This is a genomic window from Defluviimonas aquaemixtae, assembly GCF_900302475.1.
Lineage (GTDB): Bacteria > Pseudomonadota > Alphaproteobacteria > Rhodobacterales > Rhodobacteraceae > Albidovulum > Albidovulum aquaemixtae.
Genome location: NZ_OMOQ01000001.1, coordinates 1,441,165 through 1,495,724, shown reverse-complemented (window position 1 = coordinate 1,495,724; position 54,560 = coordinate 1,441,165). Strand labels below are relative to the sequence as shown.

At 62.4% G+C, this 54,560-nt stretch carries 58 protein-coding genes and 1 tRNA gene (2 of these 59 only partly in view); 40 read left to right on the top strand and 19 right to left on the bottom strand.

The window, feature by feature from the left end; translation table 11 throughout:
• From DEA8626_RS21030 to lpxB, 7 genes are all read left to right on the top strand, one after another.
• Window positions 1–93 carry the 3' portion of a hypothetical protein gene (locus tag DEA8626_RS21030; RefSeq protein WP_181366380.1) on the top strand. It extends 72 nt beyond the left edge of the window, so only the last 93 of its 165 coding nucleotides appear in the window; the start codon falls outside the window, past its left edge; it ends in the stop codon at window positions 91–93.
• Between the two features lie 135 nt (window positions 94–228).
• A complete protein-coding gene (bamA, locus tag DEA8626_RS07390; protein ID WP_108852363.1) occupies window positions 229–2,556 on the top strand; it encodes an outer membrane protein assembly factor BamA in 2,328 nt (775 codons plus the stop codon).
• Complete coding sequence (locus DEA8626_RS07385) at window positions 2,556–3,182, top strand: OmpH/Skp family outer membrane protein (RefSeq protein ID WP_108852362.1); 627 nt, start codon at window positions 2,556–2,558, stop codon at window positions 3,180–3,182. Before bamA ends, DEA8626_RS07385 begins: the two co-directional genes overlap by 1 nt.
• A 73-nt stretch (window positions 3,183–3,255) precedes the next feature.
• Complete coding sequence (gene fabZ, locus DEA8626_RS07380; RefSeq protein ID WP_108852361.1) at window positions 3,256–3,714, top strand: 3-hydroxyacyl-ACP dehydratase FabZ; 459 nt, start codon at window positions 3,256–3,258, stop codon at window positions 3,712–3,714.
• Between the two features lie 2 nt (window positions 3,715–3,716).
• Entirely contained in the window at window positions 3,717–4,511 is a 795-nt protein-coding gene (gene lpxA, locus DEA8626_RS07375; protein ID WP_108852360.1) for an acyl-ACP--UDP-N-acetylglucosamine O-acyltransferase, read from the top strand.
• Window positions 4,508–5,329, top strand: a complete 822-nt coding sequence (locus DEA8626_RS07370; protein WP_108852359.1) for an LpxI family protein — start codon at window positions 4,508–4,510, stop codon at window positions 5,327–5,329. The genes lpxA and DEA8626_RS07370 overlap by 4 nt, the downstream gene beginning before the upstream one ends.
• Window positions 5,326–6,477 (top strand): lipid-A-disaccharide synthase, encoded by a 1,152-nt coding sequence (lpxB, locus tag DEA8626_RS07365; protein ID WP_108852358.1) that lies wholly within the window; start codon window positions 5,326–5,328, stop codon window positions 6,475–6,477. Before DEA8626_RS07370 ends, lpxB begins: the two co-directional genes overlap by 4 nt.
• Window positions 6,478–6,495: 18 nt before the next feature.
• Here the strand turns inward: lpxB and DEA8626_RS07360 are convergent, their stop codons facing one another.
• Entirely contained in the window at window positions 6,496–7,023 is a 528-nt protein-coding gene (locus DEA8626_RS07360) for a peptide-methionine (R)-S-oxide reductase (protein WP_108852357.1), read from the bottom strand.
• A 152-nt stretch (window positions 7,024–7,175) separates the two neighbouring features.
• Window positions 7,176–8,327 carry a tRNA 2-thiouridine(34) synthase MnmA gene (gene mnmA, locus DEA8626_RS07355; RefSeq protein WP_108852356.1) on the bottom strand — a complete coding sequence of 384 codons (1,152 nt, stop codon included), beginning with the start codon at window positions 8,325–8,327 and terminating at the stop codon, window positions 7,176–7,178.
• 126 nt (window positions 8,328–8,453) lie between these two features.
• On the opposite strand from mnmA, the gene sciP reads away from it, so the two are divergent.
• The 5 genes from sciP to DEA8626_RS21580 all read left to right on the top strand — a co-directional run bounded on the left by sciP (window position 8,454) and on the right by DEA8626_RS21580 (window position 14,180).
• Window positions 8,454–8,732, top strand: a complete 279-nt coding sequence (gene sciP / locus DEA8626_RS07350; protein ID WP_108852355.1) for a CtrA inhibitor SciP — start codon at window positions 8,454–8,456, stop codon at window positions 8,730–8,732.
• A gap of 94 nt (window positions 8,733–8,826) precedes the next feature.
• Entirely contained in the window at window positions 8,827–9,540 is a 714-nt protein-coding gene (ctrA, locus tag DEA8626_RS07345; RefSeq protein WP_108852354.1) for a response regulator transcription factor CtrA, read from the top strand.
• 138 nt (window positions 9,541–9,678) lie between these two features.
• A complete protein-coding gene (gene ligA, locus DEA8626_RS07340; protein ID WP_108852353.1) occupies window positions 9,679–11,847 on the top strand; it encodes an NAD-dependent DNA ligase LigA in 2,169 nt (722 codons plus the stop codon).
• Window positions 11,844–13,931: an ATP-dependent DNA helicase RecG gene (recG, locus tag DEA8626_RS07335; protein WP_108852352.1), complete on the top strand. Its 2,088-nt coding sequence runs from the start codon at window positions 11,844–11,846 to the stop codon at window positions 13,929–13,931. Before ligA ends, recG begins: the two co-directional genes overlap by 4 nt.
• A gap of 126 nt (window positions 13,932–14,057) precedes the next feature.
• A complete protein-coding gene (locus tag DEA8626_RS21580; RefSeq protein ID WP_281261488.1) occupies window positions 14,058–14,180 on the top strand; it encodes a hypothetical protein in 123 nt (40 codons plus the stop codon).
• Between the two features lie 154 nt (window positions 14,181–14,334).
• Here the strand turns inward: DEA8626_RS21580 and DEA8626_RS07330 are convergent, their stop codons facing one another.
• Together DEA8626_RS07330 and DEA8626_RS07325 are read right to left on the bottom strand one after the other, a co-directional pair.
• Window positions 14,335–14,679: a hypothetical protein gene (locus tag DEA8626_RS07330; RefSeq protein WP_108852351.1), complete on the bottom strand. Its 345-nt coding sequence runs from the start codon at window positions 14,677–14,679 to the stop codon at window positions 14,335–14,337.
• A 124-nt stretch (window positions 14,680–14,803) separates the two neighbouring features.
• Window positions 14,804–15,247 (bottom strand): iron-sulfur cluster assembly scaffold protein, encoded by a 444-nt coding sequence (locus DEA8626_RS07325; protein ID WP_108852350.1) that lies wholly within the window; start codon window positions 15,245–15,247, stop codon window positions 14,804–14,806.
• A 64-nt stretch (window positions 15,248–15,311) separates the two neighbouring features.
• Between DEA8626_RS07325 and hisI the strand changes: the two genes are divergently transcribed.
• A complete protein-coding gene (gene hisI, locus DEA8626_RS07320) occupies window positions 15,312–15,671 on the top strand; it encodes a phosphoribosyl-AMP cyclohydrolase (RefSeq protein WP_108852349.1) in 360 nt (119 codons plus the stop codon).
• A 4-nt stretch (window positions 15,672–15,675) separates the two neighbouring features.
• Here hisI and gluQRS read toward each other — a convergent pair whose 3' ends face one another.
• The 5 genes from gluQRS to gyrA all read right to left on the bottom strand — a co-directional run bounded on the left by gluQRS (window position 15,676) and on the right by gyrA (window position 22,062).
• Window positions 15,676–16,578 carry a tRNA glutamyl-Q(34) synthetase GluQRS gene (gene gluQRS / locus DEA8626_RS07315; RefSeq protein WP_108852348.1) on the bottom strand — a complete coding sequence of 301 codons (903 nt, stop codon included), beginning with the start codon at window positions 16,576–16,578 and terminating at the stop codon, window positions 15,676–15,678.
• Between the two features lies 1 nt (window position 16,579).
• Window positions 16,580–17,938 carry a methylenetetrahydrofolate--tRNA-(uracil(54)-C(5))-methyltransferase (FADH(2)-oxidizing) TrmFO gene (gene trmFO / locus DEA8626_RS07310; protein ID WP_108852347.1) on the bottom strand — a complete coding sequence of 453 codons (1,359 nt, stop codon included), beginning with the start codon at window positions 17,936–17,938 and terminating at the stop codon, window positions 16,580–16,582.
• 60 nt (window positions 17,939–17,998) lie between these two features.
• Entirely contained in the window at window positions 17,999–18,193 is a 195-nt protein-coding gene (locus tag DEA8626_RS07305) for a hypothetical protein (RefSeq protein WP_108852346.1), read from the bottom strand.
• 183 nt (window positions 18,194–18,376) lie between these two features.
• The gene (locus tag DEA8626_RS07300) at window positions 18,377–18,961 is read right to left on the bottom strand and encodes a hypothetical protein (RefSeq protein ID WP_108852345.1); all 585 of its coding nucleotides are present in this window, start codon (window positions 18,959–18,961) and stop codon (window positions 18,377–18,379) included.
• Window positions 18,962–19,341: 380 nt separating this feature from the next.
• Window positions 19,342–22,062 carry a DNA gyrase subunit A gene (gene gyrA, locus DEA8626_RS07295; protein WP_181366379.1) on the bottom strand — a complete coding sequence of 907 codons (2,721 nt, stop codon included), beginning with the start codon at window positions 22,060–22,062 and terminating at the stop codon, window positions 19,342–19,344.
• 199 nt (window positions 22,063–22,261) lie between these two features.
• On the opposite strand from gyrA, the gene DEA8626_RS07290 reads away from it, so the two are divergent.
• From DEA8626_RS07290 to DEA8626_RS07285, 3 genes are all read left to right on the top strand, one after another.
• A complete protein-coding gene (locus tag DEA8626_RS07290) occupies window positions 22,262–22,543 on the top strand; it encodes an usg protein (RefSeq protein ID WP_108852343.1) in 282 nt (93 codons plus the stop codon).
• 370 nt (window positions 22,544–22,913) lie between these two features.
• Window positions 22,914–23,042: a hypothetical protein gene (locus tag DEA8626_RS21575; RefSeq protein ID WP_281261487.1), complete on the top strand. Its 129-nt coding sequence runs from the start codon at window positions 22,914–22,916 to the stop codon at window positions 23,040–23,042.
• Window positions 23,043–23,095: 53 nt separating this feature from the next.
• Window positions 23,096–23,521: an OsmC family protein gene (locus DEA8626_RS07285; RefSeq protein ID WP_108852342.1), complete on the top strand. Its 426-nt coding sequence runs from the start codon at window positions 23,096–23,098 to the stop codon at window positions 23,519–23,521.
• Window positions 23,522–23,542: 21 nt separating this feature from the next.
• On the opposite strand, the gene DEA8626_RS07280 is transcribed toward DEA8626_RS07285, so the two are convergent.
• The 3 genes from DEA8626_RS07280 to DEA8626_RS07270 form a co-directional block, all read right to left on the bottom strand.
• On the bottom strand, window positions 23,543–24,757 hold the full coding sequence (locus DEA8626_RS07280) for an RICIN domain-containing protein (RefSeq protein WP_146188845.1): 1,215 nt from the start codon (window positions 24,755–24,757) through the stop codon (window positions 23,543–23,545).
• A 306-nt stretch (window positions 24,758–25,063) separates the two neighbouring features.
• Complete coding sequence (typA, locus tag DEA8626_RS07275; RefSeq protein WP_108852340.1) at window positions 25,064–26,881, bottom strand: translational GTPase TypA; 1,818 nt, start codon at window positions 26,879–26,881, stop codon at window positions 25,064–25,066.
• Window positions 26,882–26,949: 68 nt separating this feature from the next.
• The gene (locus DEA8626_RS07270; RefSeq protein WP_281261486.1) at window positions 26,950–27,288 is read right to left on the bottom strand and encodes a DMT family transporter; all 339 of its coding nucleotides are present in this window, start codon (window positions 27,286–27,288) and stop codon (window positions 26,950–26,952) included.
• 145 nt (window positions 27,289–27,433) lie between these two features.
• Between DEA8626_RS07270 and DEA8626_RS07265 the strand changes: the two genes are divergently transcribed.
• Window positions 27,434–28,420, top strand: coding sequence for a serine hydrolase domain-containing protein (locus DEA8626_RS07265; RefSeq protein WP_108852339.1), 987 nt, complete (start codon window positions 27,434–27,436; stop codon window positions 28,418–28,420).
• 168 nt (window positions 28,421–28,588) lie between these two features.
• On the opposite strand, the gene DEA8626_RS07260 is transcribed toward DEA8626_RS07265, so the two are convergent.
• Window positions 28,589–29,797, bottom strand: coding sequence for an NADP-dependent isocitrate dehydrogenase (locus DEA8626_RS07260; RefSeq protein WP_108852338.1), 1,209 nt, complete (start codon window positions 29,795–29,797; stop codon window positions 28,589–28,591).
• Between the two features lie 129 nt (window positions 29,798–29,926).
• On the opposite strand from DEA8626_RS07260, the gene DEA8626_RS07255 reads away from it, so the two are divergent.
• The gene (locus DEA8626_RS07255; protein ID WP_108852337.1) at window positions 29,927–30,613 is read left to right on the top strand and encodes a hypothetical protein; all 687 of its coding nucleotides are present in this window, start codon (window positions 29,927–29,929) and stop codon (window positions 30,611–30,613) included.
• Between the two features lie 26 nt (window positions 30,614–30,639).
• Here the strand turns inward: DEA8626_RS07255 and DEA8626_RS07250 are convergent, their stop codons facing one another.
• Both DEA8626_RS07250 and DEA8626_RS07245 read right to left on the bottom strand, forming a co-directional pair.
• Entirely contained in the window at window positions 30,640–30,879 is a 240-nt protein-coding gene (locus DEA8626_RS07250) for a hypothetical protein (protein WP_108852336.1), read from the bottom strand.
• Window positions 30,880–30,883: 4 nt separating this feature from the next.
• Window positions 30,884–31,543 (bottom strand): alpha/beta hydrolase, encoded by a 660-nt coding sequence (locus DEA8626_RS07245; RefSeq protein ID WP_108852335.1) that lies wholly within the window; start codon window positions 31,541–31,543, stop codon window positions 30,884–30,886.
• Between the two features lie 177 nt (window positions 31,544–31,720).
• On the opposite strand from DEA8626_RS07245, the gene iscR reads away from it, so the two are divergent.
• The 13 genes from iscR to DEA8626_RS07180 all read left to right on the top strand — a co-directional run bounded on the left by iscR (window position 31,721) and on the right by DEA8626_RS07180 (window position 42,078).
• Window positions 31,721–32,188 carry a Fe-S cluster assembly transcriptional regulator IscR gene (iscR, locus tag DEA8626_RS07240; protein WP_108852334.1) on the top strand — a complete coding sequence of 156 codons (468 nt, stop codon included), beginning with the start codon at window positions 31,721–31,723 and terminating at the stop codon, window positions 32,186–32,188.
• A gap of 111 nt (window positions 32,189–32,299) precedes the next feature.
• A complete protein-coding gene (locus DEA8626_RS07235; RefSeq protein WP_108852333.1) occupies window positions 32,300–33,370 on the top strand; it encodes a cysteine desulfurase family protein in 1,071 nt (356 codons plus the stop codon).
• 41 nt (window positions 33,371–33,411) lie between these two features.
• Window positions 33,412–34,947 carry a Fe-S cluster assembly protein SufB gene (gene sufB / locus DEA8626_RS07230; RefSeq protein ID WP_108853359.1) on the top strand — a complete coding sequence of 512 codons (1,536 nt, stop codon included), beginning with the start codon at window positions 33,412–33,414 and terminating at the stop codon, window positions 34,945–34,947.
• On the top strand, window positions 34,947–35,267 hold the full coding sequence (locus tag DEA8626_RS07225) for a hypothetical protein (protein WP_108852332.1): 321 nt from the start codon (window positions 34,947–34,949) through the stop codon (window positions 35,265–35,267). Before sufB ends, DEA8626_RS07225 begins: the two co-directional genes overlap by 1 nt.
• Window positions 35,268–35,278: 11 nt before the next feature.
• A complete protein-coding gene (locus DEA8626_RS07220) occupies window positions 35,279–35,587 on the top strand; it encodes a heavy metal-binding domain-containing protein (protein WP_108852331.1) in 309 nt (102 codons plus the stop codon).
• Between the two features lie 162 nt (window positions 35,588–35,749).
• Window positions 35,750–36,277, top strand: a complete 528-nt coding sequence (locus DEA8626_RS07215) for a hypothetical protein (RefSeq protein WP_108852330.1) — start codon at window positions 35,750–35,752, stop codon at window positions 36,275–36,277.
• Window positions 36,278–36,352: 75 nt separating this feature from the next.
• Window positions 36,353–37,108, top strand: coding sequence for a Fe-S cluster assembly ATPase SufC (sufC, locus tag DEA8626_RS07210; protein WP_108852329.1), 756 nt, complete (start codon window positions 36,353–36,355; stop codon window positions 37,106–37,108).
• Window positions 37,108–38,412 (top strand): SufB/SufD family protein, encoded by a 1,305-nt coding sequence (locus DEA8626_RS07205; protein WP_108852328.1) that lies wholly within the window; start codon window positions 37,108–37,110, stop codon window positions 38,410–38,412. The genes sufC and DEA8626_RS07205 overlap by 1 nt, the downstream gene beginning before the upstream one ends.
• Window positions 38,412–38,909 carry a YIP1 family protein gene (locus tag DEA8626_RS07200; protein WP_108852327.1) on the top strand — a complete coding sequence of 166 codons (498 nt, stop codon included), beginning with the start codon at window positions 38,412–38,414 and terminating at the stop codon, window positions 38,907–38,909. Before DEA8626_RS07205 ends, DEA8626_RS07200 begins: the two co-directional genes overlap by 1 nt.
• Entirely contained in the window at window positions 38,906–39,505 is a 600-nt protein-coding gene (locus tag DEA8626_RS07195; RefSeq protein ID WP_181366378.1) for a YIP1 family protein, read from the top strand. The genes DEA8626_RS07200 and DEA8626_RS07195 overlap by 4 nt, the downstream gene beginning before the upstream one ends.
• Window position 39,506: 1 nt before the next feature.
• Window positions 39,507–40,727 (top strand): cysteine desulfurase, encoded by a 1,221-nt coding sequence (locus DEA8626_RS07190; protein ID WP_108852325.1) that lies wholly within the window; start codon window positions 39,507–39,509, stop codon window positions 40,725–40,727.
• Window positions 40,728–40,790: 63 nt separating this feature from the next.
• Window positions 40,791–40,867: transfer RNA gene (locus DEA8626_RS07185), tRNA-Arg, on the top strand.
• A gap of 104 nt (window positions 40,868–40,971) precedes the next feature.
• Entirely contained in the window at window positions 40,972–42,078 is a 1,107-nt protein-coding gene (locus tag DEA8626_RS07180; protein ID WP_108852324.1) for a tyrosine-type recombinase/integrase, read from the top strand.
• A 9-nt stretch (window positions 42,079–42,087) separates the two neighbouring features.
• Here DEA8626_RS07180 and DEA8626_RS07175 read toward each other — a convergent pair whose 3' ends face one another.
• Together DEA8626_RS07175 and DEA8626_RS07165 are read right to left on the bottom strand one after the other, a co-directional pair.
• Complete coding sequence (locus tag DEA8626_RS07175) at window positions 42,088–43,632, bottom strand: HEAT repeat domain-containing protein (protein ID WP_108852323.1); 1,545 nt, start codon at window positions 43,630–43,632, stop codon at window positions 42,088–42,090.
• Between the two features lie 408 nt (window positions 43,633–44,040).
• On the bottom strand, window positions 44,041–44,229 hold the full coding sequence (locus DEA8626_RS07165; RefSeq protein WP_108852321.1) for a hypothetical protein: 189 nt from the start codon (window positions 44,227–44,229) through the stop codon (window positions 44,041–44,043).
• 303 nt (window positions 44,230–44,532) lie between these two features.
• On the opposite strand from DEA8626_RS07165, the gene DEA8626_RS07160 reads away from it, so the two are divergent.
• The 8 genes from DEA8626_RS07160 (at window position 44,533) to DEA8626_RS07125 (ending at window position 52,269) form a co-directional block, all read left to right on the top strand.
• Window positions 44,533–44,811, top strand: a complete 279-nt coding sequence (locus DEA8626_RS07160; RefSeq protein WP_108852320.1) for a hypothetical protein — start codon at window positions 44,533–44,535, stop codon at window positions 44,809–44,811.
• Window positions 44,812–44,864: 53 nt separating this feature from the next.
• Window positions 44,865–45,104 (top strand): hypothetical protein, encoded by a 240-nt coding sequence (locus DEA8626_RS07155; RefSeq protein WP_219929170.1) that lies wholly within the window; start codon window positions 44,865–44,867, stop codon window positions 45,102–45,104.
• 62 nt (window positions 45,105–45,166) lie between these two features.
• Window positions 45,167–46,375, top strand: a complete 1,209-nt coding sequence (locus DEA8626_RS07150; protein ID WP_108852319.1) for a tyrosine-type recombinase/integrase — start codon at window positions 45,167–45,169, stop codon at window positions 46,373–46,375.
• Window positions 46,376–46,806: 431 nt separating this feature from the next.
• Complete coding sequence (locus tag DEA8626_RS07145; RefSeq protein ID WP_108852318.1) at window positions 46,807–47,682, top strand: DNA-methyltransferase; 876 nt, start codon at window positions 46,807–46,809, stop codon at window positions 47,680–47,682.
• Window positions 47,679–48,140: a BglII/BstYI family type II restriction endonuclease gene (locus DEA8626_RS07140; RefSeq protein ID WP_108852317.1), complete on the top strand. Its 462-nt coding sequence runs from the start codon at window positions 47,679–47,681 to the stop codon at window positions 48,138–48,140. The genes DEA8626_RS07145 and DEA8626_RS07140 overlap by 4 nt, the downstream gene beginning before the upstream one ends.
• Window positions 48,141–48,180: 40 nt before the next feature.
• The gene (locus DEA8626_RS07135; RefSeq protein ID WP_108852316.1) at window positions 48,181–49,563 is read left to right on the top strand and encodes a hypothetical protein; all 1,383 of its coding nucleotides are present in this window, start codon (window positions 48,181–48,183) and stop codon (window positions 49,561–49,563) included.
• Window positions 49,556–51,448 (top strand): SNF2-related protein, encoded by a 1,893-nt coding sequence (locus tag DEA8626_RS07130; protein ID WP_108852315.1) that lies wholly within the window; start codon window positions 49,556–49,558, stop codon window positions 51,446–51,448. Before DEA8626_RS07135 ends, DEA8626_RS07130 begins: the two co-directional genes overlap by 8 nt.
• Window positions 51,448–52,269 carry a protein NO VEIN domain-containing protein gene (locus DEA8626_RS07125; RefSeq protein WP_108852314.1) on the top strand — a complete coding sequence of 274 codons (822 nt, stop codon included), beginning with the start codon at window positions 51,448–51,450 and terminating at the stop codon, window positions 52,267–52,269. The genes DEA8626_RS07130 and DEA8626_RS07125 overlap by 1 nt, the downstream gene beginning before the upstream one ends.
• Here the strand turns inward: DEA8626_RS07125 and DEA8626_RS07120 are convergent.
• A complete protein-coding gene (locus DEA8626_RS07120; protein WP_146188844.1) occupies window positions 52,256–53,053 on the bottom strand; it encodes a hypothetical protein in 798 nt (265 codons plus the stop codon). The genes DEA8626_RS07125 and DEA8626_RS07120 overlap by 14 nt on opposite strands.
• 152 nt (window positions 53,054–53,205) lie before the next feature.
• On the opposite strand from DEA8626_RS07120, the gene DEA8626_RS07115 reads away from it, so the two are divergent.
• Entirely contained in the window at window positions 53,206–54,195 is a 990-nt protein-coding gene (locus DEA8626_RS07115; RefSeq protein ID WP_306418095.1) for an ArdC family protein, read from the top strand.
• 14 nt (window positions 54,196–54,209) lie between these two features.
• On the opposite strand, the gene DEA8626_RS07110 is transcribed toward DEA8626_RS07115, so the two are convergent.
• Window positions 54,210–54,560: the 3' end of a hypothetical protein gene (locus tag DEA8626_RS07110; protein WP_108852311.1), read on the bottom strand. It continues 399 nt past the right edge of the window; 351 of the gene's 750 nt are visible here — the last part of the coding sequence; the start codon falls outside the window, past its right edge — the gene reads right to left on this strand; it ends in the stop codon at window positions 54,210–54,212.

Below are 54,560 nucleotides of genomic sequence, written 5' to 3'. Positions count from 1 at the left end.
CCGCTGGCTATCGTGGTCGGCCTGGCCGGCGGCGCCATGATCGGGTCGGAACTGGCCCGGTTCCAGGCACCTGCGAGCCAAGGCATCCACTGACCGTTTGGGCCTATCCTCCTGTCGCCCAGAGCTCCGGCGCGGCCTCCTTGGGGCCGCGTCGCGCCTTTTGACAAGCCCCCCCTTTCCCGGTAGTCAATTTCGCAGGACAGTGACAAGAATTTCAGGGGGCGGATCATGTTGGCTGGCGGGCAAGGAACAGGTGCGCTCGGACAGGATTTCCATAGATTTGCGAAAGTAACGGTTTTCCTTTTGGTTGCAGCGCTTTGCGGCCTTTTCTTTACCCAGGCGCGGGCGCAGAACTACAGCTTCTCCAATGTCGTTGTCGAAGGCAACGACCGGATCGAACCTGCAACGATCGTGAAATTCGCCGGAATCGCCCGCGGCGAGGCGATCACCGAGGCCGGACTGAACGATGCCGTGCAGCGGATTGTCGCCTCCGGCCTCTTCGCCTCGGTCGACGTCGTGCCCTCGGGCAACACGCTCATCATCCGCGTCGTCGAGAATCCGACGATCAACGTCATCAGCTTCGAGGGCAACCGTCGGCTCAAGGACGAAGACCTCTCCACCGTCATCCAGTCGCAGTCGCGCCGCGTCTATTCGCCCGCGCAAGCCGAGGCCGACGCCGCAGCGATCACGCAAGCCTATGTCGATGCTGGCCGGCTCGCCGCGCGGGTCGAGCCGCGCATCATCGAGCGCGACGGCAACCGCGTCGATCTCGTCTTCGAAATTCGTGAGGGCCGCGTGACCGAGGTTGAGCGGCTGAGCTTCACCGGCAACCGCTCGTTCTCCGACCGCCGGCTCAGGCAGGTGCTGGAGACCAAGCAGGCGGGCTTCCTGCGCCAGATCATCCAGCGCGACACGTTCATCGCCGACCGGATCGAGTTCGACAAGCAACTCCTGACCGATTTCTATCGCTCGCGCGGGTTTATCGATTTCCAGGTCCTATCGGTTTCGCGCGAGTTCTCGCGCGAACGCGACGCCTTCTTCCTGACCTTCGCCGTGCGCGAAGGGCTCAGCTACAAGTTCGGCAACGTCACCGCCGTCAGCGAATACGAAGGCGTCGACGCGACCGAGTACCGGAACGTCATCCGCATTCGGCCGGGGGCGACCTATTCGCCGCTCGCCATCGACACGACGATTGCGCGGATGGAGAATGTCGCGCTGAGGCAGGGGGTCGACTTCATGAATGTCGTGCCCCGCATCACTCGCAACGAACGCAACCAGACGCTCGACATCGTCTTCGCGCTCACCAAGGGCCCGCGCGTCTTTGTCGAGCGGATCGACATTGAGGGCAATGCCACGACGCTCGACCGTGTGATCCGGCGCCAGTTTCGCACCGTCGAGGGCGATCCCTTCAACCCGCGTGAAATTCGTCAGGCTGCCGAACGGATCCGCGCGCTCGACTTTTTCTCGACCGCGGATGTCCAGGCGCGCCAGGGGACGGCGCCGGACCAGGTCATCGTCGACGTGAATGTCGAAGAACAGCCGACCGGCTCGCTGACTTTCGGCGCGAGCTATTCGGTCTCGAGCGGAGTGGGCTTCAATATCGGCCTCAGCGAATCCAACTTCCTCGGCCGCGGCCAGTTCGTGAGCGTCAACCTCTCGGCTGGGACGGACAACCAGAACAGCTCGATCACCTTCATCGAACCCGCCTTCCTCGACCGTGATCTGCGGTTCCGTCTGACGGCCTATTACAATACGACTGACAACGACAATGCGTTCTACTCGACGCGCCGCATCGGCTTCTCGCCCTCGATCGACTTCCCGCTCAGCGAATTCGGTCGCCTCGAACTGCGCTATAAGATCGCGCAGGACGAGCTTTTCAGGGTGAGTGCCAGTTCCTCGGCACTGCTGCAGGCAGAAGCGATGCGCGGCGCGGAGGTCTCGAGCGCGATCGGCTACACCTATTCCTACGACACGCGCATCGGCGGGCTCGACCCCAACAGCGCGTTCCTCTTTAACTTCGGTCAGGATTTCGCCGGGCTCGGCGGCGATATCGAGACCGTCACGACAACAGCGCTCGCTCGGTATCAGACCCGCGCGTTCCGCGAGGAGCTGACGCTGAGGGCCGAGATCGAGGGCGGCGCGGTCTTCGCGCGAAGCGGCGATACGCGGCTACTGGATCGCTTCACCGGCAATGGCAAGATCCGCGGCTTTGAGCCGAACGGGCTTGGCCCGCGCGACCTGACCGTGCCCAACCAGGATGCAGTCGGCGGCAACTTCTTCGCGGTCGCCCGGCTCGAGGCCGAGTTCCCACTGGGACTGCCCGAGGAATACGGGATCACGGGCGGCCTGTTCGCGGATGTCGGGTCGGTTTGGGGGCTCGACAATACGCTCGGCGGCACGATTGATGACGATTTGCACCTGCGCTCTGTCGTCGGCGTCTCGATCTTCTGGGACACCGCGCTCGGGCCGTTGCGTTTCAATTTCTCTAAGGCGCTCGAAAAGCAAAGCTACGACAAAGAGCAAAGCTTCGACTTTACCGTCTCCACCCGGTTCTGATGGCCGAAAGGTGCGCCAGGGTCTGGATCGGCGCGGGGTTCTTGGCACTTGGCCTTGCTTGCGCGCCGATCACGCTTGCCGCGCAGGAGGCTGTCGCGCCGCCGCAGAGCCCGATCCTGACGTTGGACCAGGAGAGGCTCTTTACCGAGACGCTCTGGGGCAAACGCGCCGCCGAGCGGATCGAGGCCGCCTCGGCCGAGCTTGCCGCCGAGAACCGGCAGATCGAAGCCGAGCTTATCGCCGAGGAGCGGGCGCTGACCAAACAGCGCGCCGATCTGCCGGTTGACGAGTTTCGCGCTGCGGCAGAGGCCTTCGACGCCCGCGTGACGGAAATTCGCCAGACCCAGGACACCAAGGCCAGAGAGATCGGCCGGCTGCGCGACGCCGAGCGCCAGCGCTTCTTCACCGAGGCGCTGCCTGTGATGAGCGAGGTTCTGCGCGATCGTGGCGCCGTCGTCGTTCTCGACAACCGCGCGATCTTCCTCGCCGCCGACGTGATCGACGTCACCGATGAGATGATCGCGCGCATTGACGTCGAAATCGGCGCTGGAAATGACGCACCGGTGACGCCCGAAACCCCTGAGAATACTGAACTGCCCCAGCCAGAGCCGGTCCCCGAGAACTGACCGGCGTTCTTGCCAGCCTTGAGCCGAGTTGCTAGCAAGGCGCGAGGGAGTGGCGAGGGCAAAAGGAGAGCGCATGACCGTCGAAGCACCGACCGAGGCAGACATTCACCTCATTCAGCGCATCATCCCCCATCGCTACCCATTCCTGCTGATCGACAAGGTGCGCGACATCGTGCCCCACAAGGGCTGTGTCGGCGTCAAGAACGTCACCTTCAACGAGCCGCATTTCCAGGGGCATTTCCCGGCCAAGCCGATTATGCCCGGCGTCACAATCGTCGAGGCGATGGCCCAGTCGGCGGCGGTTCTGGTCGGGATATCGATGGACGTGGTCGGGCGCGAACTTCTCACTTATTTCATGTCGATCGAAAACTGCAAGTTCCGCCGCATGGTGGTGCCCGGCGACGTTCTGGAGTTGCACATGACCGTCAAGCGCGGCGGCGGCAAGATCTGGAAGTTTGATGGCCGGGCCACGGTCGGCGACGCGCTCGCCTGCGAGGCCGAGGTCACCGCGATGATGGATCTCAGGGACTGAGCATGACCATCGCGCCAAGCGCAGACATCCACCCCTCGGCCATCGTCGAGCCGGGCGCCACGATCGGCGCGGATTGCAGCATCGGCCCGTTCTGCCTGATCGGGCCCGATGTGGCGCTCGCCCCCCGCGTCGAAGTCAAGAGCCATGCCGTCATCACCGGCCGGACCGAGATCGGCGAGGACACAGTCGTCTTTCCATTCGCGACGCTGGGCGAGGTTCCGCAGGATCTGAAGTTCAAGGGCGAAGAGACGCGCCTCGTTCTGGGCGCGCGCAATCGCATCCGCGAACACGTAACGATGAACACCGGCACCGATGGCGGAGGCGGGATCACCCTGGTGGGCGACGATTGCCTGTTCATGGCCGGCTGCCATGTCGCGCACGACTGTCAGATCGGCGACCGCGTGATCCTCGTGAACAATGCCGCCCTCGCCGGGCATTGCGTGCTCGAGGACGAGGTGATCGTGGGCGGCCTGTCCGGCGTCCACCAATTCGTCCGCATCGGGCGCGGCGCGATGATCGGCGCGGTCACGATGGTCACGGCGGACGTGATCCCGCACGGGCTCGTCCAGGGCCCGCGTGGCACGCTCGACGGGCTGAACCTCGTCGGGCTAAAGCGGCGCGGGGCGGGGCGGGCGGACATCGCAGCGCTCCGCGACCTCGTCGCGGCGCTCGGGCAGGGCACATTCCGCGACACGGCCCGCGCGCGCGCCGAGAACGGCGCCGACAGCACGCTCGTGCGCGAGGTTCTCGACTTCATCCTCGGCCCTTCCGACCGGTCGTTCCTGGCACCCCGATGACCGTCACCGCCATCATTGCGGGGCAGGGGGCGCTTCCGCCGTACCTCGCCGCCGCGCTGCAAGCGCAAGGAATGCCGTATGTCACGGCCGAGCTCGACGGCTTCGCCGCCGATCTGCCCGGAGAATCCCCGATCCGCTTCCGGCTAGAGCGACTCGCCCCCTTCCTCGACCAGCTCGCCGATCAGGGCGTGTCGCGCGTCGTCTTCGGCGGCGCGATCCGCCGCCCGCGGCTCGAGCCCGAACTCATCGATCCGCGCACGGCGACGCTTCTGCCGCGACTAATGACCGGCATGGCCGGAGGCGACGACGCGGCCTTGCGCGCCGTCATCTCGATCTTCGAGGAGTGGTCGTTCCAGGTGATCGGCGCCGATGCGGTCGCCCCCGAGCTCGTGCCCGGGCCCGGCGTGCTCGCGGGCGATCCGTCCGAAGCCGACCGCCGCGACGCCGCGCGCGCGGCCGAGATCGTCGCGGGCCTCGGCACGTTCGACATCGGGCAAGGCGCGGTCGTGGCGCAGGGACTTTGCCTTGCGGTCGAGACGCTTCCGGGCACCGACGCGATGCTCGACTTCGTCGCCCGGCACGGCGATCTCCGCCCCGACACGAAGGGCGCAAAGGGCGTGCTCTACAAGGCTCCGAAGCCCGGCCAGGACCGGCGCATCGACCTGCCGATGCTCGGCCCCGCGACGCTCGAGGCAGTGTCGGCGGCAGGCCTCGCCGGGATTGCGTGGGAGGCTGGCGGCGCGCTCCTACTCGACCGCGCCGCGATGATCGAGGCGGCTGGTCGGGCGGGTATCTTCCTCTGGGCGCGGGAACCGTGAAACTCTTCCTCATTGCGGGCGAGGCATCGGGCGACGCTCTTGGCGCGGCACTCATGGCGGGCCTGAAGACGCTCAGCCCGGATGTGGAATTCCACGGCGTCGGCGGACCGCTGATGGAGGCCGAGGGGCTGACGAGCCTCTTTCCGATGGAAGAGCTGTCCGTCATGGGCATCATGGAAGTGCTGCCGAAATACCGCCACCTCAAGCGCCGCATCCGTGAAACCGCCGCCGAGGCGGTGCGGCTCGATCCGGCCGCGCTCATCACCGTCGACAGCCCCGATTTCACGCTGCGCGTCGCGCGTGCCACCCGGGCCGAGGCGCCCGAATTGCGCACGATCCACTATGTCGCGCCCACCGTCTGGGCCTGGCGCCCGGGTCGCGCGGCAAAGATGGCCGAGGTCATCGACCACGTGCTCGCTCTCTTCCCGTTCGAGCCGCCCTATATGGAAGCCAAAGGCATGACCTGCGATTTCGTCGGCCATCCGGCCGCGACCGAGCCGCGGGCTAACGCCGACGCGGCGGCGGCGTTCCGCGAGGCGCAGATGATCGCGCCCGATCAGCCATTCCTGCTTTGCCTGCCCGGATCGCGGCGTGGTGAGGTCATGCGGCTCGCGCCCCGGTTCGAGGAGGCGATCGCCCGGCTCAGGGACCGCGAACCGGGTCTCCGGGTCGCAATTCCGACTGTCAGGGGTGTCGCACCCCTCGTCCGCGACCTCGCCAGCCGCTGGAAGGTTGCGCCGCTCGTCCTGGAGGATGCTGCAGAGAAACGCTCCGCCTTCGCCGCCGCGGACCTCGCGTTCGCGGCCTCGGGCACGGTCAGCCTCGATCTGGCCGCGAACCGCGTGCCGATGGTGATCGCGCATGACTTCAACCGGATCACCTGGTGGATGATGAAGCGCGCGGCCCTCATCGACACGGTGACGCTCGTCAACATCGTGACCGACACGCGGACCGTGCCTGAATTTCTCGGCCCGGCCTGTCGGCCCGGTCCGATCGCGCAGGCGCTCGCCCAGCTCATGAACGACGACGACGCGCGCGCCGCGCAATTGGACGCAATGGACCGGACGATGGAGCTTCTGGGCCGGGGCGGCGAGGCGCCGGGTCTCAGGGCCGCGCGGTCGGTCCTCGCCCGGCTGACGAGTGGCTGACGCCTCACCCTTGCCGCGTCAGGTCGTTTCCGCGGTGAAGACGAGGCTCGCGCCGTTGATGCAATGCAGGCACTCGTTCTCGACGATCAGGATGTGACCCATATGGCTGCCGCAGCGGCGGCAATGGGCTTCGATCGTCGTGAACCGGGCAAAGATCGGGTCCTCCCCGCTGTCGGCCGGCCAGTCGATGTTCATCAGAAGCGAATTCGGCGCCGACTGCCGAAAGAAGGCCCAGCCCTTGTCGACCTCGACCTTCCAATGTGAGCTATAGACCGGCAGGTTGCACCCTTTACAGGCGTAAGTGCCCGCGCGCGTCTCGTTCCAGAGCGGGCTCGATTTCGGTTCTTCGGTTCCACCCATGCGCAGGATCTCGAACTCGTTCTCGTCGAGCTCAGCGCGCCAGTCCGCTTCGCTCCGCGTCACCTCGTAGTCAAAATCATCCTGCCCGGGAACGACCGCAGCCCCGGCCGCGCCCGCAAAGGGCGTCGCGGCAAGCGTCAACGCGGAACCTTTCAGAAGCGTGCGGCGATTGATGTGGCGTGTCATATTGTCCTCCTTGGCAGATGGGGCGAGCCTAAGGAAAAGCGCGATCACATGGACCGCACGAAGCCGTGGTTCTCGGAATTGTGTGTATGCGTGAGCGTGGCGGTCTCAAGCCGCGCGCCGGATAGCGAAGGCGGACTTGACCCCGCCTTCGCTTAGCTCCGCGCGGCGCCGCGCCAGATCCAGCCGCCGCCAAGGATGCGGCTGCCCCCCGGTGCATAGAGAACGCAGGCCTGACCGGGACTCACGCCCTCTTCGGGGTCGAGAAGCTCAACCTCCGCCTCGGTCGCCGAAAGCGGCCGTACGACTGCGGGCTTGGGCGGCCGCGTGGAGCGGATGCGGACATTCACGTGCCACTCGTCGCGGGCGTCGAAGTGGGCATCGCCCAGCCAGTTGATCTCGCGCACCGGAACCAAACGTGTCGCCAGCTCTTCCTTCGGACCGACGATCACACGCCGCGTCTCGGGGTCGAGCTTCACGACATAAAGCGGGTCGTCCAGCCCGCCGATGCCGAGCCCCCGGCGCTGTCCGATCGTGTAGTGGATCACGCCCCGATGCGTGCCGAGCACGTTGCCCTCCAGATCCACAATCTCGCCCGGATCGGCGGCGCCGGGGCGCAGCTTCTCGATTACCGCGGCATAGTCGCCGTTAGGTACGAAGCAGATGTCCTGGCTGTCTGGCTTGTCGGCCACGCTTAGCCCGTATTTGGCGGCCAGCGCCCGCGTCTCGGCCTTCGACGCGAGATGCCCGAGCGGAAATCGCAAGAAGTCGAGCTGTTCCGGTGTCGTCGAAAAGAGGAAATAGGACTGGTCGCGGTTTGCATCCGCCGCGCAATGCAACTCAGGCCCTTGCGCGCCCATCTTGCGCTGGATGTAATGCCCCGTCGCCATGCAATCGGCATCGAGGTCTCTTGCGGTCCCCAGAAGATCCTTGAACTTCACCCGTTCGTTGCAGCGGATGCACGGCACCGGGGTCGCGCCCGCCAGGTAGGCGTCGGCGAACTCGTCGATAACCGCCTCGCGGAACATGTTCTCGTAGTCGAGCACGTAGTGCGGAAAGCCCATCGCTTCGGCAACCCGGCGGGCGTCGTGGATGTCCTGTCCGGCGCAGCAGGCGCCCTTTTTGGCGAGCGCCGCACCGTGGTCGTAAAGCTGCAACGTTACGCCCACGACATCATAGCCTTCCTCGGCCAGCATCGCGGCCACGACCGAACTGTCGACGCCACCTGACATGGCGACGACGACCCGCGTGTCGCGGGGCGGCTTGGCGAAGCCGAGCGAATTCGGCGATGTGCGGTCGAGCGCCATGATCCTCTCCGGTGGGCTGGTGGTGAGGAATATAGGAAAATCGTAACTACTCACAACCCGGTGTTTCATCGCTCCTTAAGGCTGCTTCGCCACGTTTTTCGGCGGGAGAAGACAAAGGGGTGAACCATGTTTCTGAAGAAGATCGACGGCCCCAGGGCCGTCACGATGCCCGATGGCACCATCATGACACGCGCCGACCTGCCGCCGGTCGGCACACGCCGCTGGGTCGCGAGCCGCAAGGTCAAGGTCGTGAAGGCGGTGGCATTCGGGCTGCTGCCTTTGAAAGAGGCCCTCGAACGCTACGACCTGTCAGAGGAGGAATTCGACCTTTGGCGCGCGGCGGTGGAACGGCACGGCGAAAAGGGCTTGAAAGTCACCGCGATCCAGAAATACCGTCAACCATAGGTAGAAGTCTCGGATGTCCTTGCCACGGTAACTTGCGGTTAACCATTGTGGGCCACTGTCGGGGTAATCGAGGGATGAAAGTGGAGTACGCCTGATGAGAATCCTGTTGGTGGAGGACGATCCGACCACATCGCGCAGCATCGAGCTGATGCTGACCCACGCCAATCTCAACGTCTATTGTACAGATCTGGGCGAGGAGGGGGTCGATCTCGCCAAACTCTACGACTACGACCTGATCCTTCTCGATCTCAACCTGCCCGACATGAACGGGCACGAGGTGCTGCGCCAGTTGCGGCTCGCCAAGATCGACACGCCGATCCTGATCCTGTCGGGCGCCGACGACACGGAAAACAAGATCCGCGGCTTCGGATTCGGGGCGGACGACTACATGACGAAACCTTTCCACCGGGAAGAACTGGTGGCCCGCATCCACGCCATTATCCGGCGCTCAAAGGGTCACGCCCAGTCGATCATCCGGACCGGCAAGGTCAGCGTGAATCTCGACGCAAAGACAGTCGAATCCGATGGTCAGACCGTGCATCTGACCGGCAAGGAATACCAGATGCTCGAGCTTCTCTCGCTTCGCAAGGGCACGACACTGACGAAGGAGATGTTCCTCAATCATCTCTATGGTGGCATGGACGAGCCGGAGCTCAAGATCATCGACGTCTTCATCTGCAAGCTCAGGAAGAAACTAGCGGAGGCGACGGGCGGCGAGAACTATATCGAGACGGTCTGGGGGCGCGGCTATGTCCTGCGCGAGCCCGCACCTGCGACGGCGGACCAGAAGCTCGCCATCGGCGCCTGAAGGTTCCGCTCCGGTCCGGGGGCGGCCGGGGCGGAACCGGGCTGTGCGGCGACGTCGCGGCCCGTCACGCAGGCGAGGACTGGACCTCGGCGGGCCGGCACCCTAACACTTTCGGGGACGGTTCGCGGAGGTCCTTCCATGTCGCCCGGCTCCCCATCCTCCAATTCCGATCCCGCGCGTCCAGACATCGGCAAGACCCCGGTGGCCAAACTTGACCGCGGCACCGCGGCGGCGGAATGGGCGCGGCTCGCCGAGGCAGTCGCCCGCGCCAACCGGGCCTATCACACCGAGGACGCGCCCGAGATTTCCGATGCCGACTATGACGCTTTGAAGCGCCGGCTCGTCGCCATCGAGGCGCGGTTTCCCGCGCTCGCCGAAGCCGGCAGCCCTACGAAAGAGGTTGGCGCCGCGCCGTCCGAGACCTTTGCCAAGGTTCGCCACGCGGTCCGAATGCTGAGCCTCGAGAATGCTTTCGGCGAGAACGAGATCGCCGATTTCGACGACCGCATACGCCGCTATCTCAACCTCTCCGGGGACGCGCCGCTCACCTACACGGCCGAACCCAAGATCGACGGCCTGTCGCTCTCCTTGCGCTACGAGGACGGACGGCTCGTCCAGGCCGCGACGCGAGGCGACGGTGAGACGGGTGAGAACGTGACCGCGAACGCCCGCACGATCGGCGACATTCCAAAGACGCTCGACCTTGCGCCGAAGGTGCTTGAGGTCAGGGGCGAGGTCTATATGAGCCACGCCGACTTTGCTGCGCTAAATGAGCGCCAGGCGGCGGTCGGGGCCAAGACCTTCGCCAACCCGCGCAACGCCGCCGCCGGCTCGCTCCGCCAGCTCGACGCGGAGATCACCGCTTCCCGGCCCTTGAGGTTCTTTGCCTATGCCTGGGGCGAGACCTCCGAACCGCCTGCAGAAACGCAGTTCGATGCCATCGCCCGGCTCGCCACGCTCGGCTTCGCAACGAACCCTCTCACCTGGCGCTGCGACGGTCCGGACGCGCTTCTCGCCGCCTATCGCGAGATCGAGGAAAAGCGCGCGACGCTTGGCTACGACATCGACGGCGTGGTCTACAAGGTCGACGATCTGAGCCTTCAGCGCCGCCTCGGCTTCCGCTCGACGACGCCCCGCTGGGCAATCGCGCACAAGTTCGCGGCCGAGCTCGCCTGGACCCGGCTTGAGGCGATCGACATTCAGGTCGGCCGCACCGGCGCGCTCTCGCCCGTGGCCCGCCTGACCCCTGTCACGGTCGGCGGCGTGGTCGTCTCGAACGCGACCTTGCACAACGAAGATTACATCGCCGGCCGCGACGCAAAGGGCAATCCGATCCGCGACGGCAAGGACATCCGCATCGGCGACTGGGTGCAGGTCTATCGCGCCGGCGACGTTATCCCGAAAGTCGCCGATGTCGACCTCGCCAAGCGGCCGGTTGGCACTGAACCGTACAAGTTCCCCACGGTCTGCCCGGAATGCGGCTCGGACGCGGTGCGCGAGCCCGGCGACGCGGTCCGCCGCTGCACCGGCGGGCTCATCTGCCCGGCCCAGGCGGTCGAGAAGCTGAAGCACTTTGTTTCGCGCGGGGCCTTCGACATCGAGGGGCTCGGCGCGAAGCAGGTGGAGATGTTCCACGGCGACGACGCGTTGCCGGTGCGCGAGCCGGCGGATATCTTCACACTCGCGGCGCGCGACGCGGACAATCCCACGAAGCTGAAGAGCCGCGACGGGTTCGGCGAGAAATCGGCCGCCAATCTCTTCCAGGCCATCGAGGAGAAGCGGAAGATCCCGCTTAACCGCCTTATCTTCGCGCTTGGCATCCGCCATGTCGGCGAAAGTGCTGCCAACCTGCTCGCGCGACATTACGGAAGCTGGGCTGCGTTCGAAGCCGCGATGACCGCGGCGACGGTCGGCGAGGGCGCGGAATGGGGCGAGCTGACGGATATCGACGGCGTCGGCGACGTGCTCGCGGCCTCGGTCGTCAACAGCTTCCACCAAGAGGCGGAGCGCGCCTCGATCGACCGGCTGGTGGCCGAGCTCGATGTGCAGGACGGCGCGCGCGCGCCAACCGAGGGCAGCCCCGTCGCCGGCAAGACGCTCGTCTTCACCGGCACGCTCGAAAAGATGACGCGGGCCGAGGCCAAGGCGCGGGCCGAGGCGATGGGCGCAAAGGTCGCCAGCTCGGTCTCCGCCAAGACCGACCTCGTCATCGCCGGTCCGGGGGCGGGGTCGAAGGCCAAGCAGGCCGAATCGCTCGGCATCGAGATGATCGACGAGGATGCCTGGCTGAGGCTCATCGGCGCATGAGCCGCCCGGCCGTCCTCTTCCCGCTATTCGCCGGGCTCGAAACGCTCGAGGGCGTGGGCGAGAAGACCGCGAAGCACTTTGCCCAGATGGATGTCGAACGCCCGCGCGACCTGCTCTTCACACTGCCCCATTCCGGCACAGACCGGAGGCTTCGGCGCACGATCCGCGATGTCGTGCCGCCTGCGACCGTGACGGTCGAGGTCGAGGTCGGAGCCCATTTGCCCCCCCGCCGCAAGGGCGGCCCTGCGCGCGTCTTCGTCCGCGACGCCGAGACCGAATTCCAGCTCGTCTTCTTTCACGCGAGGGCGGACTACCTGCAGCGGCAACTCCCCACCGGCCAGAGGCGCATCGTCTCGGGCAAGGTCGAAATCTTCGACGGGCTCGCCCAGATGGTCCATCCCGATCATATCCTGAGGGCCGAAGAGGCGCAGGACCTGCCGGACTTCGAACCCGTCTACCCGCTGACCGCCGGGATCACCCAACGCGTGATCCACAGGGCGGTGCAGTCCGCGCTCGCCCGGCTGCCCGATATTGCCGAATGGATCGACCCGGCGCTGAAGGCGCGCGAGGGCTGGCCCGATTGGGCCGACGCCGTGCGTGCGGTCCACGCGCCGAACAGCCCGGCTGATCTGATAGCAGAGGCGCCCGCGCGCCAGCGGCTCGCCTATGACGAGCTGTTCGCTCACCAGCTCACCCTCGCGCTTGCCCGCGCGACTCTCCGGCGCGGCAAGGGCCGGTCGAGCGAGGGCACGGGCGTGCTGCAGGACCGGGTCCTGGCCGCGCTTCCCTATGAACCCACCGGCGCACAGCGGCGTGCGGTCGCCGAGATCGCGGCCGACATGGCGGGCGAGAAGCGAATGAGCCGGCTCCTGCAGGGCGATGTCGGCTCGGGCAAGACGCTCGTCGCCTTCCTCGCGCTCCTGATCGCGGTGGAGGCAGGCGGGCAGGGGGTGATGATGGCCCCGACAGAAATTCTCGCACGCCAGCATCTCGAAAGCCTCCGTCCGCTCGCCGAGGATGCCGGCGTGACGCTCGACATCCTGACAGGCCGCGACAAGGGCGGCGACCGCGCGTCGAAGCTCGCGGCACTTGCCTCGGGCGAGCTGCAGGTGCTCGTCGGCACCCATGCGGTCTTCCAGAAGGATGTCGTGTTTCACGACCTCCGCCTCGCGGTGGTCGACGAACAGCACCGGTTCGGGGTGGCGCAGCGGATGGAGCTTGCCTCCAAGGGGCTGACGGCCGACGTGCTGGTGATGACCGCGACGCCGATCCCGCGCTCGCTCAGCCTCGCGCAATACGGTGACATGGACGTCTCGGTCCTCGACGAGAAACCTGCGGGGCGCAAGCCGGTAAAGACAGCGCTCATCTCGGCGGGGCGCTACGACGAGGTGGTCGATCACCTGCGGCATGCGGTGGGCGAGGGGCGTCAGGCCTACTGGGTCTGCCCGCTCGTCGAGGAAAGCGAGGCGAGCGACCTGACTGCCGCCGAGGACCGCTTCAAGGCGCTCCGCTCCGCGCTTGGCGAGGGCGTCGTTGGCCTCGTCCACGGCCAGATGCCGCCGGCCGAAAAGGATGCCGCAATGGCCGATTTCGTGGCCGGGCGGACTCGCGTTCTTGTCGCGACGACGGTGATCGAGGTCGGGGTGAACGTGCCCGCAGCCACGATCATGGTGATCGAGCGGGCGGAGATCTTCGGCCTCGCGCAACTTCACCAATTGCGCGGGCGCGTCGGGCGCGGGCACGCCGACTCGACCTGCCTTCTCATGTACCGACCGCCGCTCGGCGACACCGCCGAGCGGCGCCTCCAGACCCTGCGCGAGACCGAGGACGGGTTCCGCATCGCCGAGGAGGACCTCGCCATACGCGGAGCGGGCGATCTGATCGGCACGGCGCAGTCCGGGCTGCCGCGCTTCCGCGTCGCCGACCTGGAACGGCAGGCCGCGCTGATGGCGATCGCGCAAAGCGATGCGCGCAAGTTTCTGGCCGAGGATTCCGCGCTCGAAAGCGCGCGAGGGAAGGCGGCGCGCGTCCTTCTGTGGTTGATGGAGCAGGACCGGGCGGTGCGCCTGATCAAGGTCGGCTGAACCGTCGTCCGACACGGCGCAGGCACGAATCTGGCTTTGTTCGCGAATGTTCTTAAAAAGTTCTTTACAAGCGTGGCCAGGTATGAGAACAAATAGGCAACACAGACGCAGACAAAAGGGTGCCCGATGAAATTCGATCTGAAATCCGTTCTGTCCCGCGCCCGTTTCACGCTCGCTCAGGACGCCGCCGGTCTCGCCGCGCTCGTCGCGATGCTGATCGTCGGACTGCATCTGCCCGGACTCGTTTGATTCCAGTCACTGCCTCGCGGTTTTCTGCCCGGTACATGCGCCTGTCCACTGTCCCCCGGCTCTCCCCAAGCCGATGCGCCCGGATCACGGAAATCGCTTCCTGCCGCCGCCTTCCGCAAGGAACGCGGCGGTTTTTTTTGAAGGAAACGGGTTCTTAGCGGATGGTCAATCGCAGCGTGTACTGCTCGGAGGCCGTGCTGCGAAATAGTTGAAACACGTTGACCTCGTAGGTGCGGAGTTCCGTCGGGAAGCTGAAATCGTCCCGGCAATCGACCACGTCCGTCAACGTGAAGCAGGTATTCTTGCTTCCGAAAAGCTGCAACCGGGCCGTCTGCCCGGCACCGGAGCCGAAAACGAAACACATCGGCTGACCATCGGTCACCTGCCCCGTCACCTCCCCGGCCGATGCGCCTGGACTGAACTTGATTTCCGAGCAGTTCTGCGCGGCCGCACCCGTGGCCCATAGTCCAAAAAGAAACGCCGAGAGAAATCGAAGCATGTTGGCACCTCCCCTTGGGCCCTACCATACCATGCATTTCCGTCGGCCGCTTTCGGCGCGGGCGTCAGCTCGATCGCGCGTGCGTTGAACAATCGCGGCAAGCCAAATTACGGCATCGCGGCCCTCAAGCCGCCGCCTCCGCCTCCGCCATCGCCTCGGCCGTAGCCTCGAGCGCCAGGAGAATCGAGGCGTGACGGTTCTTGTAATCGCGCGCCGGTTCCAGAACCTCGTAGCCGGTGAAGGGCTCCGACGGCACCGGGCCGCCTTCCTTCAGCATCGCACGCAACTCATCGCGCGCGCGTTCGATTTCCGCGCGCGTTCGTCCGATCATGTGCGAGCCGGAGATTGCGGCCGACGCCTGGCCGAGCGCGCATGCCTTCACGTCCTGAGCATAATCCGCGATCCGGCCGCCCTTCACGACGACGTCGACCGTCACGGTCGAGCCGCACAGCGGCGAACGACGGCGCACGGTCGCGGTCGCATTCTGCAACCGACGGGTATGAGGAATGTCGGCCGCCAGCGCCAGGATGCGCTGCGAATAAAGCTTGATGAGATCGGTGTCGCTCATGGCTTTCCCTGCGGGCCGTTCCCCCCTAGATAGGACGGGCGCGCGAGAATGGAAAGGTGATCCGATGGGCTTCGATCCCGGGACTTTGGTCTATGACGAGCGCGGCCTTCTTCCCGTGATCGCGCAGGATCACGCCTCGGGAGATGTCCTGATGCTCGCCTGGATGAACGCCGACGCCGTCGCAAATACGCTTGAGACCGGCCGTGTCACCTACTGGTCGCGCTCGCGGAACGCCTTCTGGGTGAAGGGCGAAACCTCCGGCAACGTGCAAAAGCTCGTGGAAATGCGGATCGACTGCGACCGGGACTGCCTTCTCGTCGTGGTGGACCAGACCGGCCCGGCCTGTCACACCAATAGGCGATCCTGCTTCTACACCGCCCTGCGCGGGGGGGCGGAAGTGGAGATCCTCAAGCCCGAATCCTGAGGTTTCACTCCAGCCCAACCAGGCGGCGGATATCGGAGGGCGTGGCGCCGTCTTCACGATACCTGCGGATCGAGCGGCCATCGTCGCGCTTGGCGAGCCGCCTGCCGGTCTCGTCGCGGATCAGACGGTGGTGGTGATATATCGGCGTCGGCAGGCTGAAGAGCCGCTGCAACACCACATGGATCGCAGTCGCCTCGAACAGGTCCTGGCCGCGGGTGACATGCGTAACACCTTGCGCCGCGTCGTCGAGGACGACCGCGAGGTGATAGGATGTGCCCATGTCGCGACGCGCAAGCACCACATCGCCGATACCTTTCGTGAGCGTGTCGCAATCCGTCTCGATCCAGCCATGTTCGTCGTTCGGGCCTGCGCCCTCTTCGGCAAAGCCGACGGACCACAGTGTCTCTCCGGAACGGTTCACGTGATGCTCGCAGACCGATGACGCCGCGAGCGACATGTAGAGGCGCAGATGCTGGTCTTTCGGTCGGGGCGCGAGCGAATGGGGCAGACCGGTATGCGACCTTCGACATGTGCCAGGATAGATGAGTCCGTCGGGGCCCATCGCCGCGCCCTCCTGCGGGGCCGACATGGCCGCGGCGATATCCTTGCGCGTGCACGTGCAGGGGAAAAGGAAATCGCGCGCCCAGAGCCCATCAAGCGCCTCGGAATAGACCTCCATGCGGTCCGATTGGCGCATGACCGGTGCTTCCCAAGAGATCCCGAGCCACGCGAGATCTTCGTAAATCGCCTCTTCCCATTCGGGACGCGAACGAATGCGGTCGATGTCCTCGATGCGCAGGAGGAACTCACCGCCCGCGTTGAGCGCGAGGTCGTGCGCGAGCATCGCCGAATAGGCATGGCCGAGATGCAAGGGCCCGGTGGGCGAGGGCGCAAACCGGGTGATCACCTCATCCTTGCTCCGCAACCCATTGCGAGAAAGCCGATTTCGCCCGGTCAGTATAGGCCTTGTAGCGGTCCTTCCGGCCCCGGCGTCCGCCCTTCGCGTCGATCGGCGGGAAGAGTCCGAAATTCACGTTCATCGGCTGGAACGTCTTCGCCTCCGCGCCGCCGGTGATGTGGGTGACGAGCGCGCCCATCGCGGTATCGGGCGGCGGGGGCGGAATGCCGCGGCCTAGTATCTCGGCCGCCGCCATGCGGCCCGCAAGCAACCCCATCGCTGCGCTTTCGACATAGCCCTCTACCCCGGTGATCTGGCCGGCGAACCGAATGTTTGGGCGCGCCTTCAGCCGCATCGCGCCATCGAGCAGCGTCGGAGAGTTGATGAAGGTGTTGCGGTGCATGCCCCCAAGCCGCGCGAAGCGGGCGGCTTCCAACCCTGGGATCATGCGCAGCACATCGGTCTGCGCGCCGTACTTCATCTTGGTCTGGAAGCCGACGATATTGTAGAGCGTGCCAAGCGCGTTGTCGCGGCGCAGCTGGACGACCGCGTAGGGCTTAGTCTCCGGCCTGTGCGCATTCGTCAGGCCGACGGGCTTCATCGGGCCGAAGCGCAGCGTGTCGCGGCCGCGCTCGGCCATCACCTCGATCGGCAGGCAGCCGTCGAAATACGGCGTGGCATCAGGCGCGGAGCTCTCCTCGCCGGAATGGAATGCGGCCGTCTCGGCAGCCAGGAGCGCATCGAGGAACGCCTCGTAGCGCTCGCGGTCGAGCGGGCAGTTGACATAGGCCGTGCGCTCTTCCTCGGTTTCGCCCTTGTCATAACGTGACTGGCGCCAGGCGACCGACATGTCGACGCTTTCGGCGTAGACGATGGGGGCGATCGCGTCGAAGAATGCGAGCGCATCGGCGCCCGTCGCGGCCCGGATCGCCGCGGCGAGCGGTGGGGAAGTGAGAGGACCGGTCGCCACGATCCAGTGGCCAGACGACGGCAGTCCCGTCACCTCGTCACCGGTCACGGAAACGAGGGGATGCGCAAGAAGCCGCGCTGTTACGCTTTCGGCGAAGGGATCGCGGTCGACCGCCAGCGCGCTGCCTGCAGGCAGCCGGTGGGAATCTGCGGTATCAATGATAAGTCCGCCCGCCTGCCGCATCTCCCAGTGGAGAAGCCCGACGGCATTGCGTTCGTGATCGTCCGACCGGAAGGAGTTCGAGCAGACCATCTCGGCCAGGTGGCCGGTCCGGTGGGCGAAGGTGCCGGTTTTCGGGCGCATCTCGTGGATGACCACGCTGACGCCCATGTTTGCCGCCTGCCAGGCCGCTTCGGACCCGGCCATGCCGCCGCCGATGATGTGAAGTGTCTCGCCCATGTCGGGCGACTTAGGCGAAGTGGCGGTGATTTGAAAGGCCCCGCGGGTCGCGGGGCGCGATCAGAAGTCGACTTGCATATCGATGTCGCGCAGGTAGTTCGGATCGAACTCGCGCGGGTCGGGCTTGGCTTCTTCACGCTCGACGGCGCGGAGCACACCAGAGAGGCCGGCGGAGACGCTGGCGAAGAAACCGGCGATCATCGGACGGCCCGAGGTCTGGGCGGGCGCGTGGCTGGTGACGTCAAACAAGCTCATTACTCTATCCCCTTCGTGAGTGGTGCCGGCATTTACCGGTCGTTTTCTGTTTCGGGCGCCTACAGTCGCCCACGTTTTCCCTCAGAGTGCGCCGAGATTCTTTAGATTGTGTTAACCCGCGCATCTAAACTCTTGGTTGTGTCGTTCTTGCCGTGCCAGTTTCGTCTTTCCCTGGCATTCCGCTCATGAAGCGAGCGCAAGTTCATAATCGTCACGGAAAATGTTCTCGTCGCGACCCGACTGCGTCATCAATTTGGTATTGTCGGGGCGCGGCGCCTCGGCGCGAGGCGCCACGACGACCCGGCGGGGCATCACCGGCGTCACTGGCGTCTCGGAGGCGCGCGAGGGGCGCAGCTTGCGGACCCGCGGCGTCCAGTGCAAGGCGGCGCGATGGCGCGCGGCGCGGGGCAGGGTCTGCGTATAGGTCAGCATCAGGGCGCCGATCAGCGCGATGTCGCGCCAGAAGGCCTCGACATTGCCCGCCGTCGCGTTGCCGATATAGCTTGACCAGAAGAGAAGATTGGCCAGGACAAGCGCTGAAAGACGCAGCCAGGCGCCTACGAGCACGAGATAGGCGGTCGCGAATACAATCACGCGCGCGGCCAGTTCGGCGTCGGCGGCCGGCAGGAGCCAGGCGGTCAGCGGCGTGGCGACTGTGCCCGGTATGAACCCGACAGAAACCGCAAGAAAGTAGGACGCGATAAGGATGCGGACGAGGTTTTGACCGCTCTGGTTGAGTTGTTTGCTGGCACCTGCGTCTTTCTGCATGTCTCATCCCTTCTGTACTGACGACGCGTCGAGTGGCGCGACGCGCGTCAGCTGGAAACAGTCACCTACCACCCGATGACACTGTCGGTGGAATAGGGCACGATTTGGTTAAGAATGTGGCAAGTTCCGTTAACCATATTCCCGAATAAGGCGAGTCATTTGCCAAATACGGGTCAATATGGTTCTGACAGCAGCATTGTTGCGATAAGCGAACTTTCTCGCCACGGTTGTAAAACTGGGACGATTCAAATTGGGGCCGGGCAGCGACGAACGATTCGCCGCCAGAGGCTCCGGTTCCGTGGTTCCGGGCCAGCGCAACGATCTCGCCCGCCCAACGGCGGTATGGAGGTAAAGCCCGGGCACAATGGCTGCGCCCTGCGCTACTCCTCCTCGCCCTGTTCCGCGATCCGCGCCACCGACACGACTTCTTCGCCGCGGCCGGTATCGAAGACTTTCACGCCGCCCGCCGAACGCGAGCGGAAGCTGATCCCTTCGACCGGGCAGCGGATCGACTGGCCGGTGGAGGTCGCCAGCATGATCTGATCGTCCGGCTCGACCGGGAACGATGCCACGAGCGGGCCGCCGCGCATTGCTTTGTCCATGGCCATCACGCCCTGACCGCCTCGCCCGCGCACCGGGTAATCATGCGAGGAAGAGATCTTGCCCGCGCCCTTGGCCGAGATCGTCAGGATCAGATCCTCGGCCGCCGACATCTCGGCGTAGCGTTCGGTCGAAAGCTGACCCTCGGCCACCGCCTCCTCGTCCTCATCGGCCTCGACCTCCTCGTCGATCGCGCCCGCCATCAGGCGGCGCTGCTTGAGATAGGCCGCGCGCTCCTCGGGCGTCGCCGCGAAGTGTCGGATGACCGACATCGACACGACGTGATCCTTCGTCGCAAGGCGGATGCCCCGGACTCCGGTGGAATCGCGTCCCTTGAAGACGCGCACCTCTGTTGTCGGGAAGCGGATCGCGCGGCCCATCGCGGTCACGAGCATGACGTCGTCGCTCTCGTCGCAGATGCGCGCGTTCACGAGGCTCACGCCCTCGGGCAGCTTCATCGCGATCTTGCCGTTGGACTTCACGTTGGTGAAATCCGAAAGCGCGTTGCGGCGCACGTCGCCGGCCGAAGTCGCGAAGAAGATCTGAAGGCTCTCCCACTCCTCCTCGGGTGCGTCGACCGGCATGATCGCGGCGATCGACACTCCGGTCGGGATCGGCAGGATGTTGACGATTGCCTTGCCCTTGGCCGTGCGTCCGCCCAAGGGCAATCGCCAGGTCTTCAGCTTGTAGACAATCCCGTCCGTCGTGAAGAACAGAAGCTGGGTATGTGTGTTGGCGACGAAGAGCGTCGTGACGACGTCGTCCTCTTTCGTGGCCATGCCCGAAAGCCCCTTGCCGCCCCTGCGCTGCGCGCGGAAGTCGGCGAGCGGCGTGCGTTTGATGTAGCCGCCCGACGTGATCGTCACGACCATGTCCTCGCGCTCGATCAGATCCTCGTCGTCCATATCGCCGGCCCAGTCGACGATCTCGGTGCGCCGCTGGACGGCAAACTGCTCCTTCACTTCTTTCAGCTCGTCCGAGATGATCGCCATGATCCGCTCTCGGCTCCCGAGGATGTCGAGGTAGTCGCGGATCTTGCCGGCGAGCTCCTGCAGCTCATCCGTGACCTCCTTCACGCCGATCGCAGTCAGGCGCTGCAGTCGCAGGTCGAGGATCGCGCGGGCCTGGGTCTCGGAGAGATTGTAGCTCCCGTCCTCGTTTATCGTGTGGGTCGGGTCGTCGATCAGCTTGATGTAGTCGGCGATGTCCGAAGCCGGCCAGCGCCGCGTCATCAACCTCTCGCGCGCCTCGGCTGGGTCAGCCGACGACCGGATGGTCTGCACCACCTCATCGACGTTCGACACCGCCACGGCGAGGCCGCAGAGAATATGGCTGCGCTCCCGCGCCTTGCGGAGCTCGAACGCCGTGCGCCGGGCGACGACCTCCTCGCGGAAGGTGATGAAGTGGGCAAGGAAATCTCGCAAGGTCAGTGTCTCTGGCCGCCCGCCGTTCAAGGCAAGCATGTTGCAGCCGAACGAGGTCTGCATCGGCGTGAACCGGAACAGCTGGTTCAGCACCACTTCGGGCGTCGCGTCGCGCTTCAGCTCGACGACGACGCGCACGCCGACGCGGTCGCTTTCGTCCTGGACATGCGCGATGCCCTCTATTCGCTTCTCGCGCGCCATCTCGGCGATCTTCTCGATCATCGTGGCCTTGTTCACCTGGTAAGGGATTTCATCCAGCACGATCGCGTAGCGGTCCTTGCGGATCTCCTCGACGCGGGTCTTCGAGCGGATGATGACCGAGCCGCGCCCTTCCAGATACGCTTTTCGCGCGCCCGACCGGCCAAGAATGATGCCACCCGTCGGAAAATCCGGCGCCGGGATGATCTCCATCAGCGCTTCCGTCGAGAGGTCCGGGTTCTCGATCAGCGCGAGCGTCCCGTCGATCACTTCGCCCAGGTTATGCGGCGGGATGTTCGTGGCCATGCCGACCGCGATCCCGCCTGCGCCGTTGACGAGCATGTTGGGGAAGCGCGCCGGCAGGACCGTCGGCTCCTTGTCCTTGCCGTCGTAGTTGTCCTGGAAGTTGACTGTGTCCTTCTCGATGTCCGCCAGCAGGGCGGCCGCCGGCTTGTCCATCCGAACCTCGGTGTAGCGCATGGCCGCGGCGTTGTCGCCGTCCATCGAGCCGAAGTTGCCCTGGCCGTCGAGCAAGGGCAGCGACATCGAGAAGTCCTGCGCCATCCGGACGAGCGCGTCATAGATCGCCGCATCGCCATGCGGGTGATATTTCCCCATCACGTCGCCCACCGGGCGGGCCGACTTGCGGTAGGGCTTGTCGTGCCCGTTCCCGGTTTCGTGCATCGCGTAGAGAATGCGCCGGTGAACCGGCTTCAGCCCGTCGCGCAGGTCGGGGATCGCCCGGCTGACGATCACGCTCATCGCGTAGTCGAGATAGGCGGTCTTCATCTCCTCCGCGATGTCGACCGTGGGCCCGTCATAGGCTGGGCGCGGAGGCAATTCGCCTTCGTTATCAGGGATTTCCGGGGTGTCGGTCAAGGATGCTCGCCCTCTGGTCATTGGCCCCGCGAAAGGGCTAGATGTTGTTGGGCGTGACTATACTCCATGCCATACATGGGGTGCAATGCCGGCCATCCTCATCGGCATTCCTGATAACAAAATGATAACACATTGTTTTCATTGTCGTTAACCGCGACTCGCGTATCATGGATGTCGGAAGGCACTGACGGAGGCAGCCATGCGCGCAAGCGGAGAGCAGGCCGAAACGGAGCTTATGCTGAAGGGCTACGGGCTCACGACGGCAGAACTTTACTACCGGATGCCGGATTACAGGCACGTCCTGAACAGCTTCATCTGGCAGGAATACGACCTGGCGCCGGACTATCCCGAACTCTTCAGATTCATCGAATTCTGGCAGGAGGAAATCGAGGGGCCCTTGCACTCGGTCCGCTTCTGTCACCGAAAACTGATCGCCCCCGGCGAATGGCGGAATGTCGTGGGCGAGTTCCGGCTGCACTGAAGTCGACCGTACCGCAGGCGTACAGTAGCCGTACGGCCCCTGTCGGTTTTCCGTCCCGACATCTGTCGGGACGAAAGCTTGCCGCACACACCCGACAGGGGTGCGACTCGGACATGATTGACCGGTGCCGGAGAACCCCTCTCGCCGTCAATGCGGTCATCAACCTCGTCCTCGGCTTCTGCCTGCTGGCGCTGCCCGGACCGGCGACCCGGGTCGTCGGCCTGCCGCCGACCGACGGTCACTTCTATGTCTCGGTTCTGGTCCCGGTGCTCCTCGGGATCGGCATCGCGCTCTTGTCCGAGCTGCGGGACAGTGGCGGGGTATCGGTCTCGCCCGAGCGCTCACCATCAACGTCGTCGGCGCGGCCACGGTGCTTGTCTGGCCCCTGTTCGATCCGTTCGACATGGCGCCCTTCGGTTACGTGGTCCTCTGGTCGGCGGCACTTATCGTTCTGGGACCCGCTCTCGTCGAGCTTTTCGCCCTAGTCCACCGCCATTGAACCCGCCGCGCCGTCGCCGCATGATGCGCGCGGATTCGAGAGCGGGAGGCAAGATGAAAGCGCGTGTCAAATGGGCCGAGGACCGCACCTTCGTGGGTGAGATCGAAGCCGGCCACAAGATCGCCTTCGGCACCGCACATGGCGACAAGCCGAAACCGGGGCCGAGCCCGATGGAGCTCGTGCTGATCGGGACTGGGGGCTGTTCGGCCTATGACGTCGTTTCGATCCTCGAAAAGGGCAGGCAGTCGGTGGAGGACTGCGCGGTCGAGCTCGACGCCGACCGGGCCGAGACCGACCCCAAGGTCTTCACCCGCATCCACATGCATTTCATCGTCAAGGGCAGGGGGCTCGATCCGAAGAAGGTCGAGCGGGCGATCAACCTGTCGGTCGAGAAATACTGCTCGGCCTCGGCGATGATGGCGAAGACGGCCGAGCTGACGCACGGGTTCGAGGTGGTGGAGGTGGGGCCCAGACCGTGAAACTGCTTGCTGGGCGCGACGTCAGTTCGCCGCCTTCGCGTTTTCGTCGGTCAGCGCCTGTTGAACCGCGGAATCGCCCCTCGGAAATGCGTCGAAAAACACCCGCGATGGGACCGTAACTGGCTTTGACCAGACGACTTCGTCTGACTCGGGGCCGCGATAGAGCGTATATTCATCGACGAGCCGCCAGGTTACCCAAAGCGTGTCTTCTTGCAGCGCATTCGGAAAGCTCACCGTTATTGTATCGCTTTCCGAACCGGCGGATTTTTCCGACGATCCTTTACGCGTTTGATCGGTCTTCTCAAAAGACGCACTCAACGTGTGAGAGGCCGACACCTCGCCCACGTTGGGAACTGCCGCCTTGCCTTGAATCGTTCCCGAGTATCCGGCACGGAATGCGATGGTCGACGTCTGTTCGTCGAAACGACTCTTTTCGAAACTCGTCGAGACCGAGCGGACCTTGGCGATTGTTGAATTCGCGCGAATATGTGTATAGGCGTCGTTAGGCAGTTCCCAATAGCGCCGCCGTTCCAGCCGGTAAAACGGCACGTCTCGGTTTTGCAGAACGAGGTTCTGATAGGACGGGTCGTCTACAAGCGCTGCGGGCAAGAATTCAGTGCTGATCAGTTCCGATTGTGTTTTCTGGACGGCGGGGGGCTGAGCCGACGTCAGTCCCGGCGGCGGCGCAATCTCCGCGTCGGTTCGTTGCGTTGGTTCGGGCGGTATCTTGCAGGTGCCTTCAACCGGAACAAACTTGAACTTCTGTTCGTCGCCTGCCGTCGGACCCCACCGCAGTACATTGCCGTCGGAGCCGACGGCGACCCGCTCGCCTTTGGTTGGTTCAACGAGGCTTACCCAATCGCCATCGGGGTCGACAAACTGAAAGATCTGCGTCGTGTCGTCCCTCGACCAACGGACGATGTTCCCGTTGGTGCCGACGCCCATATATTCTCCGTTGGAGACAGTGACGATGCGATACCCGGAATCCTCCGCGTGAAGAACCCATCTTTGAGTGTTTGAATTTGGATCGCCGTCCGGCCAGTGTGACCATCGAAGTACGTTGCCGTTCGACCCCACTGACACGTATTCTTCACTTCGCTTGATCTGTATTCGAAACTCGCAGCCCTTTGAGATGTTGTCTGTAATCGAGCGAGGAGTCTGATCAGCGGTTACTTGAGCGAAACCGGAAGTGGCGCTCAGATGTGTGACGAGAACGGGGATGATAAAACGCATCATGGCTTTCTCCAGCAGATAAGTGCGTAAATAACAGCTTGGAACTGATGCTGATTGGTCGACGGTGTGTTGATAAATGTAACACAATGTACGTGAATTCTGTAGCGCCGCCTCCGGTTCCGTAGGCATTGAACTCGCCGCCACCAAATGAGAAAAATTTGGTCTAGGGGTTGCCGGCACACCCCGGCAAGCGCATGAACGCACACCAAACGGGTCAGCATCACCGCGCGAAACGGTTAAGTTCAAACTAATGCAAAACCCAAACCCACACGATTTTAATTGCCTGAGCTAAAACTCACGCCTGAGATTTCACCCCGCCCGGGCCTGCCGCTTCCGCTCGTGCGGGTCGAGGAAGCGCTTCCTCAGCCGCACGATCTTCGGCGTGACCTCGACCAGTTCATCGTCCTGAACGTAGGCGATGGCCTCTTCGAGGCTCATCCGAACGGGCGGGGTCAGGCGGACCGCCTCGTCGGTGCCCGAGGCGCGGACGTTGGTCAGTTTCTTGCCCTTCAGGGGGTTCACCTCTAGGTCGTTGTCACGGGAATGTTCGCCGATGATCATGCCCTCGTAGACCTGCTCCTGCGCGCCGATGAAGAGCTTGCCGCGATCTTCGAGGTTCCAGAGCGCGTAGGCGACGCTGACGCCGTTCTCCATTGAGATCAGAACGCCGACATGCCGCCCCTCGATCGGGCCCTTGTGCGGCGCCCAGCCGTGGAAGACGCGGTTGAGGACGCCGGTGCCGCGGGTGTCGGTCAGGAACTGGCCGTGATAGCCGATGAGCCCGCGCGAGGGGACGTGGGCGATGAGCCTGGTCTTGCCGGCTCCGGCAGGCTTCATCTCGACGAGGTCGCCCTTGCGCTGGCCGGTCAGCTTCTCGATGACGGTGCCCGAGAACTCGTCGTCGACATCGACGATGACCTCTTCGATGGGTTCCAGCCGCTGACTGTTCTCCTCGCGGAAAATGACGCGCGGGCGGGAGATCGAAAGCTCGAACCCCTCGCGGCGCATGTTCTCGATCAGGACGCCCATCTGCAACTCGCCCCGGCCCGAGACGACGAAGGCCTCGCCGCCCGGCGTGTCCTCGATCTTGATGGCGACGTTCGACTCGGCCTCCTTCATAAGCCGCTCGCGGATGACGCGGCTTTGCACCTTGGTGCCGTCGCGGCCGGCGAGCGGCGAGTCGTTGATGCCGAAGGTGACCGAGATCGTCGGCGGGTCGATCGGCTGGGCGGGCAGCGGCACGTCGATAGCCGGATCGCAGAGCGTGTCCGCGACGGTAGCCTTCGACATCCCCGCGACGGTGACGATGTCGCCCGCCTGCGCTTCGTCGATGGGCTGCTGGGCGAGGCCGCGGAAGGCGAGGATCTTTGTCGCGCGGAACTGCTCAATCCGCTCGCCCTTGCGCGACAGCGCCTTGACCTGGTCGCCGACCCTCAGCCGCCCGCTTTCGACGCGGCCGGTGAGAATGCGGCCTATGAAGGGGTCGGCGGAGAGCGTCGTTGCGAGCATCCGGAACGGCTTTTCCGCGTCCGCGATCTGGCGCGGGGCGGGCACGTGGCGGACGATCAGGTCGAAGAGCGCCGCAAGGTCCTTGCGCGGCCCGTCCAGTTCCGCATCCGCCCAGCCCGCGCGGCCGGAGGCATAAAGGTGCGGAAAGTCGAGCTGGTCGTCGTCCGCACCGAGATTGGCGAAGAGGTCGAAGACCTCGTTGAGCGCCCGGTCGGGCTCGGCATCGGGCTTGTCGACCTTGTTGAGGACGACGATAGGCCTGAGGCCGAGGGCGAGCGCCTTCGAGGTCACGAACTTCGTCTGCGGCATGGGGCCTTCGGCGGCATCGACCAATAGCACGACGCCGTCGACCATGCTCAGGATGCGCTCCACCTCGCCGCCGAAATCGGCGTGGCCGGGCGTGTCGACGATGTTGATCCGCGTGCCCTGCCATTCTACCGAGGTCGCCTTGGCGAGGATCGTGATCCCGCGCTCACGCTCGATGTCGTTCGAATCCATCGCACGTTCGGAGACCTGCTGGTTCTCCCGGAACGCGCCGGACTGCTTGAGGAGCTCGTCCACCAGGGTCGTCTTGCCGTGGTCGACATGCGCGATGATCGCGATGTTGCGAAGGTCCATTGGTCTGCCTTTACTCGGGTTGCGCGGCCCTTACCGCGCAATCCGCCCAAAGGCCAGCCCCGATTGGTTCAACCGTGGGTCGCCGAGCCCGAGAAGAGGTGGATGATGAGGATGCCGCCGAGGATGAGCGCGAGACCCAGGAGCGCGGGCAGGTCGAGCCGCTGGCCGAAGACGGCGAAGCCGATCAGCGCGATGAGCACGATGCCGAGCCCAGACCAGATCGCGTAGGCGATGCCGACGGGTATGTATTTGAGCGCGAGACCGAGCAGGAAGAAGGCAACGCCGTAGGCGATGACCACAAGGATCGAGGGGCCAAGGCGGGTGAACTGCTGGCTGGCCTGAAGCGCGGTCGTGCCAATGGTTTCGGCGGCGACCGCGAAGAATAGGTAGACGTAGTGCATGGGCATGGCGCGACTCCTTTGCTCCGCTCTAGACGTGCCGAACACCGGACGCAATCGGTGGAGCCGGAGCGGGGCCAGATGCTTTGCGTCCGCGCGCGGATGTGATCCGGCCGGTCTTGGAACCCGCGCGATCGGGGCTCATGATGCGGGCATGTTCACGCGCCGCGCCTTTTCCGCCTGTCTCTCCGGCAGCCTTGCCGCACCGTTCGTTTCGTCCGCTTCAGCCCAGCCCGCGGTTGGAGTCATGGAAGTTGCCGAGTCTTTGTCGCAGCTGCATTCGATCCAGGTGCGGCGCGGCGACGATCTGGTCATTGCCGAAGCGCCGCGCGGGCCTGGGCTGAATCGAGCGGCGAACATCAAGTCCTGCGCGAAAAGCATCGTCGCCCTCTTGCTCGGCGCGGCTATCGAGCGCACCGAGATCACCGACGTGACGACGCGTCTCGGCACGGTCGCGCCTGCGCTCATCCCGGCGGATGCGACGGAAGGTGTTGCCGACATCACGATGGAAGACCTCGTGACGCTCCGTGCGGGGCTCGAGCGGACCTCGGGGTCGAACTACGGCGCCTGGGTCAGTTCCCGCGACTGGATCGCCTATGTGCTGACCCGGCCAATGGTCGCCCAGCCTGGCGGCCGGATGCTCTATTCCACCGGCTCGAGCCATCTGCTGGGCGCGGCGCTCGCCGTGGCCTCGGGGCAGAGCCTCTTGACGCAGGCGCGCGAACGACTGGGCGATCCCATGGGGTTCGACATCCCGCCCTGGACGCGCGATCCGCGAGGCTATTACATGGGCGGTAACGAGATGGCGTTAAGCCCGGCCGCGATGCTGAAGCTCGCGGTGATGCTGCGCGACGGCGGGCGGTTCGACGGGCGGGCGGTGATCCCGGATTCGTGGATCCGCGCCTCGCTCGTGCCGCGCGCACGGTCACCGTTTTCCGGCTTGCGCTATGGATACGGCTGGTTTCTGTCGCGCTCGGGCTACGCGCTGGCGCGCGGCTACGGCGGTCAGATCATCGCGGCGCATGCCGCGCGGGGCCTCGCGGTCACGATCACCTCGGATCCGACCGAACCGGCGCGGTCGGGCGGGTATTTCGGCGACCTGATGCGATTGCTCGACGGACCGGTTCTGGCCATGGCGTGAGGCACGGAGAATCTCAGGCTTGCCGTGTCGGGTATCGAGGGCGCAACACGATGGTGCAATGCCACTTGCGCCCGTTACGAGCCCGCGCCGTGGTCATTCCACACCGATATCCCCTTTGGCCGCAGCAATGACGAAGGGCCGGATCGCTCCGGCCCTTCGCTTTGACGGTCACGCCGCCTTGTTGAGATATTCGTCGATCTTTTCGAGGAAGCCCATCGTCGTCAGCCATTTCTGGTCCGGACCGACGAGCAGCGCGAGGTCCTTGGTCATGAAGCCGTCCTCCACCGCCTGCACGGTGACCTTTTCCAGAGTCTCGGCGAATTTCGCGAGTTCCGCATTGCCGTCGAGCTTGGCGCGGTGCTTCAGGCCGCCGGTCCAGGCGTAGATCGAGGCGATGGAGTTCGTGGACGTCTCCTTGCCAGCCTGGTGCTGGCGGTAGTGGCGGGTGACGGTGCCGTGGGCGGCCTCGGCCTCGACTGTCTTGCCGTCGGGCGTCATCAGCACCGAGGTCATGAGGCCCAAGGAGCCGAAGCCCTGCGCCACGGTGTCGGACTGCACGTCGCCGTCGTAGTTCTTGCAGGCCCAGACATAGCCGCCCGACCACTTCAGCGCCGAGGCGACCATGTCGTCGATCAGGCGGTGCTCATAGGTGATGCCCTTCTTCTTGAACTCGGCTTCGAACTCCTCCTCGTAGACCTTCTGGAAGAGGTCCTTGAAGCGGCCGTCATAGGCCTTGAGGATCGTGTTCTTGGTCGAAAGGTAGACCGGCCAGCCAAGGTTCAGGCCGTAGTTCATCGAGGCGCGGGCGAAGTCGATGATCGAGGCGTCGAGATTGTACATCGCCATAGTGACACCGGCGCCGGGGGCGTCGAAGACCTCTTTCTCAATGACCTTGCCATCCTCGCCGGTGAACTTGATCGTCAGCTTCCCCTTGCCGGGGAACAGGAAGTCGGTGGCGCGGTACTGATCGCCGAAGGCGTGACGGCCGACGACGATGGGCTGGGTCCAGCCGGGCACGAGGCGGGGTACGTTCTGGCAGATGATCGGCTGGCGGAAGATCACGCCGCCGAGGATGTTGCGGATCGTGCCGTTCGGCGACCGCCACATCTGCTTCAATCCGAACTCCTCGACGCGCTGTTCGTCCGGCGTGATCGTCGCGCATTTCACACCGACGCCGTGTTTCTTGATCGCGTTGGCCGCGTCGATGGTGATCTGGTCGTTCGTGCGGTCGCGCTCCTCGATCCCGAGGTCGTAGTATTTCAGGTCAACGTCGAGATAGGGCAGAATGAGCTTCTTCTTGATGAAGTCCCAGATGATCCGGGTCATCTCGTCGCCGTCCAGCTCGACAATAGGGTTGGCTACCTTGATCTTCGACATTGTCCTCTCCGTTCCGGGTGACTCGTTGGCGGCGTCATAGCGGAATTCCGGGGGCGGGGAAAGATAGTATGCGACAGTATACAATACCGACCCGCTTACATCCGTCCGGACTTTGGATAGGATGCGGACATGCGACCATGGCCCCTTCTCTGCGCGCTTGTGCTTTTGCCCCCGGCCATCCCGGAGCCGGCCGCTGCGCAGGGCATCGGCTTGCCCGGACTGCCGATCGGGATGGTGCCGGTCAGGCGCGACCTCTGGGTCGACAGCGCCGCCAGCCAGAACGACCTGGCAGCCATTCGAAGGCGCATCGCGGCTGCCGAGCAGGCGGTGGGTCTGACGTTCGGGCGGCTCGGCGCAGCGCCGGTCTGGCAGGTCTGTGTGACGCCCACCTGCGACAAGCGCAACGGCATGACGACGCGGGCGATGACGCTGGGCGGGCTCGTCATCACGGTCTCGTCGAGGGCCGTGGCGGATGCAAAGACCTATGTCCACGAACGCGTCCATGCCGAGCTGCATCGTGCCGAGGGCTTCGCGGGGCGCCGCAAGAACGCTCTGCCGAACTGGTTCGACGAAGGCATGGCAACGGTGATCTCCGGCTCCGTCGGCTATCCGGCGCGTCGGAGCGAATGCAGAGCCTACGCCAATTGGAAGCTGCCGCCGACGCGGGCGGCGTTCACCGCGCTTTCCAAACAGAACGGGCAGGGCGCGGGGCCGGTCTACAAGGCCTCGGCCTGCGCGGTGCTGGCCTGGCTCGCCCAGGGGCGCACGCCCGTCGACGCTGTCAGGCTTCTAAGACGCGGGCGGTCGCTGCCCTGACGGTCTGCCGGAGCCGCGCCGCTCGCTCAGCCCTGAGCGGCCTTGGCCGCCGCCTTGGCTCTGGCGATGCGCGTGTTCAGAAGCTGGCGCGCCTTGGCCTCGGCGCGCTGTGCGCGGACCGCGGCCATGAACGCCTCCTGCAGTGCCGACGACGAGGCTTCGATGATCTTGTTGATGTCGGTGACAAGCGCCTCGTCACCTGTCTCATCGACGGCTTTCAGCACGTCTGCGGCAAGCGCGATCCCGAGCTCTTCGGTCGTGGGCATGGCTCTAGCGCGTCTGTTCGCCGAGGCGGCGGCGAACGTATTCCTGCACGGTCGTGATCATGGGGGCCATCTGGTCCTCCTCGTTCTCGAAGAAGTGGCCCGCGCCCTCGACCTCTTCGTGCGTGATCGTGATGCCCTTCTGCTCGCGAAGCTTCGCGACGAGCGAGGCCGTGTCCTTGGGCGGCGCCACGCGGTCGGCGGTGCCGTTGATGATTAGGCCCGAGGAGGGGCAGGGCGCGAGGAAGGAGAAGTCGTACATGTTGGCGGGCGGCGACACGCTTATGAAGCCGGTGATCTCGGGCCGGCGCATGAGTAGCTGCATCCCGATCCACGCACCGAAGGAAAAACCCGCGACCCAGCAATGCTTGGAGTTCGGATTCATCGCCTGGAGATAGTCGAGCGCGGAGGCCGCGTCGGACAACTCACCTACGCCCTGGTCGTATTCGCCCTGGCTGCGCCCGACGCCGCGGAAGTTGAAGCGCAGGACCGTAAATCCGAGTTCGTGGAACGCGTAGTGCAGCCGGTGCACGACACGGTTGTTCATTGTGCCGCCGAACTGCGGATGCGGATGCAGGATGATCGCGATCGGTGCGTCGGGCTGCTTCTGGGGATGGTAGCGGCCTTCGAGCCGGCCTTCAGGGCCGGCAAAGATAACTTCGGGCATCGCCTGTCTACTCTCTCGCGGGGGGACCCGGTCGCGTCAATTGTGGCAAAGCCATTCTTGACGATTTTACTCGGGCACCCTAGAATTGTTCTAAATACCGGCGTGGGCCGGTGACCGGGTGGCAAGGAATTAAGCAGCCTGCCGCCCGGCGTCAATGTCTTTGCGGGGTTAAGGCCCATGAAACTCTCGACGAAGGGACGATATGCCATGGTGGCGCTGGCCGATCTCGCGACCGCGGGCGCGGATGGGCTGACGACGCTTGCCGAGATTTCCGAGCGCCAGGACATCTCGCTGCCCTATCTCGAGCAGCTCTTCGTGAAACTCCGTCGCGGCGGGCTGGTGGAATCGGTGCGGGGGCCCGGCGGCGGATACCGGCTGGCGCGGAGGGCCGCCGACATCCGGGTAAGCGAGGTGCTGGAGGCCGTGGAGGAGACGGTGAACGCGCTTCACACCGGCGCGGGCGCAACCGGCGGCGTTTCTGGCAGCCGCGCCCAGTCGATGACCAACCGGCTGTGGGAGGGGCTCTCGGCGCATGTCTATGTGTTTCTGCATCAGACGCGGCTGTCGGATGTGATCAACAACGAGCTGAAGCCCTGTCCGGCGGTGCCGGCGCTGTTCCAGGTGGTGGACGAAGAACATGTGTAATCCGATTGCGGCGCGTTCCGCGCCACGCCTTTCGTCTCGCCTCCGCCTAGCGGCTCCGGCTCGGAGCGCCTCCGGCGGGAGTATTTCAGGACAGAAAGTGAGGGTGCGCGCGTGACGGAGCGGGTCTATCTCGACTGGAATGCTACCGCGCCCCTGAGGCCGGAGGCGCGGGCCGCCGTCGTCGCCGCGATGGATGCGGTGGGCAACCCGTCCTCGGTCCATGCCGAGGGGCGGGCGGCGCGCGCGATCGTCGAGCGGGCACGGGATCAGGTCGCCGCCCTTCTGGGCTGCCGGCCGGGCGAGGTGGTCTTCACCTCGGGCGCGACGGAAGCTGCGGGAATGCTTGAGATGGTACCCGAGGGACATGACGTCTATGTCCAGGACACCGCGCATGACTGCCTGATGGCGCATGTCAGGATGGGTGGCGCGGCCGAAGGCGGTCATACGCTCGCCTGGGGGCTCGCCAATGGCGAGACCGGAGTGATCGCCGAACCGCCCGGAAAGGCCGAGGATGGCTATCCGTTCGGGGCGCGGCGCGCGGACTGGCTTCTGCTGGACGTCGCGCAGGCCGCAGGCCGCATTCCGTTCGCGTTTTCCTGGAGCGGCGCGGATCTCGCCATCGTATCGGCCCACAAGCTGGGCGGGCCGAAAGGCGTGGGCGCGCTGATCGTGCGCGACGGGCTCGACATCGCACCGCTCCAGACCGGCGGGGGACAGGAGAAGGGTCGTCGCTCGGGCACAGAGAACGTGGCGGGCATCGCGGGCTTTGGCGCGGCGGCAGAGGCTGCGCTCCGCGATCTCGACGCCGGCGTCTGGGCCGGTGTCGCCGAATTGCGAGACGGGCTCGAGGCGCGGATCGCGGCGGCGGCGCCCGAAACGATCTTTGTCGGGCGGGGCGCGCCGCGCCTGCCCAACACGTCCTGCCTCTTGACACGGGGCTGGAAGGGCGAGACGCAGGTCATGCAGATGGACCTCGCGGGGTTCGCCGTCTCGGCCGGGTCGGCCTGTTCGTCGGGCAAGGTCCGCACGAGCCGCGTGCTGAGCGCGATGGGATATGACGATGCCGCGGCCGGTTCGGCGATCCGGGTGTCGCTGGGACCGACGACGCGGCAAGAGGAAATTGACGGCTTCGCATCCGCGTGGATCGAAGCGGAGGCGCGGTTCCGCGCCAGAGCCGCCTGAGGAGGCGAATGCAAGCAATGGAAAAAACGGATGAAAAGACGATGACGCCGGAAAGCGACCAGGCCGTTGCCGATGTGGACGTCCGTGAAGGCGTCGACCGCGAGACGGTCGAGACCGTTCAGAACATGGGCGCCTACAAGTATGGCTGGGAAACCGAGATCGAGATGGAATTCGCGCCCAAGGGCGTGACCGAGGACATCGTCCGCCTGATCTCGGAGAAGAACGGCGAACCGGAGTGGATGACCGAGTGGCGGCTTCATGCCTTCCGCCGCTGGCAGCAGATGGAGGAGCCCAACTGGGCGATGGTTCATTATCCGCCGATCGATTACCAGTCGCAGTACTACTACGCCAAGCCGAAGAGCATGACCGAGAAGCCGAAGTCGCTCGACGAGGTCGATCCGAAGCTTCTGGCGACTTACGAAAAGCTCGGCATCCCGTTGAAAGAACAGATGATCCTGGCGGGCGTCGAGGGTGCGGACGAGGCCCCGGCGGATGCGCGCCGGGTGGCGGTGGATGCGGTTTTCGACTCGGTGTCGCTCGGAACGACGTTCAAGGACGAACTTGCAAAGGCGGGCGTGATCTTTTGCTCGATCTCCGAGGCGATCCGGGAGCATCCCGAACTGGTGAAGAAGTATCTGGGTTCGGTCGTGCCGCAGTCGGACAATTTCTTCGCGACGCTGAATTCGGCGGTCTTCTCGGACGGGTCATTCGTCTATATCCCGCCGAACACACGCTGCCCGATGGAGTTGTCCACCTATTTCCGCATCAACGCGGAGAATACGGGCCAGTTCGAGCGGACGCTGATCATCGCCGACAAGGGATCGTACGTCAGCTACCTGGAAGGCTGCACGGCGCCGAAGCGCGACGTAGCGCAGTTGCATGCGGCCGTGGTGGAGATCGTCATTCTGGAAGACGCCGAGGTGAAGTATTCGACCGTTCAGAACTGGTTCCCCGGCGACGAGGAAGGCAAGGGCGGCATCTACAACTTCGTCACCAAGCGCGCCGATTGCCGCGGCGACCGGGCGAAGGTCATGTGGACGCAGGTCGAGACCGGTTCGGCGATCACCTGGAAGTATCCCTCCTGTATCCTCAGGGGCGACGACAGCCAGGGCGAGTTCTACTCGATCGCCATCGCCAACAATTTCCAGCAGGCCGATACCGGGACCAAGATGCACCACCTTGGCAAGAACACCCGCTCGCGCATTGTTTCCAAAGGGATTTCCGCCGGGAGGGCGCAGAACACGTATCGCGGCCTGGTGTCGATGCACCCAAAGGCGAAGAACAGCCGCAACTACACCCAGTGCGACTCGCTGCTTATCGGCGACACGTGCGGGGCGCATACGGTGCCGTACATCGAGGTGAAGAACAATTCGTCCCGGGTCGAGCATGAGGCCACGACCTCTAAGGTCGACGACGACCAGCTCTTCTACTGCCGCTCGCGCGGCATGGACGAGGAGGAGGCGGTCGCGCTCGTCGTCAACGGCTTCTGCCGTGAGGTGTTGCAGGCGCTGCCGATGGAGTTCGCGATGGAGGCGCAAAGCCTCGTGGCGATCTCGCTCGAAGGGAGTGTGGGGTGATGAAACCGGTCGTCCTTCTCATCGGCAAGCTTCCAGGCATCGTCGGCCATCTCGCCGACGAGCTCGAGGATCTGCAGATTCGCTGGCTCGGCGCGCATGATCACGGCGAAGTCGTGCGCCAGCTCGAATCCGAGCCGAAGATCGCTTGCGTGATCATGGGGGCGGGGCTGGACGACAATATCCGGGGCGATCTGATCGGTGTCATCGCGGCAATCCGGCCCGATGTGACGATTCATCTCAAGGACCGGGCCTCTGGGCCCACGGGCATGGCGCCCTTCGTCCGGCGTGTGGTCGGCGCAATGATCCTGAACGAGGTGTGAGGAATCCCGCGATGATCGTGACGACAACGCCCTCGGTCGAGGGACGCCAGATCAGCCGGTACCACGGCATCGTCACCGGCGAGGCAATCCTGGGCGCCAACATATTCCGCGATCTTTTCGCCGGAATCCGCGACATCGTGGGCGGCCGTTCGGCGGCCTACGAGCAGGAGCTTGGCCGTGCGCGCGAGACGGCGCTCACCGAGATGCGCGAACGGGCCGAAGCGATGGGCGCGAACGCCATCGTGGGGGTCGATCTCGACTACGAGGTGATCAACAACATGCTGATGGTATCGGCGTCGGGCACGGCTGTGACGATCTGATGAGACACGACAGAGGTGCAATAGCTCCAGGCCGCGCGCCAGAGCCCTCATTGCGGCGGAAACAGGGCGTTTCCGTCGCGGAAAGCCCTCTTTTCCGATCCGAATTCCGCCGCAAACTGCCGACAAATTGCTGCCCGGAGTGGAAGGAATCGGGGCTTGAACATGGCCGCACTGGTCAATCAGAAATCTGCATTCACCGAACGCATCAAGCGTATCGAGTCGGGCAAGCAGTACGAACATGTCGACGTGATCGGGCACAGCACACAGAAGCGGTACGAACGCGCCTTCGGCACAAAACACCAGAGAAAGCAGCAGCGCCCCAAGCGCACGCTCTTCGAAAAGGTGATGGTGCTGATTGCCTTCCTCTGCGGCATGAGCTCGGTACTGATCGGTCGGCTGGCCTACTTCCACATGTCGAAGCTGGAGGGCCTGCCGGACGCCTTCTACGATCTGGGCGCGCGCGGCATGGTGCTGTTCGCCTTCGTGCTCGCCGCAATACTGCTGGTAATCTTCCATCTGTCCACGCGCTCGCGGTTTCCCGCGCTTCTCGTCGGCTGCGTCGTGATGCATTACGGCGAAGCAGCCGTGGCCTCGAACGCTCCCGAAGTCTGGTCACAATTCTTCTCGGCGGAATACACCGCGCTCATGGCCGAAAAGGGCCAAGACTACCGGATCACACCCGCCGGCTGACCTTCATCCCATTCCGTGACAACGCGGCCCGGGCTTTGCGCTCGCCGGCCGCAGATTGCATTTGAGAGAGGCAAAATGCTCGAAATCAAGAACCTGCATGTCAAACTTGAAGAAGAAGACAAGGCGATCCTCAAGGGCGTCGACCTGAAGGTCGAGGCCGGTTCGGTCCATGCGATCATGGGGCCGAACGGGTCGGGCAAGTCCACCTTGTCCTACGTCCTGTCCGGCCGTGACGGCTACGAGGTGACCGCCGGCGACGCGACGCTAGACGACGAGGACCTTCTGGAAATGGACCCGGAGGAGCGCGCGGCCGCTGGACTGTTCCTCGCCTTCCAGTACCCGGTCGAAATCCCGGGGGTGGGCAACATGACGTTCCTCAGGACCGCGCTCAACGCGCAGCGCAAGGCGCGCGGCGAGGAGGAGATCGGCGCGGGCGAGTTTCTCAAGCTCGTGCGCGAGAAGGCCAAGACCCTGCACATCGACGCCGAGATGCTGAAGCGGCCCGTGAACGTGGGCTTTTCGGGCGGCGAGAAGAAGCGCAACGAGATCCTGCAGATGGCGGTGCTGGAGCCGCGCATGTGCGTGCTGGACGAAACCGATTCCGGTCTCGACGTCGATGCGATGAAGCTCGTGGCCGAGGGCGTCAACGCGCTGCGCGACAAGGGCCGGGCCTTTCTCGTCATCACGCATTACCAGCGGCTGCTCGACCACATCACGCCGGATGTGGTCCATATCATGGTCGATGGCCGGATCGTAAAATCCGGCGGGCCGGAGCTTGCCCTGGAGGTCGAGAAAAACGGCTACGCCGACATCCTGGCGGAGATGGCCTGATGGCAGCACCTGCAAAAAAGGACCCACGGCGCGCGGCGGCGACCGAGGCACTTCTGGACGCCCTCAACCTGCCGGTGGGTGGCTTCACGGCTCAGGCACGGTCGCGCGCGCGCGCTCGGCTCGAAGAGATGGGGCTCCCGACGCGGCGCGACGAATACTGGAAATGGACCGACCCGACGTCACTCATCACGGCGGAGGCGCCGAATGCGGCGGTGTTCGAGAGCGATGAACCGCCCGTCTTCGGCGCGATCGACTGCTTGAAACTCGTCTTCGTCGACGGCGTATTCGATGCGACCGCCTCGGACGACGCATCGCTCGCCGGCGTGGAGATTGCGCTTCTGTCCGAAGCGGGCAGGGCGGACATCCACTGGGCGCAGGAGCTTTACGGCATGCTCGAGGCGCGGGGCCAGTCTCCGGTCGTCCGGCCGCTTGCCGCGTTGAACACCGCCGCGGCAACGGATGGAGTCCTGATCCGGGCGTCGGGCAAGGCCGCCAAGCCGGTCCACCTGATCTACCGCCATGCCTCTGACAGTTCGGATGCGGTCCTGCATCACTGCGTGAAAGTCGAGGCCGGGGCGGAGCTGACGCTGCTGGAAAGCGGCCCGGCGGCGGCACGGCTTAACAACGTACTCGAGGTCGATATCGCTGATGGCGGGCGCTTTCACCACGTCCGGACGCAGGGGCGCGACCACGAACGCCGCGCGGTGACACACACATTCGCGCGCGTCGGCGATGCCGCTCTCTTCAAGTCCTTCACCGCAACCGTGAACGGTCAGTTGACGCGCAACGAATGCGTGATCGAGATCGCTGGCGACAACGCCGTCGCCCACGTCGCGGGCGTCGCGCTTGGCGATGGCAGCTACGGCAAGTTCCATCATGACGACACGGTCTTCGTCACCCATGACGCGGTGGACTGCGAAAGCCGGCAGGTCTTCAAGAAGGTCCTGAAGAACGGCGCGACCGGCGTTTTCCAGGGCAAGATCCTCGTTAGACCGGACGCCCAGAAGACCGACGGCTACCAGATCAGCCAGTCGCTGCTTCTCGACGAGGACAGCCAGTTTCTGGCCAAGCCGGAACTGGAGATCTATGCCGACGACGTGAAATGTTCGCACGGCTCCACGACCGGTGCGATCGACGAGACGGCCCTGTTCTACCTGCGCTCTCGCGGGATCGCCAAGGAGGATGCGACGGCGCTTCTAATCCTGTCGTTCCTCGCCGATGCGATCGAGGAAATCGAGGATGAGGCGATCGCGGCCGAGATCGTTTCGCGGCTGGAAGGCTGGGTTCAGCGCAGGAAGGGCTGATGGCGGTCACCGACGATATCGTCGCCACTTATCGGCGGCCAAGGCATGTGCTCAGGCGGCTACTTGCCGCCGAGGCCCACGAGGCGCGGCCGCTCGCCTATCTCATCGCGGCGTTGATCGTGGTCTACATCGCGCAGTGGCCGGCCCTGTCGCGCGCCGACGTGCTGGCCGGGCCGGACAGTCCCGTGCCCTTCACCCAGCGGATGGTGGCCGCCTTCCTCGGAGTCTTCGCGCTTCTGCCGGCCTTCTACCTTGTCGCCGCCCTCAGCCACATCGCGGCGCGCATCCTTGGCGGGCAGGGCAGCTTCTATGCCGCGCGGCTCGCGCTTTTCTGGGCCTTCCTGGCGGTCACGCCACTCATGCTGCTGCGCGGGCTCGTCGCGGGACTTACCGGCGCGGGTCCGGCCCTGACCGCGACCGGGAGCCTCGCGCTTGCCGCTTTCCTGTGGTTCTGGCTCTCGGGCCTCGCCGCCGCCGAATGGGGAGAAACACGATGACGGCCGGACTCAGCCCCCTGTTCGCAGACCTCGTCCGGCAGACGATCCGCAACCCGCAAGGCGCGGCCCGGCGGCTGATCGCCCTCGACCCACCGATGGAGGCACGCTGGATCGGGCTATTCCTGGTCACGATCCTCGCGCTCCTGATCACCCGGGTCGCAATTCTCACGATGCCCACCGGGACCGAACCGCAGTTCTTTGCGATGCTGGCCCATCCCTGGCTCGGCATACCGCTCCAGGCGGGGTCGATGGTCGTCATGGCCGCGGGGATCGCGGGCGGCGGTCGTATTTTCGGCGGCACCGGTCGCTTCGCCGACGCGCTTTTGCTGGTCGTATGGCTGCAGGTGATGCTGACGCTGCTGCAGGCAGTTCAGTTCTTTGCGCTCTTGATCCTGCCGCCGCTCGGCGCACTCATCGCTTTCGCGGCGATCGGCGTGTTTCTCTGGTTCCTCGTTCACTTCACCGCCGCGCTGCACGACTTCACCAACCTGCCGCTCGTTTTCTTCGGGCTGCTCGTCGGATTCGTCACGCTTGTCGTCGCCCTTGCCGTCCTGCTCATGCTGCTCGGGGTTTCCCCGCCGGTGGAGGCTGTCTGATATGTACGACGTCCAAACGGTCCGCACCGACTTCCCGATTCTTTCACGCGAGGTGAACGGCAAGCCGCTCGTCTATCTCGACAACGGCGCGTCAGCCCAGAAGCCGCGCGTGGTGATCGACGCGATGACTCATGCCTACGAGATGGAATACGCCAACGTCCATCGCGGGCTTCACTACCTGTCGACCGTCGCGACCGAGAAGTACGAGGCCGTGCGAGGCATCGTCGCGCGGTTCCTGAACGCGCCCGATCCCGAAGAGGTCGTCTTCACGACGGGCACCACCGAGGGGATCAACCTCGTCTCGTACGGTTGGGCGGCTCCACGGATGGAGGCGGGCGATGAAATCGTGCTGAGCGTTCTGGAGCATCACGCAAACATCGTTCCCTGGCACTTCCTGCGCGAGCGGCAGGGTGTGATCCTGAAATGGGTGGAACCCGATCCCGATGGCGCCCTCGACCCGGAGAAGGTGATCGCCGCGATCGGACCCCGGACGAAACTCGTCGCCGTCACGCAGATGTCGAACGTCACCGGCACCATGGTCGATGTAGCGGCGATTTGCCGGGGAGCGAAGGAAAGAGGTGTCCCGGTCCTCGTCGACGGCTCTCAGGGCGCGGTGCACAGCAAGATCTCGATTCCCGATATCGGCTGCGACTTCTACGCGATCACCGGGCACAAGCTCTATGGCCCGTCGGGCTCGGGAGCTATCTGGATCGCGAAGGAGCGGATGGCGGAGATGCGCCCCTTCCTCGGCGGCGGCGATATGATCCGCGACGTCTACCGCGACGCCGTGACCTATAACGACCCGCCTATGAAGTTCGAGGCGGGCACGCCCGGCATCGTCCAGCAGATCGGAATGGGCGTGGCGCTGGAATATCTCATGGGGCTCGGGATGGAGAACATCGCCGCCCACGAGGCGGGGCTCAGAGACTATGCGTCCGGCCGGTTCAAAGGGCTGAACTGGCTGAACCTTCAAGGCACCGCGGTCGGCAAGGGGGCAATATTCTCGTTCACGCTGGAAGGCCCCGCGCATGCCCACGACATCTCGACAGTGCTCGACAAGAAGGGGGTCGCGGTCCGCGCGGGTACCCACTGCGCGATGCCGCTTCTGGAGTTCTTCGGCGTCACCGCGACCTGCCGAGCGTCCTTTGGCCTCTACAACACCAAGGCCGAAGTCGACGCGCTCGTCGAGGCGCTGGAATTGTGCCGCGAACTCTTCGCGTAGCGCGTTGACCCGGTGGAAAACCGATTGCGAGAGCATGGCCTTTGCCCTATAGCTCGCCCCGACGCACCCGTAGCTCAGCTGGATAGAGCGCTGCCCTCCGAAGGCAGAGGCCAGAGGTTCGAATCCTCTCGGGTGCGCCAAAATCTGCCAATAATCACTGGTATTTAGCGCTCAGCTTGGGTTTGAGCGCGTTGTGCTGTATGCTGTTTGGGACAATTTTGGGACACTCGGGTGGTTATCCGGCATGGCGTCCATCACCAAACGCGCAAACGGCCAGTGGCAGGTGAAGATTCGCCGCAAGGGCTGGCCTGCGCGCTCCGGCACCTTCAAAACCAAAAAACTGGCCGAAGACTGGGCGCACCGTATCGAGAGCGAAATGGCCGCCGGTCACTTCGTCGATCGCACGCCAAGCCAGCGCACCACGTTTGGCGAACTGATCGGGCTCTATCTTCGCGACGTAACCGACAAGCGCCCAGGTGAAGGCTCGCGCATCGCCGAGCGCTCGCGGCTTGAGCGCTTCCTGCGCGAGGAAGGCGAGTTGTGCGCCTATGCGGTGGCCAATCTGACCCCCGAGCATTTCGAGGCCTATCGCGACCGCCGTCTTGCCCACACCAATCGCAGCGGCAAGCCCCTGTCCGCAGGTACGGTCAAACGGGAACTGACCCTGCTCAAACGCGTGATCGATTATCGCAAGCGTCGCCTTGGACTGCTCATCAATCCACTGAACACTGACGACGTGGCGCGGCCCGCCGTCAATGACGAGCGCGATGTCAGGCTGACCCGTGAAGAGATAGCACGTCTACTCGAAGCCTGCGGTGAAGTCCGAAATCCCTGGCTGCGCCCGTTCGTCGAACTCGGTTTTGAAACCGGCGGACGGCGGGGCAGCCTTCTGAGCCTTGAATGGAAGGACGTTGATCTTGCCGGGCGCAAGCTGATTTTCCGCGGCGTGAAGAATAGCCGCAATCCGGACAAGGTGATTGATCACACTGTGCCGCTTTCGCCGCGCGCGATCGCAGTGCTGCAGTCAATGCCCCGCAGTGTAGATGGACGCGTCTTTCCGATGACTCCGAACGCCTTTCGGCAGGCTTTCAACCGCGCGCGTAAGAAGGCGGGGCTGGAGCATTTCCGCTTTCACGATACGCGCCACGAGCGCGTGTCTTCGCTGTTCGAGGCGGGCTGGTCGGATACTACCGTTATGACGCTGAGCGGCCACAAAGACCCGAAAAGCCTGAAGCGCTATGCCAATCTACGCCCCGACCATCTGGCTGATGAACTTGCGAAGTTGGAAAAAAGGAAGCTGAAAGATAACCTGAGAAGCGACGAGTCGGGTTCAGAAGGCAAAAAGCGTTAGCTCGAAACGCTACGCGCCAATACTACCGAGCGCAAGAACAGAAGCCCGAGCGATTTCCCGATCATTGTCCATAATCAGTTCAATAAGGCGTTCACTCGCTTCCGACGCATCGGGACCTATCGAGCCTAATACATTGATGGCCGCACGGACAACATTCCGGTTTTCATGCGAAAGATTGGAAAGTAATGCAGATGTTGCTGGTGCCGCCTCAGGGCCAAGCATTGAAATAAGATCACATGCGTCGCACCTTATTTTTTCATCATCACTGGAGAGCAGATTTATGAGTGTCTCTAGTTCGTCAACTGAGACGCACCGACCATAATAAAGTGCTTCAAGCGCCTCCGAAACAACCTTTACATTCTCATCTCTTAGGCACGTGCGAACTTCATTCAAGAATTTCTCAGAAACCACGTAATGTTTATGAATGCGAACTACTGCATGCAGTGCCGCCCTGCGAACTTCCCCGTTCTCATCACGAAGTAGTTCTTTCAACCGTGATATTTGATACGCTTTGCCGGAGAATAGCTCACCGATCGCATATGCAGTACTCTCTCTTATTTGAACGTCTCCGGTGGCCGCTGATATCTCTGAGCAGACCTTATCTGCTAGTCTTCCAAACCGAGATACCGAGAATATCGCACAGTCCTTTACATACGGTGAAGTGTTTTGCAGAAATCTCGAAAGGTATGTGATAGAGTTACTTTCGATAGTTCCAACATTCGAGATAGTGCTCAATAATGCGCCTGTAATACTCTCTGACGTAGATTGTTCTGCGATCGATGCCAAACGCGGTACAAAGCCATCTGCTAGATTGCAGAACTCCTCAATAATTTGAAGTTCTTCTCGAAGTTCTTGATCACTCAATTCTTCTAGTTGGCAGCTTGCGACATCAGACATAATCGTTTTTAAAAGCTCGATCGCCTCTTTCTTCCCGCGCCCCTGCTCCGTTAAATATCTTAGCGCTGCATCGCGTACTTTTGCGCTCTTCGAAAGTAGAGCATATTTTATTGACGTATCGTCCCCATTAGTTTTCAGGATTTCCATCAAACTCCGAATCGCGTGTTTCTTCTGATTAGGATCGATTTTTATTAGATTGGCAATCTGTCTTACAGACTTTGCATCGGTGTCTGTTATGCCCATTGAGGTAAGCAATTTTACAATTGATTCATCCCAGTTGTCATACAATTCAATAAAGTTTATTTCAGATAAATTTTCGAAATCGGAAATTGGATGATTGGGGATTTCTGTTTTGTTAAGTAATACAGGTATGAACCAAGTTCTTTCGCGAGGCATGCCTCGCAACCGATCGATTGCAAGGCGCAATTCGCCATGCATGTACGTTTCTTCGCGGCTTTGCAATTCTTGAGAGAAACAGGCAATAAAATAGCCTCCCTCGGATATCGCCTTCTTAATCGCGTCTTTCCAAAAATGCCCGGGAAGTATGTCGTCCCTATCAAGCCAGACGATAACACCATTTGACCGAAGTTCGGTTGCAAGTCGGTCAACGATTGCGCTGTCTTCCCGTACATAGGAGATAAACGCGTGTTCGGCCATAATGAAGTCCTCCGGATACTCTCTCGCTGCGAGAGATGCTACCGTTGAACATGGTCAAACGCCAGTTTGGTCAGGTCCGGTTGGTAGATTGTGGGCATTCGCGATGTGCGTCGACGAAAGTTTCAAGGTCGCTAACAGCGAAGAATGTCCGGTTGCCGATCTTCGTGACGACAGGGCCGCGGCCCTTATAGACTAGATCACGGAGCGCCCCGCGCGACATTGATAGTGCATTTGCCGCCGCAGGGTAGTCGAGCAACAGCTTGATGCTGCGCTCCGTATGTCTGTCTCCGGTCATGAGTATGATATGACTTCGGCACCTGCTTGCTTGAAGCTCACGATCTGGTCACGCCGCGATCTTCCCGAACAAGAAAAAGCCCCGCAGCCTGATTTTGGCCGCGGGGCGAAGGGCTAGAAGCCGGGACCGCGCAGACGGTGTTTGATCGCGCAGCTGATGTTATCAAGGCTGGCAAGCGCATCACGGCATTCTTTCGATCCCGCCTCGCTTCTAACCAGCTCTTGCTGGACGGCGGCAAACAGCGCGCGAAGCTCGGTAACGCTGCGGCCTGCCAGGGCGGCTTGTGTGAAGACTTTTCGCATTGTCCTCTCCTTTGTCTGGAGGCCGTTCCCATCACGGCCTTTCTTGCCCGCCCACACCCACAATCAGTAGGGAAAGGCCCGCTGATGGGCGGAAGGCCGATCAGGCAAGGAGGGAGAAAGGGGAAAGGTTGAACATGCCGTTTGGCAGGTGGAGATGGTATCGTGAGTCGCCGCTATCCCGCTTCCAGCAAGAAACGCAGTGGTTCGAAAGTTTGACGGGAGAGCGCCGGAATTGATAAAATGAAAGTATAAGGAGAACTGCTTAAGCAGCGGATTTGTTAAATCATTTAAAGATTGATCGCTATGAGTACCCGCAAGGACCCGACCGGGTCCGAAGGCCTGCTTGTTGCCTACCGGCAGCTCGGTGTCATCAGCATCGAAGAGCTACGCGATGCCCTTCTTGAAGACCTGGCAGCCCTTCGTGACATCTACAATGTACGCTACGTGAAGAACACGCGGCTCAAGCTCTACGTCACCAATGAGTATGGCGAAGAGCTACGTGTTCGAAGACCCGGTGGTGGTCGCATCAACTACATGAATACGCACCATTACCGTCCCGCCTGCAAAGACTACGAGCTTTGAGCGGTGCGCGGGACTGTGCGTATCACGGCGATCCTGAAAGGAGCGATACCGCCATGAAGTTCCCAACACCGACTTACATCAACATCACCGAGGCGCGGCAGGTACTGGCCGACATGGGCGTCCAGGTCAACGAGCGCCAGATGCAGCGCGCCGCCGAGAAAGACGCGGCAGGAACGCGTAAGCTTCCCTTTTTCGTCGATCCGGTAGACGGCAAGCTGAAGATTGAAAAAGGCACGCTTGTGCGTATCTACCGCGAAGCGCAAATAGAAGCTGAAAACAATACGCGCTTCTGATAACTTATTATCCTATTTCAGAAAATTTGTTTAACGAGTGATTGGAGATCGGTGGATTTGCAATGTCTGACATAAGAAAAAGAACAGGCGCGAAGGGAACGACCTACCAGGTCCGTTATCCGAGCAGCGCCACAAAATCGGGTTATGCCTACAAAACATTCAGCACCCAGAAGGAGGCGCGCGCTTTCTTGGAAGGTGGGAACACTAAACTGTCGTGCCAGAATCGGGAAAGCGGCGTCACGTCTGTTGGTGATGCGATCGATTTTTGGCTGGACGTCTGTGAGAAAGAGGGACGCGACGAGCGTGAACCTGTTTCCCCAGCCACCCTTGAGAATTACCGTTGGCGCGCGAGAACAATGAAGAAATTCAACTGGGACAAGCAGTTATGCGAAGTTGAAGAGCCAGACGTCATTGCCTTTCGGTCCTGGCTCAAACGCAACTGTACACCTGATCAGGGGCAGAAGGTCATGTCTTCTTTTCATTCCGTTCTCATCGAGATGAAGCGTCGCGGCTATATCTCAGCAGACCCGGCAGAGAATGTGACGCTCAGAACAAGTGCGCGTCACAAGGAGCCGGTGAGTATCCCTACACTTGAAGACATGCAAGAGATACTACGGGCGGCGGATCGTCTGGCGAATTCGAAAAACAACGAAATTGCAGCCGCATGGGAGCGGTACAGGCCTATGATCTATCTCGCGGCGGACAGCGGAATGCGCCCCCAGGAGTACCTCGTTCTCCCAGTTGCGGCGATTGACGAGCGTGGCGTCCGGGTCGTTCAGGCACTCGACCGCAGCAATCGAATAGGACCGCCGAAGACTAAAGCCGGGCGACGCTATATTCCCGTTGGTGATGCCACGCTCGATATGGTCCGCCACTATGCCTCTAAACATGACAATTGTGGAGGCTTTGCCTTTCCTACTCGGCGAGAAGGTGATTTTCAAAGATACAACGTCTATGTACGACGCGGATTTCACAAGCTGATGGATGAAGCAGGCATGGTCAGTGAGAGACGCGATGGCAAATCGGTCAAATTGATACGACGTTACAGACCATACTCGCTACGGCACTTCTTTGCTTCAATGTTGATAGAGCAAAAGAAAAGTTTAAAGTTTATTCAGTCTGTAATGGGACACGAAAATATTAAGATGACATTCGATGTATACGGCCACATTATCAGAAGGAAGGAAATTGATGAAATTGACGAGGAGGGTGGTATACTTCGATATCTGAGCGACGAAAGTTGTGGCAAATCTGTGGCAAAAAACACCTAAGATGCGCATAAATCTGCGACTTTTATTGCTTTGGGAGCAGAGGGCCGGGGGTTCGAATCCCTCCACTCCGACCATAACAAAATCAATAATTTAGCAGATGATTACGTTAAGAAATGGCCCTTCGGGGCCGTTTTTGCCACAAATCCTCGCCCCGCTGTAACCCGCATGAATCCGCCGTTCTCTGAATCTCTCTGGGATTCCTTGTGGCAAGTTTGTGGCAAATCTGCCACGTGGCTGCTCCCGGCCCGCGACAGTTTGTTATGCTCACAGTATCTCGTGATACGGGCTCTTCAGTCTGCTTTATCTTGCGTACCCCCTTCACAATTAGTCCTTTGTTATGCAAACTGCGGCTACGGATGTAGAACTGCCCGGCGAGCACGGGTTCGCCTGCGGCTGCGTCCTGTATCTGATCTATCGCGGAACTTGGCCTGATGACCCGGACTGCAGCACTTGAACGTATCTCCCGGCTCCCTGTTGATGCCCAGGCCAATGTTGTTTGTGAGAACAATCTCAAATACATGCGCCGTCTTGATGATGAGTCCATGCAGCTCATCGTCACCTCACCGCCCTACAATATCGGCAAGGAATATGAGCGCCGCACCTCGCTGGACTGCTATATCGAAGAGCAGGCCGCGTGCATCGCCCAGGCCGTGCGCGTCCTGCACCCGTCAGGTTCGATCTGCTGGCAGGTCGGCAACCACGTTGATAACGGCGAGGTCTTCCCGCTCGACATCATCCTGTATGATCTGTTCAAGAACCACGGCCTGCGGCTGCGCAACCGGATTGTCTGGACCTTCGGGCACGGCCTGCACTGCTCCAAGCGTCTGTCTGGCCGCCATGAGACGATCCTGTGGTTCACCAAGACCGACGATTATGTCTTCAACCTCGATCCAATCCGGGTGCCGTCCAAATATCCGAACAAGAAACACTTCAAGGGGCCGAACAAGGGACAGCTCTCCAGCAATCCGCTCGGCAAGAACCCCTCGGATGTCTGGGAAATCCCCAACGTCAAGAATAACCATGTCGAAAAGGCCGACCATCCCTGTCAGTTTCCGGTCGGCCTTGTCGAACGTCTTGTTCTCGGTCTCACAAATGAGGGCGATAGTGTCCTTGATCCGTATGTCGGCGTTGGGTCTTCGGCGATTGCCGCTCTGAAGCATGATCGCTCGGCCTACGGCTGCGATCTTGAGAAAAAATACATCGATACGGCGTGGGAGCGGATCCACGAGCTGCGTGCCGGTACGCTGCGCACTCGTCCGATGAACAAGCCTGTCTATGAGCCTCCAACAAAGGGCTGTGCTACATGAAGCTCGATGCGACTTACTCGCACCATAACGGGGTCGATCTCTGGCAAGAGCGCGATCTCTACGAATGGGCAACGGACATCTTTGAAGCACCGAAGATCAAGGTTGGCGAGGTTTCGACAACTGTGATCCGCGACCATGTGAAGGGCGAGCTTGAGACCGACGGCTGGGCCTTCAACGTACGCATTGACGCCGAGGTCGATCTCACTGTCTTTGCCCGCAAGGGCGATCTCGCCTTTCAGTTGCAGACCGGCAATATCAGCCGCTATGCCTACGATCTGATAAAGCTTCAGCATCTTTATATAAAGCGCGAAATCGAAAGCGCGATCCTTGCCGTTCCGACCAAGGCGGCTGCAGTGAAAATCGGCAGCAATATCGCCAATGACGAGCGCATCTGGAATGAGCTTAACATCTTCGATCGTATCATCACCCTTCCCATAATGCTGATCGCTTTTGAATAACCGCCCGCATTAAATCAAACGCCCGCAGCGCGAGAGACCCATGTACAAGACCAATACGAAAGTGCCGCACGAGCGCCAGACCCTGATTGGTGATGCCGCAAAAGCCTCCAAAGAAAAACACACCTTCTACGAATACCAGAACAAGCGTACAGAGCTGCCGGTGGTCCGGCTCGATATCACGGTGCCGATTTACCGTATGGCGAACTACCGCACGCGCACGTCGCAGCTCAAATACATCCATGACCGCAAGGTCGCCGATGATTTCTTTAGCGCAGGGCAGGAGAACGAGTCGGCGCAGCAGGCGCAGCACGACATTCTGACCTACTTTGCCAGGCAGGGGCGCTCGACATCGGTCTCTCCGATCATGACAGAGCTGGAAACCGAAGAGCAGCGCGAGCCGCTTTTGATCACTGACCGCGGCGTCGTTGTAAACGGCAACCGCCGTCTTGCTGCCATGCGCGAGCTCTTTGCCGAGCGCCCCGGTGAATTCAAGCACTTCTCGCACGTGGACTGCGCCGTGCTTCCTGCCAGCGTGACGCCGGAAGAAATCCGCGAGATCGAAGTACGGCTTCAAATGCGGCCCGAGACGAAATTGCCCTATGGCTGGATTGATGAATCCATCGCCATCCAGGAAATGATCGGTGGCGGCAAGAAGGCCGATTATGTCGCCGATCTGATGAAAAAGAAGAAAAAGGACGTGGAGCGCATGGCCCGCGCGCTCACCGAGGTTGATATCTATCTCAAGGACTGGCTGCGCGAGCCCGGCGAATACCAGCTTGTCGAAGACGCAGAGCAGTTCTTCAACGATTTGGCTAAAGCGCTCGATGGTATCGAAGGCGATGCGCTGGAAGCCAAGCGGCGGATTGCATGGGCACTTGTGTCGAATTCAGGGGATCTTAAGCGCCGGATCTACGACTATAATTTCAGCTTCGACAAGAAGACCGATGAAGTCATCACGGCTCTGAGCGATCGTCTTTCGATCGATCTGAGCCCGAAGTCCGACCCCGCCGACCACGACGGTGACGATGACGGCGATGATAGCGATGACGATGACGGTGATGATGATCTCGATATCGATCTTGGCGATGATGACGACGATGATCAGGTTTCGCTCGATGCCTTCATCGAGGCGTTTGATGATCTCTCGCAGCGTGATGCGACGGCAAGCGAACTAATCGAAGTCTGCGATTCGATCTGGGAGCAGGGCCGCGAGGATGCGATCGGCCAGCAGGCCCTTAAGGCAATCCAGGCCGCCAACAGCAAGCTGATGAGCGTCGATCTTTCCAAGGCCGATACAGGCACATACGGCGCTATTGAGGCGCAGCTTTCTGCCGTCAAGGACAGGGTGGCGGCGCTTGAAGCAGCGCTTGCGCCCTTTAAGGCGGGCAGCGCCGCAGGCGGCGACGGCAGCAGCGATGAGTGAGCCGACACCGATCCGGGTTGACTATGATGCGGGGAGGCTTGCCGGGACACTGACCATCGAGGGCGATCAGGGAAGCGCGCTCTGGGATCGTATCCGGCAATCTGCCGCCGCCAAGGATGATTACAGCTTTTCGGAAACGGGCATTACCTTGCCCTGGCCCGGTGTGCTCTCACTAATCCGCGAGTTTGCACCGCTTCAAAAAAAGCGCGGATTCCGCTTCAAACCCAGCCCGGCTGCCAAGACAGAAATCGACAAATTCGTTGCGCAGTTCAAGACTGTCAAAGCTGCGCAGGCCGCGCCGCCGCCATCGCTTGAGGAAAGTGAAATCACGGGGCGGCTCAAGGCGATCGGTTTTACCAGGCGCGCGCTTCGTGATTTTCAGATTCGCGATCTCAAGCGGCTTCTTTCCCTGCAGAACGGTGCCAACTTCTCGGTTCCCGGCGCGGGCAAGACGACGGTGACCTTCGCGCTTCACCTGCTGACAAAGCAGGAAGGGCAAAAGCTCATCGTCATCGGTCCCAAGAGTGCCTTTACCGCCTGGAGCGAGGTCGTTGCCGAGTGTATCGCTGATGATGCGTCGGAGTGGGTGAAGGAGCCTTTCACCATCTTGACGGGCGGCGCGGACGCGGTTCGGCGCGGCCTGCTCTCCGGTGCCAACCGGTTTGTCATCAACTATGAGCAGCTTCTGTCGATCCCGGATCTGTTCGCCACATATCTTTCCCAACATCCGGTGCATCTCGTGCTTGATGAGTCGCACCGCATGAAAGGCGGGCTTGCGGTCAAGCGCGGGGTCGTCCTGCTGAATGCCGCCTCGCTTCCGGTCCGCCGCGATATTCTGAGCGGAACGCCGATGCCGCAATCGCCCAATGATCTGCGCTCGCAGCTCGATTTTTTGTGGCCCGGCACAGGGCTTGGCCTGCAGATCGCCGCCGGGCGCACGCCGCGCGATGTCATCGGCAATCTGTACGTCAGGACGACAAAGCAGGATCTTGGCCTGCCCCCGGTCACGCGGCACTTCAGACCGGTCGGTATGGGCAGGGGGCAAAGCGCTCTTTACGCGATCGTGCGCAGCGAAGCCTTGCGCGATCTGAGCTCCCTGCGCTCGGGCAGCGGCGTTGATATTGTCAGAGCGCGGCGCTCTGTGATGCGCCTGCTGCAGCTTTCCGCCAATCCGGTACTCGCGCTTAATGCGATGACACGCGATGCGCCGCATGTTGATTCCGGGATCGCGCAGCAGGTGCTCGATGACGGCCCGTCGCCCAAGATGATCGAGGTCCGCGATCTTGCCCGCACACTCGCAGCCGAAGGCCGCAAAACCGTTATCTGGAGCATATTCACCGATACGATCGAGCAGCTGGAGCGCATGCTTGCCGATCTTAACCCGGTAACCGTCTATGGCGCGGTGCCGTCCGGTGATCCTACCGATCCTTCAACGCGCGAAGGGCGGCTGCGCCGCTTCCACGAAGACCCTACCTGCATGAGTTTTATCGCCAATCCGGCGGCGGCAGGCGAAGGCATCAGCCTGCACCATGTCTGTCACGATGCCATCTATCTCGACCGCTCTTACAACTCGACACACTACTTGCAGTCGATCGACCGTATTCATCGCCTCGGTCTGCCCGAGGGCACGCAGACCCATGTCCACATCTTCCAGACAATGGCCCCTAAAGGGCTCGGATGCGTCGATCACTCGGTCAGCCGCCGCCTTGCAACAAAGCTACGGGCCATGCAGCAACTGCTCGATGATACCGACCTGCACCAGATCGCGCTCGATGAAGAGGAATCTGAAGAGCCCATCGACTACGATATCGAGCCTGCGGACCTGATCGATTTGATCGAAGAGCTTGAAGGCCGCGCGAGCTACAGCGAAGACGAAGGTATCTGATGGCAGCGCCGGGTCTGGAGCGCTGTTTTTCAATGGCGGCGTTCCTCGCCTTTATTGAACTGCGCGAATACAGCGCGGCCCATCCATCGCTTTCTCTTGCTGATGCGCTCGGCAGTCTGCGCAAGCTGCGATCCGGCGCGGCGGACCTTGATTTTCATGGCGCAACGGCGCTCTTTGAATCCTTTGATCCCGATCTGCCGTGGGATCAGACCAGGTCAGGGCTGCGGCTCTTTGTTTATGAATGGGTGCGGCTTTCCCAGCCTACATGGCTGCGAACCGTGCCGAGGGGCAGGGAGTATGTGCGTGCCGCCCTCACAGCCAATGAAGTCCAGTGTTTTCGCGAGGCGGGGCTTTTTAGTAACACGCCTGACGATGATGCGATCATTTGGTGGGACAAGATCGCCGCACTGATGCGCGGGACCGCCGATCAGGAAAAGATGGAACGCGCCCGCCTGGCCGAGCGCTTGTCTTTAGAGCATGAACGCGCGCGCCTTGCCGGTCTTGGCATTGCGCGTGAGCCTAAATGGATGGCGCTCGAAGATAACGGGCTTGGCTATGACATTCTTTCTTACGATCTGGATGCGGGCCAGATCGTAACCCGCCTCATTGAGGTCAAGAGCACGCTTTCGGATACGATTATCCTCACGCGCGGCGAGTGGAAAAACGCTGCGAGTGCTGCCTCGCGCACGGTCTTTCACGTCTGGCGGTTACCTGCGCGTGCTTTGCAGGAAGTTCCCGCTACTGCGATGGAGCCGCATATTCCGCAGGATCGCGGCGAGGGCTCCTGGCAGGATGTCGCGGTAACGCTCAAGCCCTTATAGGTTTGTCGAAATCGATGTTCGGAAAGCGCTTTTTTACCTCGGACGGAAGCTCGATCACCTTTTCCCTGAGCAGGACCATCATGGCGAGGATATTCAGCTCGGATTCTTCTTTGGAGAAGCCTTTGCCGAATATCTCTTCAAAAATGCGCGCGGTCTGCCTGCCGATCTCGACGATGAAATAGACATGATACCCGTAAAGGAACCGCGCATGATCGCGGTTATATTGCGGGATCAGGCTGGGCGCGCAGATATCGCCGTTTTCAACGGTGATGAGCTGGCGCGCGAGCTCGTGCCGCGAGACATGCGCAATCCCGTTCAGATCGCCATAGATCGGACCGAAGCCTGCGGTAATGCCCTTACCGATGTTCGGCGTTTTGCCGTCCTTGCGGCGGTCATTTTCAAATTCATCGATGGCCGCGATCGTTTCGAGCTGCTGTTTGAGCAGGGCGGCTGCCTGCGAATACAGCCCCTCTGAAATCGATGTTTCACAGATATCAACGCCCTGGATAAACTGTGCCGTCAGGCTCATGCGCCCTTCAATGGCCGCAGGCTGCTTGTCAAAGCGCCGCCCGGAAAACCGGTCGATCATGGCGTAGACCGCGCTCAAGGCGAACTGGTGCGCATCGATCAGATCGCCTGCATCCCTTTTCCATGCAATGCGAACCTTTTCGCGGGCCTCCATTTGCGCGCTGAGCAGCTTTACCGCCGGTGAATACTCGCCTGCCATCACACCTTCCTTGCCTTGCCTGTCCGCTCGATACCGCTTGGGCGGATGGATTGCCATGCCGGTATTCGTTGCCGGTGCTGTTCTCCTTTTCGCTTTTGTCCTTGAGGTGTGGACGCTTTGTCTGGCCGGTCGCGCCGTCCCGGTCAACGGGTTGCCCGCTCCGTTCATTTCATTCCCGTGTTGCCCGTAACCCGCCCCCTCATTCTGTCGTGGCGGTGACCGTCCGGCTCGTGCCACCGGCCATCTTCTTTCGCGTCCTCAAGGACTTACAGCGAAAGGAGAATATCATGTCTACGACCAAAACACCGCGCCAGGACATCTACAGCCGCATCACCGATCAGATCGCCTCGGCACTGGAAATTGGTGTGAAGCCCTGGACCCAGCCCTGGAACGCCGCCCATGCCGCAGGACCGGTTTCTCGGCCTCTTCGGTTCAATGGCGAAGGCTATAGCGGGATCAACGTTCTGACCCTCTGGGCATCTGCGATGGAGCGCGGATTTGCCGCCCCGATCTGGATGACCTTCAAGCAGGCGCGTGAACTTGGCGGGCACGTCCGCAAGGGCGAGAAGGGCTCGCCCGTCGTCTACGCCAATACCATCGTCAAGACTGAAGTTGATGAGGCTTCCGGAGACGATGTTGATGTCACCATCCCCTTCATGAAGGGCTATACCGTCTTCAACGTTGATCAGATCGAAGGCCTGCCCGCGCATTACTACGCGATCGCTGCGGGTGAGCAGAATCCCGATGAGCGCGATGCGAAGGCCGAGGCGTTCTTCGCGGCGACCGGTGCACAGATCGAGACCGGCGGGAATTCTGCCTACTACCGGATCGATACCGACCATATCCAGATGCCTGCCTTTGAGACCTTTGTTGATGCGCAGCGATTTTACGCGACGCTTGCGCACGAAAGTGTTCACTGGACTCGTCATGAAGACCGGCTTGATCGGAGCTTCGGGCGCAAGCGCTTCGGCGATGAAGGCTATGCCCGCGAAGAACTCGTCGCCGAGCTTGGCGCAGCGTTCCTCTGTGCCGATCTCGGGCTCGTGCTCGAAGACCGTGATGATCATGCTGCTTATATCGGCTCGTGGCTGAAGGTGCTCAAAGACGACAAGCGCGCGATTTTCAGCGCCGCCGCGCACGCGCAGCGCGCTGCCGATTACCTTCATGACTTACAGAAAGCTGATCGGGCCGCCGCGTAGGCGGCCCTTTTCCGTCATGTCTCCTCTGTGCTCAGACGCACGAGGTGTTTCATGAAGGACGAGGTGATTTCGAATATGAACTCAATCTCTTCCTCGATGACCGCAGAATCGTGTTTCGCGTAGCTGTTCTGATACTTTGCATAGTACTCGACCAGCTTCTGGAACATATTAGCTAGTTCTTTTGAACCACCACTGTCTTTTATGAAGTTGCCAAGTGCAGGCAGTTGATTTTCCAATGATTTGTTGTTGCCCAGCAGCTCATTGAGCAGCAGCTCAAGAGCAAGGCGCAGATCATCCAGCAGGTTTCGATGAAAAATGCCTGCTTCGTATTTTTGCAGGGCGCTGTTGTATGATTCCAGCGCAGT

What these genes read in the sequence shown, in the direction of transcription:
- DEA8626_RS07280 (WP_146188845.1), bottom strand. Translation starts at nt 24,757, where the DNA reads ATGATGCGTTTTATCATCCCCGTTCTCGTCACACATCTGAGCGCCACT.
- DEA8626_RS07205 (WP_108852328.1), top strand. Translation starts at nt 37,108, where the DNA reads ATGGCAGCACCTGCAAAAAAGGACCCACGGCGCGCGGCGGCGACCGAG.
- typA (WP_108852340.1), bottom strand. Translation starts at nt 26,881, where the DNA reads ATGGACCTTCGCAACATCGCGATCATCGCGCATGTCGACCACGGCAAG.
- DEA8626_RS07220 (WP_108852331.1), top strand. Translation starts at nt 35,279, where the DNA reads ATGATCGTGACGACAACGCCCTCGGTCGAGGGACGCCAGATCAGCCGG.
- DEA8626_RS07180 (WP_108852324.1), top strand. Translation starts at nt 40,972, where the DNA reads ATGGCGTCCATCACCAAACGCGCAAACGGCCAGTGGCAGGTGAAGATT.
- iscR (WP_108852334.1), top strand. Translation starts at nt 31,721, where the DNA reads ATGAAACTCTCGACGAAGGGACGATATGCCATGGTGGCGCTGGCCGAT.
- bamA (WP_108852363.1), top strand. Translation starts at nt 229, where the DNA reads ATGTTGGCTGGCGGGCAAGGAACAGGTGCGCTCGGACAGGATTTCCAT.
- DEA8626_RS21580 (WP_281261488.1), top strand. Translation starts at nt 14,058, where the DNA reads ATGAAATTCGATCTGAAATCCGTTCTGTCCCGCGCCCGTTTCACGCTC.
- DEA8626_RS07260 (WP_108852338.1), bottom strand. Translation starts at nt 29,797, where the DNA reads ATGTCGAAGATCAAGGTAGCCAACCCTATTGTCGAGCTGGACGGCGAC.
- DEA8626_RS07145 (WP_108852318.1), top strand. Translation starts at nt 46,807, where the DNA reads ATGACCCGGACTGCAGCACTTGAACGTATCTCCCGGCTCCCTGTTGAT.
- DEA8626_RS07200 (WP_108852327.1), top strand. Translation starts at nt 38,412, where the DNA reads ATGGCGGTCACCGACGATATCGTCGCCACTTATCGGCGGCCAAGGCAT.
- DEA8626_RS07195 (WP_181366378.1), top strand. Translation starts at nt 38,906, where the DNA reads ATGACGGCCGGACTCAGCCCCCTGTTCGCAGACCTCGTCCGGCAGACG.
- ctrA (WP_108852354.1), top strand. Translation starts at nt 8,827, where the DNA reads ATGAGAATCCTGTTGGTGGAGGACGATCCGACCACATCGCGCAGCATC.
- DEA8626_RS07385 (WP_108852362.1), top strand. Translation starts at nt 2,556, where the DNA reads ATGGCCGAAAGGTGCGCCAGGGTCTGGATCGGCGCGGGGTTCTTGGCA.
- DEA8626_RS07265 (WP_108852339.1), top strand. Translation starts at nt 27,434, where the DNA reads ATGTTCACGCGCCGCGCCTTTTCCGCCTGTCTCTCCGGCAGCCTTGCC.
- DEA8626_RS07175 (WP_108852323.1), bottom strand. Translation starts at nt 43,632, where the DNA reads ATGGCCGAACACGCGTTTATCTCCTATGTACGGGAAGACAGCGCAATC.
- DEA8626_RS07290 (WP_108852343.1), top strand. Translation starts at nt 22,262, where the DNA reads ATGCGCGCAAGCGGAGAGCAGGCCGAAACGGAGCTTATGCTGAAGGGC.
- DEA8626_RS07130 (WP_108852315.1), top strand. Translation starts at nt 49,556, where the DNA reads ATGAGTGAGCCGACACCGATCCGGGTTGACTATGATGCGGGGAGGCTT.
- DEA8626_RS07370 (WP_108852359.1), top strand. Translation starts at nt 4,508, where the DNA reads ATGACCGTCACCGCCATCATTGCGGGGCAGGGGGCGCTTCCGCCGTAC.
- DEA8626_RS07305 (WP_108852346.1), bottom strand. Translation starts at nt 18,193, where the DNA reads ATGAGCTTGTTTGACGTCACCAGCCACGCGCCCGCCCAGACCTCGGGC.
- mnmA (WP_108852356.1), bottom strand. Translation starts at nt 8,327, where the DNA reads ATGGCGCTCGACCGCACATCGCCGAATTCGCTCGGCTTCGCCAAGCCG.
- DEA8626_RS07245 (WP_108852335.1), bottom strand. Translation starts at nt 31,543, where the DNA reads ATGCCCGAAGTTATCTTTGCCGGCCCTGAAGGCCGGCTCGAAGGCCGC.
- DEA8626_RS07325 (WP_108852350.1), bottom strand. Translation starts at nt 15,247, where the DNA reads ATGAGCGACACCGATCTCATCAAGCTTTATTCGCAGCGCATCCTGGCG.
- DEA8626_RS07300 (WP_108852345.1), bottom strand. Translation starts at nt 18,961, where the DNA reads ATGCAGAAAGACGCAGGTGCCAGCAAACAACTCAACCAGAGCGGTCAA.
- trmFO (WP_108852347.1), bottom strand. Translation starts at nt 17,938, where the DNA reads ATGGGCGAGACACTTCACATCATCGGCGGCGGCATGGCCGGGTCCGAA.
- DEA8626_RS07120 (WP_146188844.1), bottom strand. Translation starts at nt 53,053, where the DNA reads ATGGCAATCCATCCGCCCAAGCGGTATCGAGCGGACAGGCAAGGCAAG.
- fabZ (WP_108852361.1), top strand. Translation starts at nt 3,256, where the DNA reads ATGACCGTCGAAGCACCGACCGAGGCAGACATTCACCTCATTCAGCGC.
- DEA8626_RS07225 (WP_108852332.1), top strand. Translation starts at nt 34,947, where the DNA reads ATGAAACCGGTCGTCCTTCTCATCGGCAAGCTTCCAGGCATCGTCGGC.
- DEA8626_RS07330 (WP_108852351.1), bottom strand. Translation starts at nt 14,679, where the DNA reads ATGCTTCGATTTCTCTCGGCGTTTCTTTTTGGACTATGGGCCACGGGT.
- recG (WP_108852352.1), top strand. Translation starts at nt 11,844, where the DNA reads ATGAGCCGCCCGGCCGTCCTCTTCCCGCTATTCGCCGGGCTCGAAACG.
- sciP (WP_108852355.1), top strand. Translation starts at nt 8,454, where the DNA reads ATGTTTCTGAAGAAGATCGACGGCCCCAGGGCCGTCACGATGCCCGAT.
- DEA8626_RS07160 (WP_108852320.1), top strand. Translation starts at nt 44,533, where the DNA reads ATGAGTACCCGCAAGGACCCGACCGGGTCCGAAGGCCTGCTTGTTGCC.
- DEA8626_RS07135 (WP_108852316.1), top strand. Translation starts at nt 48,181, where the DNA reads ATGTACAAGACCAATACGAAAGTGCCGCACGAGCGCCAGACCCTGATT.
- DEA8626_RS07285 (WP_108852342.1), top strand. Translation starts at nt 23,096, where the DNA reads ATGAAAGCGCGTGTCAAATGGGCCGAGGACCGCACCTTCGTGGGTGAG.
- DEA8626_RS07250 (WP_108852336.1), bottom strand. Translation starts at nt 30,879, where the DNA reads ATGCCCACGACCGAAGAGCTCGGGATCGCGCTTGCCGCAGACGTGCTG.
- DEA8626_RS07155 (WP_219929170.1), top strand. Translation starts at nt 44,865, where the DNA reads ATGAAGTTCCCAACACCGACTTACATCAACATCACCGAGGCGCGGCAG.
- DEA8626_RS07125 (WP_108852314.1), top strand. Translation starts at nt 51,448, where the DNA reads ATGGCAGCGCCGGGTCTGGAGCGCTGTTTTTCAATGGCGGCGTTCCTC.
- DEA8626_RS07190 (WP_108852325.1), top strand. Translation starts at nt 39,507, where the DNA reads ATGTACGACGTCCAAACGGTCCGCACCGACTTCCCGATTCTTTCACGC.
- DEA8626_RS07270 (WP_281261486.1), bottom strand. Translation starts at nt 27,288, where the DNA reads ATGCCCATGCACTACGTCTACCTATTCTTCGCGGTCGCCGCCGAAACC.
- DEA8626_RS07165 (WP_108852321.1), bottom strand. Translation starts at nt 44,229, where the DNA reads ATGCGAAAAGTCTTCACACAAGCCGCCCTGGCAGGCCGCAGCGTTACC.
- lpxA (WP_108852360.1), top strand. Translation starts at nt 3,717, where the DNA reads ATGACCATCGCGCCAAGCGCAGACATCCACCCCTCGGCCATCGTCGAG.
- DEA8626_RS07150 (WP_108852319.1), top strand. Translation starts at nt 45,167, where the DNA reads ATGTCTGACATAAGAAAAAGAACAGGCGCGAAGGGAACGACCTACCAG.
- sufB (WP_108853359.1), top strand. Translation starts at nt 33,412, where the DNA reads ATGACGCCGGAAAGCGACCAGGCCGTTGCCGATGTGGACGTCCGTGAA.
- DEA8626_RS07360 (WP_108852357.1), bottom strand. Translation starts at nt 7,023, where the DNA reads ATGACACGCCACATCAATCGCCGCACGCTTCTGAAAGGTTCCGCGTTG.
- hisI (WP_108852349.1), top strand. Translation starts at nt 15,312, where the DNA reads ATGGGCTTCGATCCCGGGACTTTGGTCTATGACGAGCGCGGCCTTCTT.
- DEA8626_RS07215 (WP_108852330.1), top strand. Translation starts at nt 35,750, where the DNA reads ATGGCCGCACTGGTCAATCAGAAATCTGCATTCACCGAACGCATCAAG.
- sufC (WP_108852329.1), top strand. Translation starts at nt 36,353, where the DNA reads ATGCTCGAAATCAAGAACCTGCATGTCAAACTTGAAGAAGAAGACAAG.
- ligA (WP_108852353.1), top strand. Translation starts at nt 9,679, where the DNA reads ATGTCGCCCGGCTCCCCATCCTCCAATTCCGATCCCGCGCGTCCAGAC.
- DEA8626_RS07255 (WP_108852337.1), top strand. Translation starts at nt 29,927, where the DNA reads ATGCGACCATGGCCCCTTCTCTGCGCGCTTGTGCTTTTGCCCCCGGCC.
- DEA8626_RS07140 (WP_108852317.1), top strand. Translation starts at nt 47,679, where the DNA reads ATGAAGCTCGATGCGACTTACTCGCACCATAACGGGGTCGATCTCTGG.